Genomic DNA, 56,317 nt, shown 5'->3' with positions numbered 1-56,317 from the left:
CGCTCGGCGCCGCGCGCCCCCGGCTCCGTACCGAACACGCCGAGCGAGAGGCGTCCGATGGCGCCCGCCACGCAGCGGCAGTAGACCTTCAGGTCGTCCCAGGTCTCGTAGGTCTCGCCGCGCAGGTCCATCTGGACGCCGTCGATCAGCTCGTCGAGGCCGCCGAGCGGGATCGGGAAGGCACGGGAGGCGTGGGCGAGGGCGACGGCGACCGGGTCGGTGTCGTCCTCGTCGACCGCGCCCTCGTGGATGCGGGCGAGCACCGCCCGGGTCTCCTCGAGCCTGGTGACCTTGACGTCGTCGGGCAGCACCCCGTCGCCGATGTCGTCGACCCGGCGCGAGAACGCGTACAGCGCCGACATCGCCCGGCGCTTGGGCGTCGGCAGGAGCCGGATGCCGTAGGCGAAGTTGCGGGCCTGCTGTCCGGTGACGGCCTCGCAGTAGCTGTAGGCGGCGAGTACCGGTGCCGACGCGTGTTCTGACGACTCCACGGTCCCGATCACCCCTCTCCTCGCAGGGTCACGCCCACCTCGCGCAGCAACTGGGCCTTGCTGGGCTTGGGCGGGCCGGGAAGTACGTCGTGGTCGGCGGCGGCGATCGCCCGGACGGCCGCCCTGCCGCCCGCCACGAACCCCGCGAGCAGCAGACGCAGCCTGCCGTGAACGCTACCCACCAGGGGTGCGCCCTCACTCATCAGGTCGCGGGCGCGCCCGGCCTCGTAGGCGATCAGGGCGCGCACCGAGGCACTCGCGGTGGGCGCGGAGAGGTCCGTCTCCTGGACGTGGAAGCGTTTCATGTCCTCGGCGGGCAGGTAGATACGGTCCCGGCTCAGGTCCTCGGCGACGTCCTGGAGGTGCTCGACGATCTGCAGCGCGGTGCAGATGGCGTCGGAGCGGCGGATCCGCTCGGGCGTCGAGGTGCCGGTGACGGCGAGGACGAGCCGGCCGACCGGGTTGGCGGACAGCTCGCAGTAGGCGAGGAGGTCGTCGTAGGTCTCGTACCGCGCGACCAGCTGGTCCTGTCGGTTGGCGGCGATCAGGCCGAGGAAGGGGCCGGGGGTGAGCGAGCGGCGGCGCACGGTCGGCTGGAGGCGGCGCAGCAGCGGGTGGCCGGGGGTGCCGTCGAAGACCCTGCGCAGGTCTTCCTCGAAGGCGTCCAGCATCAGCAGCCGGTCGTCGGCCCGGTCGGCGGGGACGCCGAGGAGGCGGGCGTCGGCACCGCCGGGGGCCAGATCGCCGTCGCCGATGTCGTCGACGAGGCGGGCGAAGCCGTACACGGCCATGAGGTCGGTGCGCCAGGCGCGGGGGAGGAAGAAGGGGGCGACGGGGAAGTTCTCGTCCGCGGCCTTGGCGAGGGTGGCGCGCTCCGGGTCGACGGCGTGCGCCGCACCGCTCACCGTCATCGCGGGCTGCCCTGGGCGGGGACGGCGCACGCTTCGCGGAGGTGGGGAGTTTCCGTAGCCATTGCCGTCATATCTCCCGTTCTACACTGCGGACACAATACACACTATTTCGGACACGCCGCCTGACCGCCCGTGCGGCAGGCCCGCCCGTGGGTGTCGGGGATTATCGCCCCATGTGCCGCGTTTCGGGACCGGTACAGCTTACGTTGTACAACTCACGGAGGTTCGCCGGGGTCCTCCGCGCATCACGACAACACATCGATCGGCTTCAAGATTCCCAAAAACTCCGGGAGTTGACCGTTTCTTTCGCAGACGCGGGGCAGCGCCGGAACAGTTCCGGCGCGGCTCCGGCGTGTCGGGCTACTTGCCCGTGAACTTCTCGTACTCCTTGAGCACCTCGTCGGTCGGGCCGTCCATGCGCAGCTCGCCGCGCTCCAGCCACAGGACGCGGTTGCAGGTGTCGCGGATGGACTTGTTGTTGTGGCTGACCAGGAAGACGGTGCCGGCCTCCTTGCGCAGTTCCCGGATGCGCTGCTCGGAGCGCGTCTGGAACTTGCGGTCGCCGGTGGCCAGCGCCTCGTCGATCATCAGGACGTCGTGGTCCTTGGCGGCTGCGATGGAGAAGCGCAGGCGGGCGGCCATGCCTGAGGAGTAGGTGCGCATCGGCAGGGTGATGAAGTCGCCCTTCTCGTTGATGCCGGAGAAGTCGACGATGTCCTGGTAGCGCTCCTTGATCTGCTCGCGGGTCATGCCCATGGCCAGTCCGCCGAGGATGATGTTCCGCTCGCCGGTCAGGTCGTTCATCAGGGCCGCGTTCACCCCGAGCAGGGAGGGCTGGCCGTCGGTGTAGACCTTGCCCCGCTCGGCGGGCAGCAGGCCCGCGATGGCCCGCAGCAGGGTCGACTTGCCGGACCCGTTGGATCCGATCAGGCCGATGGCCTCGCCCCGGTAGGCGGTGAAGGAGACGCCCCGCACGGCGTGCACCTTGCGCACGCCCCGCTGCTCACCCTTTTTGATCATCCGGCTCAGGGCCGCGGTCGCGCTCCCCTTGCCGGTCTTGGCGCCGTTGACGCGGTAGACGATGTGCAGTTCGTCCGCGATGACCGTCGGCACCCGCTCGCCCTGCTGCTGCTCAGCCACGGCCGTACCTCTCCTCCGCCTTCCAGAAGTACACGAAGCCGCCCACCGCGAGGAGCACGGACCAGCCGAGCGCGACCGCCCACACGTGCGGCGGCAGGTTCTCGGAGCCGTACCCGTCGATCAGCGCGAAGCGGATCAGGTCCATGAAGACGGCGGCCGGGTTCCACTGGAGCACGTCGGCGAGCCAGGCCGGCTTGTCCTCCAGCATGATCGGGATGGAGAACATGACGCCCGACGCGTACATCCAGGTCCGCATGATGAACGGCATCAGCTGGGCCAGGTCCGGGGTCTTCGCCCCCATCCGGGCCACGATCAGCGCCAGTCCCATGTTGAAGAGGAACTGCAGGACGAGCGCCGGAACGACCAGCAGCCAGGACAGCGAGGGGTAGCTGCCGAAGCCGATCACCACCGCGAACAGCACGATCATCGAGGCCAGCAGCTGCTGGAGCTGCTGCAGGGCGAACGAGATCGGGAGCGAGGCGCGCGGGAAGTGCAGCGCCCGCACCAGGCCGAGGTTGCCGGCGATGGCGCGCACGCCCGCCATCGCCGAGGACTGGGTGAAGGTGAAGACGAACACGCCCGTCACCAGGAACGGGATGTAGACGTCCTTGTCCATGCCGCGGCCGGCGTTGAGGATCAGGCCGAAGATCAGGAAGTAGACGAGCGCGTTCAGCAGCGGCGTGGCCACCTGCCACAGCTGACCGAGCTTGGCCTGGCTGTACTGGGCGGTCAGCTTCGCCTGGGAGAAGGCGAGGATGAAGTGCCGCCGTCCCCAGAGCTGACGGACGTACTCCATGAGGGACGGCCGGGCACCGCTCACGGACAGCCCGTGCTTGGCGGCGAGCCGGGCCGGTGTGAGGCCCTCGTCGGGCGACACGGGCTTGGTCATGGCGACCGTGCCGTCGTGCGTTGTCTCACTCACTGGTGGAAACTTTCGTCTTCGGAATGCTCGGCCGCGCGGACCTGGCATGGACCTGTTGACCCGGGTCGGGCCGGGACGCTCTCGGATACGAGCTTGTCAGATCACGGGAGGCCGGCCCAGCCGGGTCAGCCGCCACACCGTACGCCACCTCATGGGCCGGCGAGGTCCGCAGGGGGTGGCCCAGCCCTCGCGGAAGCCGCCGAACCAGGCCTTCAGGGCCGACCGGGAGGGGCGGCGCAGCAGTGTGAGCAGCATCCACACCCCGAGGTAGACCGGGACGAGGAGTACGGGGAGGTTGCGGCGAGCCAGCCAGACCCGGTTGCGCGCGACCATGCGGTGGTAGACCGCGTGCCGCGAGGGCGCGGTCGTGGGGTGGTTCAGCACCATGTCCGACCGGTAGTCGATCATCCAGCCCGCGTCCAGGGCCCGCCAGGCCAGGTCGGTCTCCTCGTGGGCGTAGAAGAACGCGTCCGGCAGGCCGCCGACCTGCGTGAGGACGCGGGTGCGCACGGCGTTGGCGCCGCCGAGGAAGGTGGTCACGCGGGAGGAGCGCATCGGGTCCGAGGCGCGCAGGCGCGGGACGTGCCGGCGCTGGGTCTCGCCGGTGTCCGGGTCGGCGATGCGGAAGCTGATGATGCCCAGCTCGTCGTCGGCCGCGAAGGCCTCGCGGCACAGCTCGGCGGTGTCGGTGCGGGCGAGCAGGCCGTCGTCGTCGAGGAAGAGCAGGATGTCGACGTCCCGCCCGCCCGGGCCGAAGGCCTCGATGCCGACGTTGCGGCCGCCGGGGATGCCCAGGTTCTCGGGCAGCTCGACGGTGCGCACGCCGTCGGGCACCTCCGGGACGGGCGAGCCGTTGCCGACCACGACCACCTCGACCGGGTCGCCGTCCTGCTTGGCCACCGAGTCGAGCAGGGCGCGCAGTTCCTCGGGGCGGTTGCCCATCGTGATGACGACGGCGCCGACCTTCATGGCGCCACTCACTTGAGCCTGCTGGAGGCGAGGATGGACACCAGGTGGAGCAGGGTCTGCACAAGCGCGATGCCCGCGAGTACGGCGGTGCCGAGACGGGTGAAGAACAGGTCTCCCCGGCTCGCGTCGACGATCGCGAGGACGAGGATCAGCAGGGACGCCTCGATGCCGAGGATCAGCCGGTGGAACTTGAGCGCCCCGGCGGCCCGGCGGGCCAGCGCCATGCCGGAGGACCGCGGCTCGGACGCGGACTCCTTGACCGGCTCCTTCCCGGTCTGGTGCCGGGCGACGCCCACCAGGTCGGTCTCGGCCTTGATCAGGATGGCGCCGAGGGCGGCCAGGGTGCCGAGGAAGGCCCACAGCCAGTCGATCCGCCCGGTGCCCCAGACGTCGGCGGCGCGCAGCCCGAGGCCGACCAGGACCGCCGCGTCGGTCAGGTAGGCGCCGACCCGGTCGAGGTAGACGCCGCCGAGCGAGTACTGCTTCTTCCAGCGGGCGACCTCGCCGTCGACGCAGTCCAGCAGCAGGTACAGCTGGACCGCCACCACGCCGAGCACGGCGCCCGTGATCCCCGGCACCAGCAGGGCCGGGGCCGCGAGCACGCCGCAGACGGTCATCAGGTACGTGAGCTGGTTGGGCGTGATCCTGGTGTTCACCAGATAGCGGTCGATCCGCAGCGAGACCTCGCGCATGTAGAGGCGTCCCGCCCAGTGCTCACCGCTGCGCCGGTCCTTGACCCCCGCGGGATGGACGACCGGACGTAGTTCAGCTACCGATGGCCTTGACATAGTCGGCGTACATGTCCTTGATCTGGTCGGTTTCGAGGTCGAGGTGTTCGAGGATCGTGTAGCGGCCGGGCCGGGTCTGCGGCGCGAACTCCACGGCCCGGACGAACTCGTCCGGGGTGAAGCCGATCTCCTCCGGCAGCACCGGCAGACCGTGCCGGCGCAGTACCGCGGCCATGTGGGCGGATTCCTCGTGGGCGCCGCGCAGATACATCGCGAAGGCCGCGCCCAGGCCGCACTGCTCGCCGTGGGCGGCCGCGCGGGCGGGGAAGAGCAGGTCGAAGGCGTGGTTGATCTCGTGGCAGGCGCCGGAGGCGGGCCGCGAGTCTCCGGAGACCGACATGGCGATGCCGGTCAGGACCAGGCCCTCGGCAAGCACCTGGAGGAAGTCGTTGTCGCCGACGCCGCCCGGGTGCCGGAGCACGGCCTCGCCGGCCTGGCGGGCCATCGCGGCGGCCAGGCCGTCGATCCGCTCGCCCTTGACCCGGTTGGCCAGCTCCCAGTCCGCGATCGCGGAGACGTTGGAGACGGCGTCGCCGATGCCCGCGCGCACGAAGCGCACCGGTGCCTCGCGGATGACGTCCAGGTCGATGACGACGGCGATCGGGTTCGGGACGCCGTACGAGCCGCGGCCCGCGTCGTTGTCCAGGGTGGCGACCGGCGAGCACAGCCCGTCGTGCGCGAGGTTCGTGGGTACGGCGACCAACGGCAGGCCGATGCGCGCCGCGGCGAACTTGGCACAGTCGATGATCTTGCCGCCGCCGAGGCCGACGACCGCGTCGTAGTGGCCGCCCTTCATGGCACCGGCCAGCTTGATCGCGTCGTCCAGGGTGCCGCCGCCGACCTCGAACCAGTCGGCGCCGGGCAGCGACGGGGCGACGCGCTCACGCAGCCGGGCGCCCGAGCCGCCGCTGACGGCGACGGCGAGCTTGCCCGAGTGGGAGATGCGCTCGTCCGCGAGCACACATCCCAGGTCGTCGAGGGCACCCGCGCGGATGTCCACGACGACCGGCGACGGGATGAGCCTCGTCAGTACAGGCACGCGATCTCCCGGCCCTTGGCGAGGTCGTCGTGGTTGTCGATCTCGACCCACTTGACGTCGCCGATCGGCGCCACGTCGATCCTGAAGCCGCGGTTGACCAGCTCCTGGTAGCCGTCCTCGTAGTACAGCTGCGGGTCGCGCTCGAAGGTGGTCTTCAGGGCGTCGGCCAGCTCCACGGCGGCCTCGCCCTCGATGAGGGTGACACCGATGTACTCGCCGGTCGCCTCGGCCGGGTCCATCAGCTTGGTGATGCGCTGGACGCCCTTGTCGGGGTCGACGACGACCTTCATCTCCTCCTCGGCGAGGCTCTTCACCGTGTCGAGCGCGAGGATGATCTTCTTGCCGTCGCCGCGGGCGGCGAGCAGGGTCTTCTCGACGGAGACCGGGTGCACGGTGTCGCCGTTGGCGAGGATCACGCCGTCCTTGAGGGCGTCACGGCCGCACCACAGGGAGTAGGCGTTGTTCCACTCCTCGGCCTTGTCGTTGTCGATGAGGGTGAGCTTGACGCCGTACTTCCGCTCCAGCTCCTCCTTGCGGTCGTACACGGCTTCCTTGCGGTAGCCGACGATGATCCCGACCTCGGTCAGGCCGACCTCGGCGAAGTTGGCCAGCGTCAGGTCCAGCACCGTGATGCTGTCCTCCGCTCCCTCGGGGCCGACCGGGACCAGTGCCTTGGGCAGGGTGTCGGTGTAGGGGCGCAGACGGCGTCCGGCGCCGGCCGCCAGCACGAGGCCGATCATGCGGGTTCTCCTTCGTCGTGTACGGCGGGTGCGCCGCCCTTGTGGGCGGCGACCCAGAAGCGGATGCTCTCCACGAGCACCACGAGAGCCACGGCCACGGCGAGGACCGTGAGCGCGACCTTGAACTGTGTGGCGGTGAGCAGCACGGCCAGCACGGTGATCACCAGCGTGCGGCCCTCGTGCCCCCCGACCGTCCGCACCAGCCACTGCGGCGGCGCGCCCGCGCCGCCACGGATGCGGTAGACCGTGTCGTAGTGATGGTAGGCGACCGCGGCCACCAGCCCGAAAGCCGCCGGAAGCGCCCCGTTCACGTCGGCCTTCGCCGCCAGTACCAGGACGGTGCCGTACTCGGCGGCGCGCAGGAACGGCGGGACCAGCCAGTCGAGGGCGCCCTTGAGGGGACGGGCGACGGCGAGGGCGGACGTAGTGACGTAGGCGAGGGCGGCCACGGCCGGCCAAGGGCCGCCGAAGTCGGTGAACGCGGCGGTCAGGGCGACGGCGAGGCCACCGAGGAGGGCGACGGCGGGGGCGGTGAAGCCGGGCAGCCGGCGAGCGGGCTTGCGGAAGATCCTGGCGGCGGCCTCGGCGAGCGGGCCGGAGTCCGCCAGGTCGGCCAGCGCCCCGGCGGCCCGGTCGGTCCGCGTGGCCCTGCGCGTCAGCGAGCGCAGGACACGGCCCGCGGTGGTGTACGTCGCGGCGAACGCGCAGCCGATCAGCAGCGCGTACAGGGTGATCCGGGGCGTGGTGACGGCGGTCAGGACGGCGATCATGGCCCAGCGTTCGCCGATGGGCAGGACGATCATGCGGCGGACCCAGACCGTCCAGCCGACGCTGTCGAGCCGGTCGGAGAGGGCGGCGGTGGGGCTTGTGTTGGCGGCGGCGTCGTGGTTGGCCTCGTTGAACGAGAAGTCGACGACGTGCCGGCAGGTCTGCAGGACCATCGCGCCGAGCGCCAGGGCCCATACGTCGTCGCCGCCGCGGGCTGCTCCGAGGGCGAGGCCCGCGTAGTAGGCGTACTCCTTGGCGCGGTCGAAGGTGGCGTCCAGCCAGGCGCCGAGCGTGGAGTACTGCAGGGAGTAGCGGGCGAGCTGCCCGTCGGTGCAGTCGAGGACGAAGGAGGCGATGAGCAGGACACCGGCGGCGACGAAACCGCCGCGGGTGCCGGTGGCCGCGCAGCCCGCCGCTATGAGGGCGGTGATGAGCGAGGCGGTGGTGACCTGGTTGGGGGTCAGCCCGCGCCGCGCGCACCAGCGGGCGATGTAGCGGGAGTAGGGGCTGATGAAGTAGGTGGTGACGAAGCCGTCGCGGGCCTTGACCGCCGACTTCAGGCGTACGGCCTCGTCGTCGACGTCGGCGACGGCCTGCCGGGCCTCGTTGCGGGCCTGGGGGTCGGCGGGGACGGCGGCGACCAGGCTGCCGAGCTCCGGTCGGTGCACGTCGGCGCCGTCGGCGTCGAGGGCGGCGGTGATCCGGTCGGCGAGGCTGTCGAGGTCCCTCACGCTCGGCTTCACTGCCGCGGGGGCGCCCCCGTCCACCGTGCCGCCGCCCGCGGAGTTCTCGCGGGCCATCGCTCGGGTCAGAGCCTGGCGGGCTTCGGGCTGGGCGGTCACGGCGCCCGGGATCGCGGCGAGCGGGAAGCGGGGGTCGGTGAGGCCCAGGCGCAGGGCGTGCGGGTGGCCGACGAAGCGGGCGTCGACCACGGCGACCCGCTCACCGCCCGGCACCCGGGCCAGCAGCGTCTCGGTGTCGGCGGCGTCGGAGGCGAGACGCACGTCGAAGCCGAGGGACCGCAGCTCGCTCTCGATCGACGAACCGGGGACCGGCTGACCGGTGAGGATGGCGGTCGACAACCGAACTCACTCCCTGGGTACCGACGCCTGGGCGCCGGGCCTGCGCATGGTGGGACGCCCGTGCCTGCGGCACCCGGGCGGCATGTCGGCAGAGGTTATCGGATACCCGGAACGCCGTGTTCACCGCCCGTTTCTCGGTCGGTCGGCGCCGCTTGCACCCGTCTTTGCCGCGATCATCATCGTGGATGCGGGGCCCGCCCCACAAACCGCGCTCGCAGACCGGGCATCGCGGACATCGCACAGTGTCGGCAACCGTTCGCAGACGGTCAGGGCGGCCCGCTCCCGGCCCTTCGCCGACCTTGCCGGGGCTCTGCCTCCGCGCCCCTGCGGAGCTCTGACCTGCGTAACGTTTCCGCAGGTCAGGGCACATGACAACGGTGTTCAGTGCCGCGTTGCCGGATACCCCCTACCCGTAGTTGACTGTGATCCGAACTCCGCGCACCGGATGCCGGAGGCCGGTACCGTCGACCGCACAGAGAGGCTGCTTCCCATGGGGGCTGGGCACGATCACGGGCATGCGCACGGGGCGCACGCCGCAGGGACGGCGTCCGCCGCGTACCGCGGCAGGCTTCGGGTGGCGCTGGCGATCACGCTCTTCGTCATGGTCGTCCAGATCGTCGGTGGCGTGCTCGCCGACTCGCTCGCGCTGGTCGCCGACGCGGCGCACATGGCGACCGACGCGCTGGGGCTCGGCATGGCGCTGCTGGCCATCCACTTCGCGAACCTGCCGCCCAGCGACCGGCGCACCTTCGGCTACGCCCGGGCCGAGATCCTCGCGGCCCTGGCCAACTGCCTGCTGCTGCTCGGCGTCGGCGGCTACGTCCTGTACGAGGCGATCGAGCGATTCGTCACGCCCGCCGAGACCAACGGCGGGCTGGCCGTCGTCTTCGGCGTGATCGGCCTGGTGGCGAACATGGTGTCGCTGACGCTGCTGATGCGGGGCCAGAAGGAGAGCCTCAACGTGCGGGGCGCCTTCCTGGAGGTGGCGGCCGACGCGCTGGGCTCGCTGACCGTGATCGTGTCGGCGCTGGTGATCCTGGGCACCGGCTGGCAGGCGGCCGACCCGATCGCCTCACTGGTCATCGGCCTGATGATCGTGCCGCGTACGTGGCGGCTGCTGCGCGAGACCCTGGACGTACTGCTGGAGGCCGCCCCCAAGGGTGTGGACATCGCCGAGGTGCGCGCCCACATACTGGCGCTGGACGGGGTCGAGGACGTCCACGACCTGCACGCCTGGACGATCACCTCGGGCATGCCGGTGCTGTCGGCGCACGTGGTGGTGAGCGGCGAGGCGCTGAGCGCGATCGGCCACGAGAAGATGCTCCACGAGTTGCAGGGCTGCCTGGGCGACCACTTCGACGTGGAGCACTGCACCTTCCAGCTGGAGCCCAGCGGACACGCGGAGCACGAGGCGCGGCTGTGCCACTGAGGGACGGTGGCGCCGGCGAACCGCTTCCGCACGGCGCGCCTCCGTCCCGGTCCCGTCTCCTTCCCGACCACGTCTCCTTCCCGGCCACGCCGCGGACGGTTCCCGGTGTGCGGGGCCGGGCACGATGATCACTTGGGCCCCTTCCTCGGCGCCCGCCCGGTGACGACCGCCGCCCGCGCCCTCGCGCGGAACATGCGGGAGTGCCGGGAAGTGCCGAGAGCGCCGGATTCGTACGGCACACTTGGGGCGCGAGGACCGATGTGAAGGATGGGTATGCCGATCACTCCTGCCACCGCGACGCACAGTTCGTCGAACGGCACCGCAGACGCGATTTTGCTGGAACTGGTCGACGAGAACGGCGTGACGCTCGGCACCGCGGAGAAGCTCTCCGCGCACCAGCCTCCGGGGCAGCTGCACCGCGCCTTCTCCGTGTTCCTCTTCGACGAGCGGGGCCGGCTGCTGCTCCAGCAGCGGGCGCTGGGCAAGTACCACTCCCCCGGTGTGTGGTCCAACACCTGCTGCGGTCACCCCTACCCCGGGGAGGCCCCCTTCGCGGCGGCGGCCCGGCGGACGTACGAGGAGCTGGGCGTCTCGCCGTCGCTGCTCGCCGAGGCGGGCACGGTGCGTTACAACCACCCGGACCCGGCCTCGGGGCTCGTCGAGCAGGAGTACAACCACCTGTTCGTCGGCCTGGTGCAGGCGGCGCCGCGACCCGACCCGGAGGAAGTGGCCGAGACGGCGTTCGTGTCCCCGGCCGAGCTGACCGAGCGGCATGAGCGGGACACCTTCTCGGCGTGGTTCATGACGGTGCTGGACGCGGCCCGGCCCGCCGTCCGCGAGCTGACGGGCCCGTCCGCCGGCTGGTGAGCGTGTCCGCCGGCCGGTAAGCCCCGGCGCCGGTCGGCGATCGCGCCTACGGAAGGGCCTGTTTGAGCGGCATGGCGGCCCAGATCACCTTGCCGCCGCTCGCCGTGTGGGCCACGTCGCACGCCCCTCCCGCCTCCAGGGTGATCTCCCGCACCAGGAGCAGCCCACGCCCGCCCGTCCGGCCGTGGTCCGCCTCCAGGGCGGTCGGGCGGTAGGGGTGGCTGTCCTCCACGGACACCCGCACCCACTCGGGCCCGACGGCGACCTCCACGGCGAGCACCGGCGACAGCACCGCCGCGTGCCGGACGGCGTTCGTGACCAGCTCCGAGACGATCAGGAGCAGGCCCTCGGTCACGTCGTCGGAGACCGGCACGCCCTGGCGCACCAGCAGGTCCCGCACGGCGTGCCGCGCCTGCGGGACCGACGCGTCCACGGCGGGGGCGGTGAACCGCCAGACGCCTTCGTACGGCATCGGTTGTGCGGGCCCGGTCTCGTCCATCGTCCGGTCGCCACCCTCGGGCTCGATTGTCACCACACCCCTGAGTGTTGGTAACGCGTCGCTCCAGTTCGGAGAACTGAACACAAGTCGGCAGATATCGAACACTTCTGATCGTTGGCGTATGACACGGTCAGTTGTGGGACCGTTCCTGTCCCGCCCGCACCGGCCGCACGTACCCAACGGATCGACGGATAGCATCCGGGCCATGGAGCCGCAGCTGCTGCACCGGGTCGCCGACTCGGTCGCCACCGTCGTCGTCCACCACGCGGCCAAGCGGAACGCCATGACGGCCGCGATGTGGCGGGCGCTGCCCGAGCTGCTCGACGCCCTCGCGGCCGATCCGGCGGTACGGGCCCTGGTGCTCACCGGCGAGGGAACGACGTTCTGCGCCGGGGCCGACATCTCGACCCTGCGGGAGTCGGCCCAGGAGGCGCAAGGACTCGCCGTGCGCGCGGAGGAGGCCCTCGCGGCCTTCCCCAAGCCGACGCTGGCGGCGATCCGCGGTCACTGTGTGGGCGGCGGGGCGCAGCTGGCGGCCGCCTGCGACCTGCGGTTCGCCGAGGAGTCGGCGCTGTTCGGAGTGACCCCGGCCAAACTGGGGGTCGTGTATCCGGCGTCCTCGACCCGGCGGCTGGTGGCGCTGACGGGCCCGGCCACCGCGAAGTACCTGCTGTTCTCCGGGGAGTTGATCGACGCCGGGCGGGCGCTGCGCACCGGTCTGGTCGACGAGGTGCTGCCGGAGGGCGAACTCGGCAAGCGGGTCGCGGAGTTCACCCGGGTCCTGGCGTCGCGCTCGCGGCTGACGCAGGCCGCGGCGAAGGAGTTCGCGAACGGGCGCACGGACCGGGACGCGTACTGGAGCGCCGAGGCGCGCGGCAGCGGCGACACCGCGGAGGGGGTCGCCGCCTTCCTCGAGCGCAGACAGCCGCGTTTCGGCTGGAGTGTGCCGGGGAGCGCGCCGGGAAGCGCGTCTACTTCGGGATGAACCGGTTCCGGGTGCGGAACTCCTCGACGAGAGGGGCGGGCGCCTTCTGCGGGGAGCCGGCGTCGTAGGGCGGCTGCGGGTCGTACTCCAGCAGCAGCTGGACCGCCTGCGCGTGCTCGTCCCCGGCGATCCGGCCCACCAGGGTGAGGCCCATGTCGAGGCCGGCGGAGACGCCGGCCGCGGTGACGTACTTGCCGTCGGTGACCACCCGCTCCCCGGTCGGCTCGATACCGAACGGCTTCAGGAGCTCCAGGGCCAGCCAGTGCGAGGTGGCGCGGCGGCCGGCCAGCAGCCCCGCGGCGGCGAGCAGCAGGGAGCCCGAGCAGACCGAGGTGGTCCAGGTGCTGGAGGCGTCGGCGGAGCGCAGCCAGTCCAGCAGGGTCTCGTTGTCCATCTGCGCCTCCTGACCGGGGCCGCCCGGCACCACGACGACGTCCGGGCTCGGCACGTCCGCCAGGGTCCGGTCGGCGGTCAGCGCCAGGCTCCCCGAATCGTTGCGGACGGGGCCGGTCCGCTCGGCGACGAAGACGGTCTCCGCGTCCGGTATGCGGCTCAGGGTCTCGTACGGGCCCACGGCGTCGAGGGCGGTGAAACGGTCGAAGAGCACGATGGCGATCTGCACGTGTTTCCTTTCGGGGTCGCTCGGTGATCGGGGACGCGCCCTCAGTGGACGGGCGCGGGACGGAACCGGCGGCGGTACTCGGCCGGTGAGGTTCCGAGGGCCTTGACGAAGGCGCGGCGCATGGCCTCCGGCGTGCCGTAGCCGCTGACGCGGGACACCTCCTCCACACCGTCGCCGGTGTCCTCCAGCAGCCGGCGGGCGTGTTCCAGGCGGACCCGGTCGACGTACCGGCCGGGTGTCGTGCCGGTCTCCGCCTGGAAGGCGCGGGCGAAGTGGCGCGGCGAGAAACCGGCGCGGGCGGCGAGGGACTCGACACTCAGATCGGCGCCCGGGTGCTCGGTGATCCACTGCTGGAGCTCGCGCAGAGGCTCGCGCCGTGCGGTCTGGGCGGCGAGCTGGACGCTGAACTGGGCCTGGTTCCCGGGCCGGCGCAGGAACACCACCAGATGGCGGGCGACGGTCAGAGCGGCGTCCCGGTCCAGGTCCTCCTCCACCAGGGCGAGGGCGAGGTCGATGCCGGAGGTGACGCCGGCGGACGTGGCGACGTGGCCGTCGCGGATGTAGATCGGGTCGGGGTCGACGTCCACGGCCGGGTGGTCGCGGGCGAGCCGGTCGGAGTAGGCCCAGTGGGTGGTGACGCGGCGGCCGTCCAGCAGCCCCGCCCCGGCGAGCAGGATCGCCCCGGTGCAGACGGAGACCAGGCGCCGGACGCGCGGTCCGTTCACCCGCAGCCAGTCGATCAGGCGCGGGTCGGGATTCCGGCTGCCTTGGCCGCCGGGGACGATCAGGGTGTCCGGGCCGGACACGTCGGTCAGCGCCTGGTCCGGTACGACGGTCAGACCGCTGAACGTGCGCACGGGGGCGCCGTCCAGCGAGGCCGTGCGGACGCGGTACGTCCCCGGTGTGTGCGTCTCGGCGCCCGCGAAGACCTCCACCGGCCCGGTGACGTCGAGGCTCTGGACGTCGTCGAAGAGGACGACGAGGACGGTTCGCTGCGCCATGCCGTCGATTCTTCGCCCGGGCGCCGGTGACCGCAATGACGAGTTCCCCACCTTTCCTGCCATGCGTCATCGACCCCCCGGAGAAGGGCATGAGGGACGCATGGAGGACGTACTGAGCGGTTGGTAACGTGCGCGGCATGACCACTGCCGCCCTCGACGCCCGTGCCGGCCGTCGCTGCCACAACGCCCTCAACTCACTGCACTCGACGCACTACTTCTCACCCGACCTGGGCCGGGAACTGGGCGCTCTCGGGGTCACCGACCCCCGGGCCGTCAACTTCGCCGTGCGCGCCGCCGCGCTGGGGCCGGTCGGCGCCGGCGCCGTGACGGCGACGTTCTACAACTACAAGCACGACCTCGTCGCCCGCCATGTGCCCGCGGTGTGGGAGACCGTCACGCCCGGACAGGTACTGGCGGCACGCGAACGAGCCGTCGACGCGACGCTGCGCCGCCTGCTCGGCGAGGAGGCCCTGGCGTCCGCGGAGATGTCTCAGGCGGCCGGTCTGGCGCTGCGCGCCGCCGAAGGCTGCTCCCGCGGCGCCCGCCCGCTGTACTCCGCCCACGCGGACCTGCCCGTGCCCGACGCGCCGCACCTGGCGCTCTGGCACGCGGCGACCCTGCTGCGCGAGCACCGGGGCGACGGCCACCTCGCCGCGCTGATGGCCGCGGGGCTCGACGGTCTGGAGGCGCTGGTGACGCACACCGCCACCGGCAAGGGCATGGCCCCGAAGTGGATCTTCACCACCCGTGGCTGGAGCCAGGCGGAGTGGGACGCGGCGACGGGCCGGCTGCGCCAGCGCGAGCTGCTCGACGACGCCGGGGAGCTGACCGAGCGGGGTGTCGCGCTGCGCGACGGGATCGAACGGGAGACGGACCGGCTGGACACCGCCCCCTACGCACACCTCGGTGCGGAGGGCGTGGCTCGTCTGACCGAACTCGCAACGGCCTTCGCGCGCACGGCACTCGGCGCGGGCGCCTTCCCGGCGGACCTGCTCGGCAAGCGCTGACCGGGTCCACGCCCGCCGACGGGCATGTCCGGCCGTTCCGGAGGTACCCGTAGGTCTCCCGGCCGCAGGGGCCGGGCGAGGAAAGGGGCTCTTCGTGTTCCGTGCCATCGCAGACGTACTGCGCCAGATCGGTGGCGCCGTCGCCACCGTCGTGACGCTTCCCTTCCGGGCGCTGGCCCGGCTTTTCGGCGGGGCCTCGTCGTCCACCCGTGGCCGCAGGGTCTGATCCCGGGCTCCGGCGCCGGCGCGGTCCCGACCGGCCCGGGTGGCGCCCTGATCCCCGATTGTCGGTGCCACCTGCCACAATTGCCGCGCAACCTCTGTGAGAAGGCGGTACGGGATCGTGACGACACCCGGGCCCAGCGCGTCCATCGACGTGAGGTCCATCGAAGGCAGGATCGCCGAGGAACTCGGCGTACGGGAGCGGCAGGTGAAGGCCGCCGTGGAGCTGCTCGACGGCGGCTCGACGGTGCCCTTCATCGCCCGCTACCGCAAGGAAGCGACCGAGATGCTCGACGACGCGCAGCTGCGCACGCTCGAGGAACGGCTGCGCTATCTGCGGGAGCTGGAGGAGCGGCGCACGGCGATCCTCGAGTCGGTACGCGAGCAGGGCAAGCTCACCGAGGAGCTCGAATCACGCATCCGGACGGCCGAGACCAAGGCGCGCCTGGAGGACATCTACCTGCCGTACAAGCCCAAGCGGCGTACGAAGGCGCAGATCGCGCGTGAGGCGGGTCTGGAGCCGCTGGCCGAGGGACTGCTCGCCGACGCGTCCGTGGAGCCGCTCGCCGCGGCCGCGGCGTTCGTCGACGCCGACAAGGGCGTGGCGGACCCCCAGGCGGCCCTGGATGGGGCACGGTCGATCCTCACGGAGAAGTTCTCGGAGGACGCCGACCTGATCGGCGAGCTCCGCGAGCGGATGTGGGTGCGCGGGCGGCTCGCCGCCAAGGTGAAGGAAGGCAAGGAGGAGGCCGGCGCGAAGTTCGCCGACTACTTCGACTTCGCCGAGCCGTTCACCGACCTCCCCTCCCACCGGGTCCTCGCGCTGCTTCGCGGCGAGAAGGAGGACGTGCTCGACCTCGTCCTGGAGCCCGAGGAGGCCACCGACGGCCCGTCGTCGTACGAGGGAATCGTCGCGAGCCGGTTCGGGATCGCCGACCGCGGCCGGGCCGCCGACAAGTGGCTGACGGACACGGTCCGCTGGGCCTGGCGCACCCGCCTCCTGGTGCATCTCGGCATCGACCTCAGGCTGCGCCTGCGCACCGCCGCCGAGGACGAGGCGGTGAACGTCTTCGCCGCCAACCTGCGCGACCTGCTGCTGGCCGCCCCGGCGGGCACCCGCGCGACGCTCGGTCTGGACCCGGGCTTCCGTACGGGTGTGAAGGTCGCCGTGGTCGACGCGACTGGCAAGGTCGTGGCCACGGACGTCATCCACCCGCACGTCCCGGCCAACCGCTGGGACGAGGCGATCGCCAAGCTGGCGCGGCTCGCCAAGGAGCACACGGTCGACCTGATCGCGATCGGCAACGGGACGGCGTCCCGCGAGACCGACAAGCTCGCCGGGGAACTGATCACCAAGCACCCGGAGCTGGAGCTCACCAAGGTGATGGTGTCCGAGGCGGGCGCCTCCGTGTACTCCGCCTCCGCCTTCGCCTCCCAGGAACTGCCGGACATGGACGTCTCGCTGCGCGGCGCGGTGTCGATCGCGCGCCGGCTCCAGGACCCGCTGGCCGAGCTGGTGAAGATCGACCCGAAGTCGATCGGCGTCGGCCAGTACCAGCACGACCTGTCCGAGGTGAAGCTGTCGCGCTCGCTGGACGCGGTGGTCGAGGACTGTGTGAACGGCGTGGGCGTGGACGTCAACACGGCCTCGGCGCCGCTGCTCGCCCGCGTGTCCGGCGTCACCTCCGGCCTCGCCGAGAACATCGTCGCGCACCGTGACGCGAACGGACCGTTCACGTCGCGTACGGAGCTGAAGAAGGTGTCGCGGCTCGGCCCCAAGGCGTACGAGCAGTGCGCGGGCTTCCTGCGGATCCGGGGCGGCAGCGACCCGCTGGACGCGTCGAGCGTGCACCCCGAGGCGTACCCGGTGGTGCGCCGGATGGTGAAGACCTCCGGGCAGGAGGTGGGCGGCCTGATCGGCAACACGTCGGTGCTGCGGTCGCTGCGGCCCGCGGAGTTCGTGAACGAGACGTTCGGTCTGCCGACGGTCACCGACATCCTGAAGGAGCTGGAGAAGCCCGGGCGCGACCCCCGGCCCGCCTTCAAGACGGCCACCTTCAAGGAGGGCGTGGAGAAGATCTCCGACCTGTCGTCCGGGATGGTCCTGGAGGGTGTCGTCACGAATGTCGCGGCCTTCGGGGCGTTCGTGGACGTCGGGGTGCACCAGGACGGGCTGGTGCATGTGTCCGCGATGTCGAAGACGTTCGTGAAGGACCCGCGGGATGTGGTGAAGCCCGGGGACATCGTGAAGGTGAAGGTGATGGACGTCGACATTCCGCGGAAGCGGATCTCGTTGACGCTGCGGTTGGACGACGAGGCCGCTCCGCAGGGGGCGCAGGGGGAGCGGAAGCGGGAGCGTGGGGGGAAGCCGCCGAGGCAGCGGCAGCAGCGGCAGGCCTCCGGCGGTGGCGGCAAGGGGCGGTCGTCGTCGGCGGCGGCGGCTCCGTCCAACGACGCGATGGCTGACGCGTTGCGGCGGGCCGGGCTGGCGTAGGCGCGCGGTGCTGTAGCTGGGGGTTGGGTGCGCGGTCCGGCGCTTGCCGGGTACCGCTGCGCCCCCCCGTGCCGCCCCTGGGGGTACCTCCCAGGCCGTCCGGGCACTGGGGGAGGCACGACTGCCCGCAGCTGCGAGGGGGCGGGCGGCTGCCCGCAGCAAGGGGGGCAGCCGCGCTCGCGGTCACGTGCGTTCCACGACCTTGCCGTCCGTGACCTCCAGGCGGCGGGTCACGTGTACCGCGTCCAGCATGCGGCGGTCGTGGGTGATCAGCAGGAGCGTGCCCTCGTAGGAGTCCAGGGCCGATTCCAGCTGTTCGATCGCCGGCAGGTCGAGGTGGTTGGTCGGCTCGTCCAGGATCAGGAGGTTGACGCCTCTGCCCTGGAGGAGTGCCAGGGCGGCCCTCGTGCGCTCGCCCGGGGAGAGGGTCGACGCCGGGCGCACGACGTGGTCCGCCTTGAGACCGAATTTGGCCAGGAGGGTGCGGATCTCGGCCGGTTCGATGTCGGGGGTCGCCGTGCGGAAGGCGTCCAGCAGCGACTCGGGGCCGTAGAACAGCTTGCGGGCCTGGTCCACCTCGCCGAGCAGGACGCCGGAGCCGAGCGACGCGTGGCCCGCGTCGAGCGGGACGCGGCCAAGGAGTGCGGCGAGCAGCGTGGACTTGCCCGCGCCGTTCGCTCCCGTCACCGCCACCCGGTCCGCCCAGTCGATCTGGAGGGAGACCGGGCCGAGGACGAAGTCGCCGCGCCGGACCTCGGCGTCGCGCAGGGTGGCGACCACCGCGCCCGAGCGCGGCGCCGACGCGATCTCCATGCGCAGGTCCCACTCCTTGCGCGGTTCCTCGACGACGTCCAGACGTTCGATCATGCGCTGCGTCTGGCGGGCCTTCGCGGCCTGCTTCTCACTGGCCTCGCTGCGGAACTTGCGGCCGATCTTGTCGTTGTCGCTGCCCGCCTTGCGCCGGGCGTTCTTGACGCCCTTGTCCATCCAGGAGCGCTGTGTCTGGGCCCGGTCCTGGAGGGATGCCCGTTTGTCGGCGTACTCCTCGTACTCGTCGCGGGCGTGCCGTCGGGCCACCTCTCGCTCGTCCAGGTAGGCCTCGTAGCCGCCGCCGTAGAGGTTGATCTGCCGCTGGGCGAGGTCGAGTTCGAGGACCTTGGTGACGGTGCGGGTGAGGAACTCGCGGTCGTGGCTGACGACGACGGTGCCGGCGCGCAGGCCGGTCACGAAGCGTTCGAGGCGTTCCAGGCCGTCCAGGTCCAGGTCGTTGGTCGGCTCGTCGAGGAGGAAGACGTCGTAGCGGGAGAGGAGGAGGGAGGCGAGGCCGGCCCGTGCCGCCTGGCCGCCGGACAGGGACGTCATCGGCTGGTCCAGGTCGACCGTCAGGCCCAGGGCCTCGGCGGTCTCCGCGGCGCGGTCGTCGAGGTCGGCGCCGCCCAGGGAGAGCCAGCGTTCCAGGCTGGTCGCGTAGGCGTCGTCGGCACCGGGGGCCCCCTCGACCAGGGCCTGGGTGGCCTCCTCCATGACGCGCTGGGCCTCGGTGACGCCGGTGCGGCGGGCCAGGAACGCCCGGACGGTCTCGCCGGGGCGGCGCTCCGGCTCCTGCGGCAGGTGGCCGACGGTGGCGCCGGGCGGGGACAGGCGCAGCTCGCCCTGTTCCGGGGTGGTCAGCCCGGCGAGCATCCGCAGGAGCGTGGACTTGCCCGCGCCGTTGGCTCCGACGAGTCCGATCACGTCGCCGGGCGCGACGACGAGGTCGAGCCCGGTGAACAGGGAGCGGTCGCCGTGGCCGGCGGCGAGGTTCTTGGCGACGAGGGTGGCAGTCATCAGACCGTCGATCCTAGCCAGCCGCGGCCCGGCGCACGCTCAGCCGGGTCCTTCCCGCGTCACCGCCGCCGCCAGCACACTTCCCGGCGTCCGCGCCACCACGTAGGACTCCCCCTTCACCGTCCTGGTGTCCAGGGCGATGCGGTGGCAGCCCGGCCCGAGCACGCCGTCGAAGACCTCGTGGGTGTGGGCGCGGTGCAGGCGGTCGAGGCGGTACGCGGTGAGCCGGACCCGGCAGGGCGAGGTGACCTCGACGTCCGCGCCGGCGCCGGTCGCCGTCAGACGGGTCAGCCTGCGCCGCTCGGCCGGACCGCGGTCCAGGGCGTGTTCGATCTGGGCGACGAGCAGCGGGACGATCGGGGCGAGGCCGTCGACGTGGGCCACGTCCACCCCGGCGTCCGCGAAGGCGCGGCGTGCGGCGGTCCGCGTCTCCTCGGCGACCGCGCGGCCGAAGGCGACGGCGCCGTAGGCCCGCAGTTCGTCGGCCGGCACGCCGGCCGCGTCGTGGGTGATGTCGGCGCCGATGCCGATGGTGCGCAGCGCGGCGGCGAGCTTGGCGAGCAGGGCGACGCGGGCGCCGATGAGCAGGACCCGGCGGCGGGTGTGCGCGGTGCCGTCGAGCAGGGCGGCGAGGGCCGTGCGGTACTCGGCGCCGGGGAAGCGGTACGGGCCGATGCCGTGGTAGCCGTTGAACTCCAGGTCGGCCTGCTCGCCGGTCTGCCAGGCGAAGTCCCGCCAGACGAAGTCCTCGCCGTCCCGCAGGATCACGGCGGTCACCGCGCCGCAGGCCATGGCCTCGCACTCGGGGCAGCCGTAGATGACGTAGCGGCCGCCGGGCAGGGGCGGGTCGGTCTCCAGGAGCAGACTGCGGACCTGCGCGGTGAAGATCGCGGGCGGCACGTCGGAGGCGAGCGGGGAGACGGCGTCGAGGTCACTGAGGCGGAACAGCAGGGGACGTCCGTCGACGATGAAGTCCACGAAGTCGCGGTGGACCTGGAAGTCGCCGTCGGCGAGGACACCCCCGGCGCGCATCGCCGGGGCCAGACCGAAGGTCGCGTACTCGGCAGCCATGCGGTGAGTATTCCCGGGCCGGCACCACTCTGAGCACGGCATGGGGCATTCCGCTACCGTCCTCGAATGGAAACCGAACTGGATGGCGAAGTCGTCGTGGTCGGTGGCGGGGTGGTCGGGCTGACGACGGCCGTCGTGCTCGCCGAGCGCGGCAGGCGGGTACGGCTGTGGACCCGGGAGCCCGCCGAGCGGACGACCTCGGTGGTCGCCGGTGGGCTGTGGTGGCCGTACCGCATCGAGCCGGTGGCGCTGGCACAGGCGTGGGCGCTGCGTTCCCTGGAGGTGTACGAGGAGCTGGCCGCGCGGCCCGAGGAGACCGGCGTACGCATGGTCGAAGGAGTGCTCGGCGAGACCGGCCTGGACGAGGTCGGCGCGTGGGCGGCCACGCGGCTGCCGAGTTTGCGTGCGGCGACCGCCGCCGAGTACTCCGGGTCGGGGCTGTGGGCACGGCTGCCGCTCATCGACATGTCGGCTCATCTGCCGTGGCTGCGAAGGCGGCTGGTGGCGGCCGGCGGCACGGTGGAGACGCGCGCGGTGGCCGATCTGGCCGAGGCCGACGCTCCGGTCGTGGTCAACTGCACGGGTCTGGGCGCCCGGGAACTGGTGCCGGACGCGGCCGTGCGTCCGGTGCGCGGGCAACTGGTCGTCGTGGAGAACCCCGGTGTCCGGACCTGGCTGGTCTCCACCGATCCCGTCTCCGGTGAGGTGACCTACTTCCTTCCGCAGCCCGGCCGGCTTCTCCTGGGCGGGACGGCCGAGGAGGACGCCTGGTCGGCGGAGCCGGACCCGGCGGTCGCGGAGGCGATCGTGCGGCGGTGCGCGGCGCTGCGGCCCGAGATCGCCGGGGCGCGGGTACTCGGGCACCTGGTGGGGCTGCGGCCGGCGCGGGACTCGGTACGGCTGGAGCGCGAGCCGCTGGCGGACGGGCGGCTGCTGGTGCACAACTACGGCCACGGCGGCGCGGGGGTCACCGTGGCCTGGGGCTGCGCGCGGGAGGCTGCCGGGCTCGCCTCCCGCTGACCACCGCCCCGGCGGGGCGGGCGGGAAGGGCTGTCGACGCGCCGTCCACGACGGGGAGGGCGGCACGCCGCCCCTCGGGCGCCGGCCGGCCTCCCCGGCCCCCCCCCGCCTCTCGCACCCGGCCCGCGGTGCGCCGGCCGGCCGCCGCGTCGGTCAGTGGTGCTTGCCGATCGGGTCGCCCTCCACGTCCGTGCCGGGGCCCGGGCCGATGCGGATCTCGAAGTCGCCCTCGTACTGCTTGTGGCCCTCGATGACGGCCAGCTCGACGGCTTCGGAGGCCATCTCACCGCGCACCATGAGCGGGTCGCGGCGCAGGTCGCGCATGAGGGCGACGCACATGCCGATCATCACGACGACGAAGGGTGCCGCCGCGAGGATCGTGAGGTTCTGCAGACCGGCCAGCGCGTCTCCCTCACCGCTGCCGACCAGGAGCATGATGGCGGCGACCGCGCCGGTCACCACGCCCCAGAACACCACCACCCAGCGGCTGGGTTCCAGCGCGCCCTTCTGCGAGAGCGTGCCCATCACGATGGAGGCCGCGTCGGCGCCCGAGACGAAGAAGATGCCGACGAGGACCATCACCAGCAGGCTGGTGACGGTGGCGATGGGGTACGCCTGGAGCACGGCGAAGAGCCGGCCCTCGGGGGTCGTCTCGTCGCCGAGCCGGTTCTGCTCCTGGAGCCGCATCGCCGAGCCGCCGAAGATCGCGAACCAGACCAGGCTGACCGTGCTGGGGACCAGGATGACGCCGCCGATGAACTGGCGGATGGTCCGGCCCCGGCTGATGCGGGCGATGAACATGCCGACGAAGGGCGTCCAGGAGATCCACCACGCCCAGTAGAAGACGGTCCAGCTGCCCAGCCAGTCCGCGACGCCCTCGCCGCCGCTGATCTCGGTGCGGCCGGCCATTTCGGGCAGGTCGCCCAGATAGGTGAAGACCGAGGTCGGCAGCAGGTCGAGGATGAGGATGGTCGGTCCCGCGACGAACACGAACACGACGAGGAGCAGGGCCAGCACCATGTTGGTGTTGGACAGCCACTGGATGCCCTTCTCGACACCGGAGATCGCGGAGGCCACGAACGCCACGGTCAGCACCGCGATGATGCCGACCAGCAGCCCGGTGCTGACCTTGTCCATCCAGTCGAGCTTCTCGACGCCGGAGCCGATCTGCAGGGCGCCGAGGCCGAGGGAGGCCGCGGAGCCGAAGACGGTCGCGATGATGGCCAGGATGTCGATGACCCGGCCGCTGACGCCGTTCGCGTGCTTCTCACCGATGAGCGGGGTGAACACGGCGCTGATGGTCTGCCGGCGGCGCCTGCGGAAGGTGCTGTAGGCGATGCCGAGGCCGACCACCGCGTAGATCGCCCACGGATGGAGGGTCCAGTGGAACAGGGTGGTGGCCATGGCCGTCGCCATGCTGTCGCCGGTGTCGGCGGGGCTGGTGCCGGGCGGGGCGGTCTCGAAGTGCGCCAGCGGCTCGCTCACGCCCCAGAACATCAGACCGATGCCCATGCCCGCGCTGAACATCATGGCGACCCAGGACACCGTGCGGAACTCGGGCTTCTCGCCCTCGGAGCCGAGGTGGATGCGGCCGTAGCGGCTGGCCGCGAGCCAGAGGGCGAAGACGACGAACCCGGAGGCGGCCAGCACGAACGCCCAGCCGCCGTTGTGCATCAGGCCGCTGAGCATGCTGCCGGAGGCGTCCTCCAGCGAGTCGGTGCCGGCCACGCCCCAGATGACGAACGCCAGGGTCAGACCCGCGGTGACGCCGAAGACGATGCGGTCCGTCCGGGGCTTGTGCTCCTGCCCCGGCAGGCCCGCTTCCGAACCCGGCAGTGCGCCTCTCTCGTGGTGTTCCTTGTCGCTTGGTCGGTCCTGCGTCACAGGCGGCACCTTTCAAGTCGGTGAGGCTGAAAATAGTCCTCCGCTACGCCCTTACCACGTGTGACGCGGAACTCACCTTCTCAGCAGCGGGTGTCGGGTTCACCCACCGTCAAGTGGTACGTCGCACGCTCGTCCAGGAGCAGCGGCACGAGGGCGCGCAGCGGCTGGCGCAGCGGTACGTAGGCGCCCTTCTCCCCGGCCGGACGCACATGTACACCGTGCAGAGAGAGTTCGTCCTTCAGATCCGCGTACTGTCCGGAGGTGAGCCGGTAGCCGCAGGGCGGGTCCTCGATCACCTCGGTGGGCTCGGCCGGGTCGTTGTCCGCGCCGCCGAGGTACACGGGCCCGCTGTCGGCCCGGCCGGCCTGCCGGGCGGCGCCGGTGGCCGCCTCGACGTGTCCGCGCCGCCGTTCCGTGTGGCGGAACAGGCCGTCCAGGGCGGCGAGCTGGGAGTTCACCCGGCGCCGGTTGTTCAGGGACTCGTCCTCGCGCTCGGCGTCGGTGAGCGGGTCGACACGGCTCTCGATGAGCAGGCCGACCGCGTGTTTCACGCCGGACATGTTCCGCAGGATGCGTTCCTGGCCGTCTCCGGCGGTCTGCTTGACCGGGTCGCCGGTGACGGGGTCGGTCCAGATCCCGTAGGTGCCGGTCGAGTAACCGGCCCGCTCGGCCGCGGGGCGGACGTGGGCTCCGGACAGGTTCCGGGCCTCGTCGTGCACCCTGCCGTGGGTGTTGAGGTTGCGGGGCCAGAGGTCGAAGAGGTCCTTGTCGTAGTACGGGGGTGTGGCGCCGTACTCGTGCAGGTCGTAGAGGACGTCGGGGCGCCGGTCGCGGACGACGGCGGCCAGGGCGCGGGCCTCGGCCGTCTTCAGGGCGAGGTGGTCGCGGTTGATGTCCACGCCGTCGCTGTTGCCGCGGGTGTCGGCGGCCCGGCCGTCGGGGTTGGCGGTGGGCAGGACCAGCACGGTGGTGCGGTCCAGGAAGTTCCGGGTCCGCCGGTCCGTGGCGTAGGCGAGGTCGCGGACGGTGGACAGGCAGGCCTCTCGGCCGGAGGGCTCGTCGCCGTGCTGGCTGCACACGAGGAGCACCTTGTTCGGGGCGGTGGGCCTGCCGATCGTCACCAGTTGGAGCGGGCGGTCCTGCTTCGTGGTGCCGACGCGGTCGACGGTGACGCGGCCGCTCGCCCGGTCGGCGGCGGCCAGCAGCGCCTGTTCCTCGGGCTGGGTGGTCCAGCGGGCGCCGTGCGTCTTCTCGAAGCCGGTGCGCGGCGGGTGGTGTGCGGTGCCGGCGGGGTCGGCGGCCTGGGCCGGCGCGGCGAGGAGCGACGCGGCGAGGGCCGCGGTGACTGCCGCGGTGGTCGTGGTGAGGGTGCGCAGGCGGTTCATCGGGCTCCCTTCGGGACGCGGTGGGTCGTGTGCGGCGGGGTCACGCCGTCGAGCGGCGTGGGCGCGGCAGTGGCGGTTGTCGTACCGGCGGTGGCCCGGGCGAACGCGGCGGTGCCGCCGACGAACGGTACGCGTGCCGAGGTGCGGGAGAGGTCCACGGTGAGTGTCGGCGTGTCGGCGGGAGGGTCGATGAGGTCCTTGTCGGTGCCCGCGACGATGAGCGCGAGGCGGTGGCCGGCCGGGACGACGTGGTCGGTGGCCGCCAGGTCGAGGGTGACGGTGTAGGCCTTGCCGGGAGTGAGCGGGCGGCCCCGCCACTTGGACGCGTGGTTGCCGAGGTCGGCCCAGCCGCGGCTGACGACCGTGTAGTCCACGTCGGTGGTCTTCGTCGCCGTCTCCAGGTAGCAGGAGCTGTCGCCCGGGGTGCTCGGGCCCCAGCAGGTGCGGTCGGTGCGGGTGGTGATGCCCTCGCCCCGATCGGCGTAGTCGCGGATGGTGTCGGGGCCGAGGTCGACGAGTACGGCGGAGAGGTGGGCCGTCGGGGTGCTGGACCGCGCGGTGACGGTGACCTCGGAGGCGCCGGACAGACGCAGGTCGCGGGTGAGCGGGCCGGTGACGAATCCGGCCTTGCCCGGGGTGGGCTCGTCGATCCGCGCGGCCCAGTCCGTCTCGTTCAGCGCGGGGTCGTCGGTGAAGGTCTCGGTGCCGTGGTCCCGGCGCAGGCCGAGGGTGCCGACACCCGGTCGCGTGCCGTCGGCGGGGCGCAGGGTCGTGGTGGCCGTGGAGCGCGGTGGCCAGGTCCTCGACGTCTCCCACTGGTCGGGCCGGCGTTCGATGTCGGCCATCGGCTCGCGGTCGACGCCGTTGTCGTAGCCGAGGAGTTCGTGGTCGAACCAGCGGTGCAGGGTGTCGACCCACTCGGCGCGGCGGAAGTCGAAGGGATCGACGTGGCCGGTCTGGGAGAGCCAGATCTTGCGGTCGACGCCGTTCTTCGCGAGGGCGTTCCACCACGGGCCGACGTGCTGCATGCGGACGTTGAGGTCCTGCATGCCGTGGACGAGGAAGACGCTCGCCTTCACCTTGCTCGCGGCCTCGGTGTAGTCGCGTTCGCTCCACAGCCGCGTCCAGTCGCCGGTGCGCGGGGCGCCGTCGACGAGCTTCTGCTGCACGGCGTCGCAGTGGGCGCGGGCGTCGGGGCTGTTGACGTAGTCGGACAGCCACTCGGGGCCGGAGCCGTAGAGCGGGGCGCCCTGGCTGAAGTAGTAGTCGTACCAGGAGGAGATGGCGGCGATCGGGACGATGGTCTCCAGGCCCTCGACGCCGGTGGCGGCGACGCCGTTGGCGATGGTGCCGTCCCAGCTCTTGCCGATCATTCCCGTTTTGCCGTTGGTCCAGCCCGCCTTGGCGCGCTCGCCGCCGGTGCGGCTGGTGTACGCCTTCCCGCGGCCGTTCAGCCAGTCGACGACGGCCTTCGCGGACTGGATGTCGGAGCGTCCGCCGACGTCGACGCAGCCGTCCGAGCGGTTGGTGCCGGCCAGGTCGACGCCGACGAAGGCGTAACCGCGCGGCACGAAGTAGTTGTCGTAGTACAGCGGCATGCCGTCGACGTCGCCGTCGGCGTCGTAGGTCTTCTTCTGGCTCTCGTTGCCGCGCCCGCAGCAGGAGTAGTACGGGCTGGCGTCCATGATGACGGGGATCTTGTGGCCCTGCCGCGCGGGTTCGCGGGGGCGGACGATGTCGACGGCGACGCGGTCGTCCTCGCCGTCACCGTCCCCGTCGTATCCGGTGTCCACCCAGACGGCCTCGCGGATGGCGTCTTCGTAGGAGTGGACGGGTTCGCTCTGTGGCGGGGTCGCGGGGTGGGCCGTCGCGGCGGGCGTGAGAAGGGTTGCCATGAGAGCGGCCGTGGCCACCGTCGCGAGCGGTCTCCAGATCGTGAAGCGCGTGCGTATCGGCATGCGCGGACGGTACATCGGTCAACTGCCGGACAGAAGAGGGCGTTCCGGGGCTCCTGACGGCAGGGGGTGTCATGTCGGCCAGATGGCGATCGTGTGACAGAGGCGGTCGTGGACACGTGACCGTACTCATCAACGACTGAGGCCACGCCCGTCCGCCACCGGGGGGGGCGGACAGGCGTGGCCGCACGAGGCCCGTCAGACAACGGGCCAGGTGACCCGCTGCCCCTCGGGCGTGACCATGACCTCGAAGCGGTCCGTGGTCGGAGATCCGTCCACCTGCCAGCGCAGCAGATGATCCTCCACCGCGTCCCACAGCTGCACCGGCCCACCCTGCCGGACGGTCCACTGCTTGCCGTCCAGGGCGAGGGCCGCCCAGGCGCCGGCCTCCACATCGACCAGGACGTGCCGGGTCCTGTCCTCCAGCGTCAAGCTGAGGCGCTGTGCGCGCGGTGCCGCGAGCTGGGCGACGAACCGGGCGTCCCAGTCGTCCAGGACATCGGAACCGACCCGGGTCTGCCGTTCCTCGCCCGAGTCGAAGTCGGGCAGCATGCCGAGGGGCGGCGGCATCTGCGGACGGGCCAGCATGAACTGAACATGCCCTCCCAGCAGCCGGCCGTGGGCCACGCCGTCGTGACCGACGGTCAGCCTGGCGAGTTCGGAGGAATGCATCCACCCGCACAGGGTGGCGAGGATGATGCCGCCCGGCTTGGTCTGCTCGATCCACGTGTGCGGCAGCTCCCGCACCCCGCACGTGGCGATGACCCGGTCGTAGGGGGCGCCGTCCTTGTGCCCGGCCAGGCCGTCGCCGACGACCAGGTCGGGGAAGTAGCCGCAGGCGCCCAGGCCGACGCCGGCCCGGCTGGACACGCCGTCGTCCACCTCCACCGACGTCACGAGCTCGTCTCCGAGTCGGTGGCAGAGCAGGCCGGTGGAGTATCCGGTGCCGGTGCCGATTTCCAGGACCCGGTGGCCGTCTTGGACCTGGAGGTCTTCGAGCATCCGCACGACCAGGCTGGGCAGAGTGCTGGAGGAGGTGGGTTCGCGCAGGATCTCGCCGCGGATATCACCAGGCACGATGGTGCCCGCGATCTGGGTGACCAGCGACTCGTCTGTGTAGCAGAGCTCCAGCCAGCCTTCCCGGTCGGCGGGCACCGGCCGCCAGGCGCTGCCGAAGCGTCGGAAGAAGCCGCCTCTCAGGAACTCGTGCCGGGGCACGGTTTCTACGGCCGCACGCCACTGGTCGGTGCGCAGGGCTCCGCTTTCGGTGAGACGGTCGGCGAGATACCGGCGCAGGGCTGCGGAGTCCAGGACGGTCATCAGCGGCTTTTCCTTTCCAGGAGGTCGGCCATCGCCGCGAGCATCGGGAGGCCGGTCTCGTGCTCCAGCCAGTACCACTGGCCGGACGGGTTGCACTCCAGGAACCACCATCGGCCCTCGCGGTCGATGGCGAAGTCGAAAGCGCCGAAGACGAGACCGAAGTGGGACAGGTAGGCATGCAGGGATTCGGCGATGCCGTGCGGCAGCGGCACGACGCTGTAGGTGAGGCGGCTGTAGTCGGTGCGCCAGTCCAGCAGGTCGGAGCCGATACGGACGGCGAACACGTGCTCGCCGATGACGGTCACGCGTACGTCCGCCGTCTTGTCCACGCGCTGCTGGAACAGGTGCGCGGTGCCGGCCACCGTCTCGTCGATGTCGTCGGCCGTGACCTCGGCGACCTTCACGACGGAGGACACGCCGTCGATGCGGTACAGCGGCGCCGCGAGCGGCTTGTAGATGGCGGGGCCGTGCTGCTTGATGAAGGCCCTCGCCGTATCCGGGTCGCTGGTGATGGTGGTGGGCGGGAGGCGGAAACCGGCGCGCGCGGCGGCGATGAGGCCGGAAGGCTTGAATTCCGCGTCGCCGATGTGGTGGGGGTGGTTGACGTACCGGCAGCTTGGGAGGGAGGCCAGGATGCCACCGAGGCCGTAGCGGGCCTGCGCGACGGCGAACCGGGCGTCCTGGTCCTCCAGGTGTGGGAAGGCGAACCCGGAGGGTCGCCGGTAGTACAGGGACCGGACCTCGGTGAGGTCGGCGGTCCGGGACGGCGTGGACAGTGTGCCCTCCACACCGTTTGACGTGATGGTGGCCGCGACCGACAAGGCGTGGGGGAAGTCCCCCGAGTCGAGCCGCACGACCGGAACATCCCGGTCGTGCAGCTCGCTGATCACCACGTCGGCCGTGGGGTCGTCAAGGTTGGTGACGACCAGCACCGGGCCGACACGGGTCACTGGTCGGTGTCGTTCCCGGTGTCGGTGTCCGTACCGGACCCGGTGCCGTCGGGGCTGGTGCCCGTGGACGGGTTGGTGCCGGTACTGGTGCCGTGCCCGCCCATCTCGATCACCTTGCCGCGGTCGTCGAAGTACCGGGTGGTCTGGGTGGTCGGGTCCAGGACGGCTTTGGCGTAGCCCAGGGCGGGCGACGGGTAGGGGGCCATGCGGCGTACGCCCCACGGGGTCGGGGTGAGCGTGCCGGTCGGCAGCGGCGTCCCGGTCGGGAGCCGGTCAGAGTGAGCAAACAACGGATCGTCCTTTCGTGTTGTGGTGCGGGTGGACCCGCCCCGGGGCTCGACCTGTCCAGGGTTGGAGCCCGGAGCGGGAGTTGCGGGACCCGTCCCGCCGACGGCTTGTGGTCCTTCGACTGGACGGGCGTTCATGGAGTGCGACGGAGTGCGACCCTGACCCTGCGGTCGCCATGGGACGCCTTGCGCGCCGGGGCAGGCAGGGCGGTCAGCCGCCCTGCGGGAACGTACGCGCAAGCAGGATGCGGGCCAGGGCGCGAACGGCCCCCGGGTGCGGCTCGATCCGGTCGGCGTGCGCCTGGTGGGCCCACACGTTCCAGCCCGGCCCGTAGTTGCCGGGCTCGTGTGCGACCAGGACCGCGTCCTCCGGGTCGGTGATCGGTTCATCGCAGTGCCAGCAGACGCGCACCGCGCCGGTCATGCGGGTTCGCCGTCCATGAGTTCGTGGTGGTCGCACAGGGCTGCCAGGACGCGGGCCAGGCGGCGCGCGTAGGCGACGGCGCCGCCGGGCTGCGCGGCGGGGGCGACACGGAGCTTGCCGCGGGCTTCGCCGACGCAGGCGAGGGCGCAGTACCGCGGGATGGTGTCCGGCAGCTTCCCGGCCGCCGTCTCCACCTCGCGGACCATCACCTCCAGGTGGCCGCGCAGCAGCTCGGTCAGGACCGTCACGTGGGTGTCGGGCGGTTCCGGGAGGACGGGGCCTCCGTCGGCGTCGAGGAGAGCACGCACGGTCTCGCGCATCTTCTCCAGATCGACGGGCACGGTCGCCGTGGGCTGCCAGGCAACACTCACCGGACCGCCGCCTGTGCGGCGCGGTGGCGCGGGCACCGGCAGGGCGGGTACGCGTCGCGGACCGGGAGCGGCGCCTCCTTGCCCTTCACGTGGACCGTGCCGAAGTCCTTGGTGACCGCACCGTCCTGGTTCACCCGATACACGTGCAAGGTCATCCTGGCGCCAGACTTTCTGCGGGCTGTAGCGTTCATCTGTCGACGCTCCCTCTCCGGAATGAGCGTTGGCCACGCCCCGGGGCCGTCGCGAGCGGTCGCCGGGGTCTATGGATCGTCCGTGCACCGGTCACGTGGTGACCCCTTCGCTGCGGCACCCGCACGTGACGGTCTCCCACACGCGATTGCTGCCTCGGATCACGACATGCCCAGCTGCGCGCAAGGTCTTGTGGATGGCTCCACAGTCGAAACAGGCCTCGCCATGCAGGGGGACAAGGCTCACGCGCCCGTGAATGACCACGGGCGCGCGCGGGAGTACGTCAGGCATCCCCGTTCCCATCTGCTGGTTCCTGCGCGTGCAACAGATGATGGGCGCCAGCGAAGTGCACAAGTACCCCAGCAAGGGGTACCGGGTAGTCCGCTCAGGTTGCCGCGCACCACTCAGCGAAGTGCGTCAGCGTTTCCGAATCCGCTCGCTTCAGACGGCGCAGCTTTGCCGCGTCTTCGCGGACCCACGGGTGCTCCCGCGTGTGCTGCGGCGCGATGTGTCGGGCAACCCTCAGAGACTCGAACGCGTCATCGGCAAGCCCAGTCCACAGCTGGGCGCGGGCGAGTTCGATGTAGAAGCCGCTGCGGCGCTCCGCCTGCAGGTCCTTGGGAGGTTTCCACTTGCTGGCGATGTCCAGGGCACGGCCGACGTGTTCGTCTCCCAGGCTGACGGCGACCGACACCTCGTGCGTCCGTACTGAGTCGGGGCCGAATGCAGTGCCGCAGTACACGTCTTCGGATACCTGGTCGGCGAGCTCGCGGGCGTCATCCAGGTGGCCGGTTGCGGCAGCGGAGTCCTCTGCCCTGCCAGCGATGACTGCTGCTCTCATGTGGAGTGCGCCGCGGGCCGCGATGGCCAATGCGCCCACGGGCGCAGGAGCCGTGTCCAGCGCCTGCTCCAACGCCCGCAGGCCGGCAGCGTGGGCGCGCGCCGCGAAGAACGTCTCGGTGCGTACATAGGCGACGGACGCGGTCAGCATCGGATCGCTGGCTTCGGGAACCGCCCACCGCATCAGGTCGATGAGGCGGGCAGACAGGTCTCGCGCGCCGAACTTGTACGCGACGGCGTCTGCAGAGCGGTAGGCCCCGACCAAGAGCCCAGCCAACTCTGCTCGATTTGCGGCGGGCGCGTGGTGGAACGCACAGGCCAGTTCGATCAGCAGGTCGGGGAGCGCCCGGACGATCCTCGTGTACTGCGCCGCCACGCGCCATCGTGCTGCTTCCGCGACCGCGATTCGGAGGTCGCGCAGCGGGCGGACCGGCCCCTCGTCGGGCAGGTCGTAGGTGGCGATCGCAGCAGAGAGCGCAGGCAGGGCGGCGTGAACACGAGTCTGTGCAGCATGGCGATCTGAACGCAGGCGAGCAGGATCGACACCCAGGGCATCCGCAACGGCTTCCAGAGTGGCCTCGGTGACGCCGCGTTCGCCGCGCTCAATCTTCCGGACGGTGCCGAGCGCGACGCAGGCCGCGTCGGCGAGCTGCTGCTGTGTCAGCTTGGGACGGACCACGCTGCGGTAGTAGGCGATGCGCCGGCCCACTCCGTTGTCCGTAAGTGCAGGCATACTGACTCCAGTTCGGTGCGGCCACTCCGAACGGTACTCGCGCCCGCACGCTGCGTGTGCACGAACGGCCCACCGACTTGCGTTGGTGGGGCCGTTTTGTATCGGTCAACTACGGACGAGCGCGGCGAGCTCGGTGAGGCTCTGGATTCGCCAATCCGCTGCCGCGACCACATCCGGATCGTCCGCCCACAAATGGCCCCAGGGGCCGCGGCGAAGGTGCGCGCACCGCATTCCCGCAGCCTTCGCCGGAAACACATCGTTGGCTGGGTGGTCGCCGACGTACAGGGTCTCCCCCGGCGCCGCCTGCGCGACTTCGATCACTCGGTGAAAGAACTCGGGCTGCGGCTTGGCCACGCCCCACTCTCCAGAGGTGACGATCAAGTCCGCTGGAAGGTCAAGGTCGCGCAGCAGTCGGCCGGCGCGTTCAGTCTGGTTCCCGGCGATGATCACGCGTTTCCCCATGCTCCGCAGCACGGACAGCGCAGGGCGGACATCCTCGTACAGATCACTGTCGTCGAGGTTCTCTCCATGGCCGGCGGCGTCTCGGGCCTGGTACTCGGCGGTGACGTCAATCTCCGGACGCACCAGACGCAGCGCGTCAGCGTTGTCACGGCCCTGGGCCACGACGGCCCCGACCAGGGCGGACAGTGTATGGCGAGGAACGTCGAGCCAATCAGCCCATGACGCCCAGTATCGGTCGTCACGAGTGATCGTTTCACCGACGTCGAACACGATGGTCTCAAGCACGTCAGAAAGCCTAGGGCCCACCGTCCGTGATCAAGCCAGTCGGATGCGCGCCTGTACCCGCCGCGCGCCGCCACCCTGGCTGTTCCAGCCGTCGAAGCCGGGCGCTCCGGCGGCGCGCGCGGCGTCCCTCACTCAGGCGGCGAGCACGCCCCCGCAGCCCCGGTCGTGTCGGAAGATCGTCGCGACGAACGACGTGCACCGGCACGGACGAGTGGGTTCGCGGGGTGGCTCAGGCGGTGTCCCCGTGGTCGTAGACGGTCACGGGGACACCGCGCCGGGCGAGGCGGTCGGTGATCAGTGGTTCGATCCGGGACCACTTGCCGCCGGCCAGGCCGCAGCCTATGCGGGGCATGTGCACCGACGCGTCCAGCTCGGCCGCCCTGTCGGCGAGGCGGCCGAGGGCCGTGTCGATCGCCTCGTAACGGACGGGGGCGCCCTTGCTGCCGGTCCTCATGCCGCGCTGGCCGATCATGTTGGCCACCCACACGTACGGCTCGACCTGGACGAACTGGGCAGCGCCGAGCCCGAAGTCGTTGGACGCGCGGTCGCGGTGCCAGGCGCGGTAGGCCGCCTCGGGCTCCGGCCAGCGGCGCGAGACGGCCAGGACGAAGCCCTTCCCCCAGCCGCCGAGGTCGTTGCAGACATGGGCGATCACCTTGACGCCCTTGACCGACGGGACGGTGGCGTCACCTCGGACATACCTGATCTCCGGCATGACGCCACCGTAGGGGCCACCACTGACAACGGCCCCGGGGCCTACTTCTTCAGCGCCGACACCTCCTGCTCGGCGTTCCGCGCCACCCTGCGGCGGACGCCGAACCAGCCGGCCACCAGCATCACCGCGATCACGGGCACCAGTAGCACGGTCTTGCGGCCGACCTCCTCGTCGTTCCACATCAGGACGATCACGGCCAGCAGGAAGGCGATCGTGGCGATCTCCGTGACGGGGCTGCCGGGGAGCCGGAAGCGCGGCCGTTCGACCAGGCCCGCACGCGCCCGGCGCACGAACACCAGGTGGCAGATCATGATGATCACCCAGGTGCTGATGATGCCCAGGGAGGCGACGTTCAGGACGATCTCGAAGGCCTTGTTCGGCACCAGGAAGTTCAGGCCGACGCCGAGGACGCAGACGGCGCAGGTCAGCAGGATGCCGCCGTAGGGGACCTGGCTGCGGCTCATCACGCCGGTGAACCTGGGCGCGGAGCCCGACATCGCCATGGAGCGCAGGATGCGGCCGGTGGAGTACAGGCCGGAGTTCAGGGACGACATCGCGGCGGTGAGGACGACGAGGTTCATCACGTCGTCGGCCGCCGGTACGCCGATGCCCGACAGCACCGTGACGAACGGGCTCTCGTCGCCCGAGTAGAGCGAGCTCGGCAGCAGCAGCGCCAGGAGGACGACCGAGCCGACGTAGAACAGGGCGACCCGCCACATGATCGAGTTCACCGCGCGGGGAACGATCTTGTGCGGCTCGGCGGTCTCGCCGGCGGCGACGCCGACCAGTTCCAGGGCCGCGTAGGAGAAGATCACGCCCTGCATGACGAGGACCACGGGCATCACGCCGTGCGGGAGTATGCCGCCGTGGTCGGTGATCATGCCCAGACCTGGGGTCTGCCCGGCCACCTCGTGCTGCGTGGCCAGCAGGAAGATGCCGATCAGCATGAAGCCGACGAGGGTGGCGACCTTGACGATCGCGAACCAGAACTCCATCTCGCCGAAGATCTTCACCGAGATCAGGTTCACGGCCAAGACCACCGCGAGGGCGATCAGGGCGAGCACCCATTGCGGGATGCTCGTGAACATACTCCAGTAGTGCGTGTACAGCGCGATCGCGGTGATGTCGGCGATACCGGTCGTCGACCAGTTCAGGAAGTACATCCAGCCGGCGACGTAGGCGCCCTTCTCGCCGAGGAACTCGCGCGCGTACGACACGAAGGACCCGGAGGAGGGCCGGTAGAGCACCAGCTCGCCGAGCGCCTTGACGACGAAGAAGGCGAAGACGCCGGCGACGAGGTAGGCGATCGCGAGCGCCGGGCCCGCGTCGCGCAGGCGCCCGCCGGCGCCGAGGAAGAGGCCGGTGCCGATGGCGCCGCCGATGGCGATCATGTTGACGTGGCGGGCCTTGAGGTCCTTGCTGTAGCCGGCGTCACCCGCGTCCGCGGGTCGTTCGGCCGCCTGGGGATGTGCGGCGGCCTGTGCCGTGGCGACGGCGTCCTTGCTCACGGGTGGTACCAATCTCTGGTGCGCCCGGGCGGGATACGCCCAGGTCGTCCGTACAGCGACAAGGCCCGCACCACCCTTCGCGGCACAGACCAAGGCAGCACCTTCCCACGACCCTGCGTGAGCATGCGGTGTCTCACGTCACACAGCGTGACTTGTCACAAGACCCGTCAGTCGTCTCCACAGGGTGCGCATGATGCGCGAGAGGTGTCACAGCATTGGTGAGACAGCGATACTGCTGCACATGACGACGAGCGACACCAAGGCGGCCGACACAGGGGGGCAGTCCCTCACGATCGACGAGCTGGCCGCGCGGGCCGGCGTCACGGTGCGCACGGTCCGCTTCTACGGCACCAGGGGGCTGTTGCCGCCACCGGCGATCGGACCGCGCCGGGTGGGGCACTACGGCCGGGAGCACCTGGCCCGGCTGGCGCTGATCGAGGAGCTGCGGCACCAGGGCATGACGCTGGCCGCGATCGAGCGGTATCTGAAGCAGCTGCCGCCGGACCTGAGCGCACACGACCTCGCGCTGCACCGCGCGGTGGTGGCCTCCTGGGCGCCGGAGACCGTGGAGAGCGTCACGCGCGAGGAGCTGGACCGGCGGGCGGGCCGGCCGCTGACCGACGACGAGGTGGGCCGGCTCGGCGCGATGGACGTCGTGGCGCCCGACGGCGACGCCTACCGTGTCGACGCCGGGCTGCTCCGGCTCGGCGTCGAGCTGCTGGACGTGCCCTTCTCCCCCGAGACGGTCCTCGCCGCCCGTACGGCCCTCCTCGAGCACTCCCGCGCCGCCGCGCGCGACCTGTCGCGGCTGCTGCGCGACGCGGTCGCCGAACGCGACGCGGGGGACGTGCGGTCCCTGTCCGCCCACATGCACCCGCTCGTGGTGCAGGCGCTGCTGACCACGTTCCAGCGGTCGCTGCGGGAGGAATTGCGGGAGTGGCTTGACCGCGGCGGCGAGGACTGAGCCGCTCGCTCAGCGGCCGTCGGTGAAGACCTCCCCCTTGTCCGCCTTCTCCACCAGCAGCGCGGGCGGCGTGAAGCGCTCGCCGTAACGGTCGGCCAGCTCACGGGCGCGGGCCACGAAACCGGGCAGGCCTCCCTCGTAGCCGTTGATGTACTGGAGGACGCCGCCGGTCCAGCCCGGGAAGCCGATGCCGAAGATGGAGCCGATGTTGGCGTCGGCGACGGACGTCAGTACGCCCTCCTCCAGGAGCTTGACCGTGTCGAGCGCCTCCGAGAAGAGCATGCGCTCCCGCATGTCCTCGAAGGGGATCTCGTACCCGGGCTTGGTGAAGTGCTCGCGCAGTCCCGGCCACAGCCCCGCCCGCTTGCCGTCCTCCCCGTACTCGTAGAACCCGGCGCCGCCCGAGCGCCCCGCACGCCCGAACTCGTCGACCATGCGGTCCACGACGACGTCCGCCGGATGCGCGATCCAGGTACCGCCCGCCTCCTGAACCGCCCGCCTGGTCTCCTCACGGATCCTCCGGGGCAACGTGAGCGTCAGCTCGTCCATCAGGGACAGCACCTTGGCCGGGTAGCCCGCCTGGGCCGCCGCCTGCTCCACGGAGGCCGGCTCGATGCCCTCACCCACCATCGCCACACCCTCGTTGATGAAGTGGCCGATGACCCGGGAGGTGAAGAAACCGCGCGAGTCGTTGACCACGATGGGCGTCTTCCTGATCTGCCGGACCAGGTCGAAGGCGCGGGCCAGCGCCTCCTCACCCGTCCGCTCGCCCTTGATGATCTCGACCAGCGGCATCCTGTCCACCGGCGAGAAGAAGTGCAGCCCGATGAAGTCGCCCTGGCGCTCGACGCCCTCGGCCAGCGCCGTGATGGGCAGCGTCGAGGTGTTGGAGCACAGCAGCGCGTCGGGGGCGACGACGTCCTGGACCTCCTGGAACACCTTGTGCTTGAGCGCAGTGTCCTCGAAGACCGCCTCGATGACCGCGTCACAGTCCGCGAGGTCGCCCACCTCGGCGGTCGGCGTGATGCGGGCCAGCAACGCGTCCGCCTTCTCCCGCGTCGTACGGCCCTTGGCCACCGCCTTGGCACACAACCTCTCGGAGTAGGCCTTGCCCTTGACAGCCGACTCCAGGGCCACGTCCTTCAGCACCACCTCGATACCCGCGCGGGCACACGAGTAGGCGATACCCGCGCCCATCATCCCGGCACCGAGGACGGCGACCTTGCGGACCTGGCGGGCCTCGATGCCCTCGGGGCGGTTCGCACCGGAGTTGACCGCCTGGAGGTCGAAGAAGAACGCCTGGATCATGTTCTTCGAGATCTGGCCCGCGGCCAGCTCGACGAAGTACCGGGCCTCGATGACCTGGGCGGTCTCGAAGTCGACCTGGGAGCCCTCGACGGCGGCGGCCATGATGCCCCGCGGGGCCGGGTAGGGGGCGCCGTTCGTCTGCTTGCGCAGGTTGGCGGGGAAGGCGGGCAGGTTGGCCGCGAATTTGGGGTGGGCGGGGGTGCCGCCGGGGATGCGGTAGCCGGGCCTGTCCCAGGGCTGGGCGGACTCCGGGTTGGCGTCGATGAAGGCGCGGGCCTTGGCCAGCATGTCCTCGCGGCTGTCGGCGACCTCGTCGACCAGGCCGTTCTCCCGGGCGCGGCTCGGGTTGTACTGGGTGCCCTGGAGGAGCACCTTCAGCAGCGCGTCGGTGATGCCGAGCATCCGGACGGTGCGGACGACTCCGCCTCCTCCGGGGAGCAGGCCGAGGGTGACCTCGGGGCAACCGATCTTGGAGCCGGGGGCGTCGAGGGCGACGCGGTGGTGGCAGGCCAGGGCGATCTCGTAGCCGCCGCCGAGCGCGGCGCCGTTCATGGCGGCGACGACGGGCTTGCCGAGGGTCTCGATGCGGCGCAGGTTCCGCTTGATGGCCATGCCGCCGTCGAAGAGGTCCTGGGCGGTCTCCGGGGTGACGCGGATCAGGTCGCGCAGGTCGCCGCCGGCGAAGAAGGTCTTCTTGGCGGAGGTGACGATGACGCCGCGGATCGAGTCCTTCTCGGCCTCCAGGCGGTCGGTGATCACGGCGAGGGATTCGCGGAACGCCTGGTTCATGGTGTTCGCGGACTGGTCGGGGTCGTCGAGTACGAGGGTGACGACGCCGGTGTCGTCCTGTTCCCAGCGGATGGTGGTGCTCTCGGTCGTCATGACAGGGGTCTCCAGTGAGGTCTCTTGTGGCCGCGGTGCCGCTTCCGCGGGGATCAGACGCGTTCGACGATCGTGGCGATGCCCATGCCGCCGCCCACACACAGGGTGGCGAGGCCGTAGCGCTTGTCCTGGCGCTCCAGTTCGTCGACGAGCGTGCCGAGGATCATCGCGCCGGTGGCGCCGAGGGGGTGGCCGAGCGCGATGGCGCCGCCGTTGACGTTGACCTTGTCCAGGGACAGGCCCATGTCCTTGACGAAGCGCAGGACGACCGCGGCGAACGCCTCGTTGATCTCGACCAGGTCGATGTCGTCGATGGTCAGCCCGGCCTTGGCGAGCGCCTTGCGGGTGGCGGGGGCGGGGCCGGTGAGCATGATGGTGGGCTCGGAGCCGGACACGGCCGCGGAGACGATCCGCGCGCGCGGGGTGAGCCCGTAGCGCTCGCCGACCTCCTTGGAGCCGATGGCGACCAGGGAGGCACCGTCCACGATGCCGGAGGAGTTGCCCGCGTGGTGGACGTGGTCGATCTTCTCCACCCAGTGGTACTTCTGCAGGGCCACGGCGTCGAAGCCGCCGAGTTCGCCGATGTCGGCGAAGGACGCCTTGAGGCCCGCGAGGGAGTCGGCGGTGGTGCCCGGGCGCAGGTGCTCGTCGTGGTCGAGGACGGTCAGGCCGGCGCGGTCCCTGACCGGCACGACGGACCGCTCGAAGCGGTTCTCCTTCCAGGCGGTGGCCGCGCGCTCCTGGGAGAGGGCCGCGTACTCGTCGACGTCACGGCGGGTGAAGCCCTCGATGGTGGCGATCAGGTCGGCGCCGATGCCCTGGGGGACGAAGTTGGTGGCGAGGTTGGTCATCGGGTCGTTGAACCAGGCGCCGCCGTCCGAGGCCATCGGCACCCGGGACATCGACTCGACGCCGCCCGCGAGGACCAGGTCCTCCCAGCCGGAGCGCACCTTGGCGGCGGCCAGGTTGACGGCCTCCAGGCCCGAGGCACAGAAGCGGTTCTCCTGGACGCCCGCCACGGTGTCCGGCAGCCCGGCCGCGATGGCGGCGATGCGGGCGATGTCGGAGCCCTGGTCGCCGACCGGGCCGACGACGCCGAGCACGACGTCGTCGACGGCGGCCGGGTCCAGGTCCGGGAAGCGGGCGCGGATCTCGTGGATGAGGCCGACGACCAGGTCGACGGGCTTCGTGCCGTGCAGGGCGCCGTTCGCCTTGCCGCGTCCGCGCGGGGTGCGGATCGCGTCGTACACGTACGCTTCGGTGGTCACTGGCAGGCCTTTCACTGAGGGGTGTTCGGTGCGGTGTTCGAGGCGGGGTACCGGGCGGAATCCGGGACGGGGTACCGGGCGGGGCCCGGGACGGTGTCCGGGTGCCGGGGCAGGTCCCAGTCGCGGGCCACGGCCTCGGTGTCGGCGCCCGGCAGGGCTGGCCCGGTGCGTACGGCGGTGGGGGTCGCGGAGAAGCGGGGCGCCGGGGCGGGCTGGGTGATGCCGCCGTGGTCGGTGAAGGTGGAGCGGGCGGCGAGGTGCGGGTGGTGCGGGGCCTCGCGAAGCGACAGGACGGGAGCGACGCAGGCGTCGGAGTCCGCGAAGACGGCCGTCCACTCGTCCCGGGTACGGGAGCCGAACCGGGCGGCGATGGCCTCGCGCAGCTCGCCCCAGCGGGCCATGTCGTCGCGGGCCGGGGCCTGGTCGGGGATACCGAGCAGGTCCATGAACTCGGCGTAGAACCGCTGCTCCAGGGCGCCGACCGCCATGTACCGGCCGTCGGCGGTCTCGTAGGTGCCGTAGAAGGGACAGCCGCCGTCGAGGAGGTTGGCGCCGCGCCGGTCCTGCCAGCCGCCGGCGGCGAGCATCCCGTGGATCATCGAGGTGAGGTGGGCGGTGCCGTCGACGATGGCGGCGTCGACGACCTGGCCGGTGCCCCTCGCGCGGGCGTGGTGCAGGGCGGCGAGGATGCCGACGACCAGGTAGAGGGAGCCGCCCGCGTAGTCGCCGAGGAGGTTGGCGGGGACGGGCGGCGGCGCGTCGGGGGCGCCGGTCATGCCGAGGGTGCCGGTGAGCGCGATGTACCCGATGTCGTGACCGGCGCGCTGGGCGAGGGGGCCGTCCTGGCCCCAGCCGGTCATGCGGCCGTAGACGAGGCGCGGGTTGCGGGCGTGGCAGGGTTCGGGGCCGACGCCGAGCCGTTCGGCGACGCCGGGGCGGTAGCCCTCGATCAGGACGTCGGCGCGTTCGGCGAGGTCGAGGACCCGGGCGGGGCCGTCCGCCGACTTCAGGTCGACGATCACCGAACGCTTGTTGCGGTTGGTGACGTCGTGGGCGGGGTCGATCGCGAGGCCGGGCCCACCGGGGCGGTCGACGCGGACGACGTCGGCGCCCAGGTCGGCCAGGAGCATGGCGGCGAAGGGCCCGGGGCCGATACCGGCCAGCTCGACCACGCGCACCCCGGTGAGCGGGCCCTCGGGCGGCGTACGCCCCGCCGTCTTCGCTTCCGACATCGAGCCCCCAGCTCTGTGACACAACTGATGTAACACCAGTGATGCTAGAAACGTGCTCCGCCGGGCACAAGACCCGGGCGAGCAAGCGCTTAGCCAATTATGGGCCAGGCTCTCTCCGGGCCGGCAGTCCTCACGCTAGCCTCAGCCACCGGCAACGGCGCGTGCTGCGGACCCAGGGGTTGCCGACGGGTGACGAAGGGATGTCATGACCAGGCTGAACAGAACCGACCGGCCGTACGACATCGTGCTCTTCGGAGCGACGGGGTTCGTCGGCGAGCTCACCGCGGAGTATCTCGCCGCGCACGCGCCGAAGGGGCTGCGCTGGGCGATCGCCGGCCGCGACGCGGAGAAGCTGCGGCGGCTGCGGGAGCGGTTGCCCGGCGCGGCGGACGTCGGCGTGCTGCGCGCGGACGTGACCGATCCGGCCTCGCTGCGCGAACTCGCCGAGCACGCGCACGTGGTGGCCACGACGGTGGGCCCGTACGTCCGGTACGGCGACGCGCTGGTCGCCGCCTGCGCCGAGACCGGCGCGGACTACCTCGACCTCACGGGTGAACCCGAGTTCGTGGACCTGACGTACGTCCGCCACGACGCCCGCGCACGGGAGACCGGCGCGCGGCTGGTGCACGCCTGCGGCTTCGACTCCGTGCCGCACGACCTCGGTGTGCACTTCACCGTGCGGCAGCTGCCTCAGGGCGTGCCGCTGACCGTGGACGGCTTCGTGACGGCCGACGGAACCATCTCGGGCGGTACGTTCGCCTCGGCGCTGGGTCAGTTCGCGCGCGGGCGGCAGATGCGGGTGGCCGCGCGGGAACGCCGGCGGCACGAGCCCCGGCTGGTGGGACGCCGGGCGGTGACACCGACCGGCACGCCGCGGTTCGCCGGTGAGGTGGGTGCCTGGGCGCTGCCGCTGCCGACGATCGACGCGCAGATCGTGCGGCGCTCCGCGAAGGCCCTGGACCGCTACGGCCCGGACTTCCGCTACCGGCACTACGCGGCCGTCCGGCACCTGCCCGTCGCGGTGGGCGGAGTGGCTGCCGTGGGCGCGCTGGCGGCGGCTGCGCAGGTACCGCCGGCGCGGCGCTGGCTGTCCGGCCGGCTCAAGCCCGGCGACGGGCCGAGCCCCGAGAAGCGGGCGAAGAGCTGGTTCTCGGTCCGCTTCGTGGGCGAGGGCGGCGGTCGGAAGGTGTTCACCGAGGTCACCGGCGGCGACCCGGGGTACGGCGAGACCGCGAAGATGTTCGCCGAGGCGGCGCTCGCCCTCGCCCTCGACGACCTGCCGCCGGTGGCCGGGCAGGTCACGACGGCCGTGGCGATGGGGGACGCGCTGACCGAGCGGCTCGGCGCGGCGGGCATCCGCTTCCGGGTGGCCGCGACCCGGTGACGGTCCTCCCCCCTCCCCACACACAGAGGCTTGCCTGCCCGCGAGCTTGTCCGACGGCCTGCCCTGTGGGCGGGCCAGTGGGCGGGCCTGCGCCCGGGCTGTGAGCGGGCCCTACCCCGACCACCCGGCGATCGTGTAGATCATCCCGCCGATCCAGGCCAGTCCCGCCCCCACGGCGAGCGTCAGCCCCGCGACCACGGCCCGCTCGGCGGGCCGGCCTGGGTGGTGGGCGGACTGGTCGGCTGCGCGATGCGTCGTCATGCGGACCAGCCTGCCGCCGCCGACGGCGGGCGCACATCCGTACGGATACTCAGGTGACCGCTGAGCAGTCGCACGCTCCCGGCCACCCGGTGCCCACCCCGGTGCCCGCCCGGATTTGAGACTTTCCCCGCCATCGACGACCACGGTCTGCAGCCATGCGCGGCAAAGTCCCAACAAGGACTTCAATGAAACCCTTGAAGGTATGAAGTTCCTTCTCGAAGTCACCATGGACGAGGGCGCGCTCGCCGAGGACCCCACGGGCGAGTTGCAGCGGATCCTGCGCTATTGGGGCGGCAACCTGAAGCACTACGCGATGCGGCCCGGCGACGGCTCGGTGGTCTACGACTCGGCGTACCAGGAGGTGGGCCGCTGGAGCGTCGAGGCTCAGGCCGAGTAGTCGGTGGCCGCCCGCAGGGCCGCGCGGCACAGGGCGTCCGCCCTGCGGGTGGTCTCCGGCAGACGGTAGGCGCAGGCGAGTGCCAGCGTGTGCGCGCACGCGTTGTCCAGGCTCGTCCGATGGCCGACGGAGACGAAGACCGGCTTGACGCCGTCGCGGGTACGGACGGCACGTCCGACCTCCTCGGCGCCGGCGAGCAGCGGGGCCGTACTGCCGCGGGTCGCGTCCGGGTCGTCGTACGTGAAGGTGAACGGGTTCTTGGCCACGCCGATGGTGGGCAGGTCCGTGAGCACACCGAGGTGGCTGGCGAGGCCGAAGCGGCGCGGGTGGGCCAGGCCGTAGCCGTCGCAGACGACCAGGCCCGGCGGGACGGGCAGGGCCTCCAGCGCGGCGAGGACGGTCGGGATCTCCCGGAAGGCGAGCAGGCCGGGCACGTAGGGGAAGGAGATCCGCCCGACGGCCGTGGCCTCGGCGACGACCGCGAGGGTCGCGGCGTCCAGCACGACGGCCGCGGCCACGACGACGTCGCGGCCGTCGTCGTAGGCGACGTCGACGCCGGTCACCCGGCCGGTGCCGGGCGGTGGGCCGGGCTCGTCGCGCACCACGCGGGCCCGCAGTTCGTCCTGGACGGCGCGGGCCCGTTCCTCGGTCGCGGGCCAGTCGGCGGGGATCTGCACGGTCACGGTCGTCATGGTGGCGGCAAGCCTACGGGACCCCGGAGTACGCTCGCGATCATGTACGTACTGGAGCTGTCCTACACCGCCCCGCTCCACGCCGTCGACGCCGTGCTGGAGGAGCACGTGGCGTGGCTCGACGAGCTGTACGAGCGGGGGGTGTTCCTGGCGTCCGGGCGCAAGGAGCCCCGCGACGGCGGGGTGATCATCGCCGTCGCGGAGGACCGTGCGCGGATCGAGGAGGTCACCGCGGGCGACCCGTTCGTCAGGGCCGGCGTGTGCGCGTACCGCGTCACCGAGTTCGTCGCCACGAAGACGGCACCGGCGCTGGAGCGGTACCGGGAGACCCTCCGCCGGTAGCCGTACGGCTCACTTGCCCAGGGCGCGCCGCAACTCGCCCTTGTTCATGTTCGAACGGCCGTGGACGTCACGGCGCTTGGCCTCCTCGTACAGCTGGTCGTAGGTGGGCCCCTGGGGGCCCTGCCGGTTACCGGACCGCTGCCCGCCCCGCTTGCTCGGGGACTTGTCCTGCGTCGACGTACGGCTGGCGGTCTTCGACTCGCCTGACTGGGCGCGCTCCTTGTTCACCGTCCGGGCGGCGATCTCCTTGGCCCGGCCGGTGCTCTCGCCACGGTCCTCCGCGCTGTCCTTGATGTGCTCGTACTGCCGCTCCCGTTTGGAGCTCGAACCGCGTGGCATGTCCGCTCACTTCCTCTCACGTTCAGCGAACGGATACCCACGTTACGGACGAACACCCTGCCCCGCGCGTCGTCAGCGCTCCAGCCGGGCGACCCGTCCCTGCTCGCCGGCGGCCCAGCAGCCCAGGTCCGGAGTGCAGTCCACGGTGTCGTACGACCCCGGGTCGACGGTCCGCCAGGTGCGGCCGCCGTCCGTGGTGAGGTCGGTGCCGGTGGGGCCGACCGCGAGGGCGGCGGTGCGGCTGTGCGGGAGCCAGGCGACGCCGGATCGGTAGGCGGGCGCCGGCCTGTCGGCGGGGCGCCAGGTCCGGCCGCCGTCGGTGGTCCGCGCCGCCGCCCGGGGCGAGGTCTGGTCGGGGCGGAAGTCGCCGCCGACCGCGAGGCCGTGGGCACGGTCGCGGAAGGCGAGGGCGAAGACGCCCCGGGCCGGGTCGCCGCCCGGTATCGGGGCGTCGGAGGCCGTCCAGGTGAGCCCCCGGTCGGCGGAGTGCAGCACACGCGCGCGTGCCGCGCCGCCGGTGGCCAGCCACACGTCCTTCGGTCCGGAAGCGACCAGGCACTGGCCACTGGCCGCGAACCCGGCCTCACCGTCCTGCGCGGCCGGCATGCCCTCGCTCGGCAGCACCTTCCAGGAGCGCCCGCCGTCGCTGGTCGACAGGATGCGGAACTTCCCGTCCACGGGATCGCTCATGGCAAGGCCGTGGCGGCGGTCGAAGAAGGTGAGGCAGTCGTAGAAGGCCCGCGCGTCGGTGTTGCGGAAGGACTCGGTCCAGGTCGCCCCGCCGTCGTCGGTGCGGTAGACGCGGGACGCCTCGCCCTCGCCGATGGCCAGGACCACGGCCCGGCGGGCGTCGAACGCCTCGATGTCCCGGAACTGCAGCTCGCCGGCGCCCGGTGGCGAGACGTTCCGCCAGGTGTCGCCACCGTCGGTGGTACGCAGGACGGTGCCCTGGGTGCCGGCCACCCAGGCGGTGTGCCGGCTGACGGCCGCCAGCCCCCGGTACCGGACGTCGGACGCCCCGGCGCCTGTGGTGTCCTTCAGTTCCCAGTGCGGTCGCTGGTGGGCCCGCGCGGGTGCGGCCGCCGTCAGCGCGGCCAGCGCCGCCGCGCACACCGTCGCCGCGATCACCGCCCGTCCTCCGCGCCTGCCGCGGGTTCGGACGGACCGTGCCGTGCGTCGCGTGCTTCCCAAGCGCCTCATGGCGGGCGAAGTTAGCCCACCGCCCGGGTGCCGTCCAGAGGACCGTGTGCGGCACGCGTGGGCGGGCACGAGTGCCGCAAGTGCCTTACGGGGCACGCGAGGAGAGTCGGGTCACTCCCGTTCGCTCTCACGCATGAAGGCGGTGACAGAGGTCACTCGTTCATCGTGTGCACGGATTGGCTGATTCCGTCGTCTCTTCCAGTGCCCGGCCCGCACCACTCCAGAAAGCCCGTCCAGCCGTCACGAGGGAGCAAGGCGTTGTCCACCGTCATCGAGCAGCCCGTCGAGGCGCGCCTCGTCGCCGCCGCGCCGCGTATGCCGAGCATTCCCGCCACGCTGCACTACGACCGCGGCGACCCGTTCGCCGTCCGTATGACCTTCCCTGCTCCGGCCACCCTCGAAGGTGTGGAGGTCTGCTGGACCTTCTCCCGCGAGCTGCTCATCTCGGGCATGCGGGAGCCGGACGGTCACGGCGACGTGCGGGTGCGCCCGTACGGATACGACCGCACCGTCCTGGAGTTCCACGCACCCGAGGGCACCGCCGTGATCCACGTGCGCTCGGGCGAGCTGCGCCGGTTCCTCCAGGCCACCGGCGAGCTGGTGCCGGTCGGCCTGGAGCATCTGCAACTGGACCTGGACCACGGCCTGGCGGAGCTCATGCGCGGGACCCGCTGACCACGTTCTCAACGTTCCCGCGTGAGCAGCCGGTTGAGCTCCCCGTAGTCGACGCCGCCCGTCAGGGCGCCGTAGGTCCCCGCGTCCAGCAGCTCCCGCGCGGCGCGGCGGACCAGTGCGTGCGCGGCCTGCGCGATGCCCGAGCCGACACTGATCCGCGCCACGCCCAGCGCGGCCAGTTCGGCGACCGGCGGGGCGCCGGGGCCGGCCATCACGTTCAGCGGTCCGTCGACGCCGGCGGCGAGCTCCTTGACGGTCCCCGGGTCGACGGCCCCGGGGACGAAGATGCCGTCGGCACCCGCGGCACGGTAGGCGGCGGCCCGTTCCAGGGTGGCGTCCACTCCCCCGGCGCCCCGCAGGAGGGTGTCGACGCGCGCGTTGACGAACAACGACACCCCCTGTGCGTCGGCGGCCTCCCGGGCGGCGGCGAGGCGTTCCGCCTGCTCGGCGACGGAGCGCAGCGGAGCACCGGCGTCGTCGTACCGGGCGTCCTCGATGTTCACCCCGACCGCGCCCGCGGCGGACACCTCGCGGACGGTGTCGGCGACACCCGCCGGGTGCTCGGCGTAGCCGCCCTCGATGTCGACGCTGACGGGCACGCGGACCGCGGAGCGGACGCGCGCGACGGCGGCCAGTGCCGAGCCGCGGTCCAGACGGTCGCCGTCGGTCACGCCCAGCGCCCAGGCCAGCCCCGCGCTGGTCGTCGCGACCGCGGTGGCACCCGCCTCTTCCACGAGTCGGGCGCTGACGGCGTCCCACGCGTTCGGCAGTACGAGTGGCGCCCCCGGAACGTGCAGGGAACGGAAGACCTGGGCCTGTTCGCGGAGGGTGTTCAGGTTCGTCATGCGGCTCACTCAACCAGCGGGAGCCGGTCCGGGGCTGGCAGGAATCCGACATGGACGTCGTCCCGACCGGCCCGCTCGTCCGCCCCGTCCGCCCGCCTCATCCGCCCGCCGACGGAACGGCCCGTGCCGTCTCCGCGCCCACCGCTCCCCGCACCTCGTCCATGATCCTGCGCAGCCCGGGCGCGGCCGCCCCGCCGCGCCCGGTCAGCTCCGCCATCCGGCTCCCCCGGCGCGCGCCTGCCTCGGCGGACTCGGGAGCGCGGGGCTCGAGGGCGCGCAGTTCGGCCGCGGCCGCCAGCGCGGCCACGGCCGCGTCCCGCTCGGAGACCTCACCGGCCGGTACCGGCCCCTGAAGGACGTACCGCGTCTCCTCGTGGAGCGCCCGCGCCGCCGCGACCCGCGCCAGGACGTACTCGACGGACGGGAAGACGCCGAGGACGCGCCGCTTCTCGGCGCGCAGGTAGCCCTCGGCCACCAGCTGCTCCCGGACGGCGTCGAAGGTGACCCGCGCATGCAGCCGCACCCAGGTCCGCCACCGGTGCGGCATCGACTCGCGGACCAGTTCCAGCAGCCCGTCGAGGACGGCGTCCCCGGTGCGCGAGTCCAGGTCGACGGGGGTGGCGATGCCCTCGTCGTCGATGAGCAGACCGCGCTGGGCCAGTTCGGTGAGCGCGCCGGCGCGCACCAGGTGGTGGTACCGGGCGGTGTCGGTGGTCCCGGGCCGCGCGGGGTCCCAGGCCAGCAGACAGAGCCGGGCCGGCAGTGAGAGCGAGCCGTCGGGCACGGGGCCTCCTTGGGGCCGCGGGACCGGATCCGCGACAAGACGTTGACAGCCGACCCGGCCCCTCGTACGGTATATAGCGCTTCTGTTGCCGCCGATTGGAGAAGGACGTTGCTCGTCTGAGGTCCTGAGACACCGCGTCACACATGTCATGTGTGGACGTCGCGTGCGACCTCGGCGTTCGAGCCGTCCTCGCGGAGCAGGGCATTTTTTGTGCCCAGGCACTCCCGGGGCTCCTCCTTCCCTCGCCCGACGGCGGTCGCCGCCTCTCGGTGTCTCGATACGCGTTTGCCCCTGACCGCTTCGAGCAACCGCGGAGACCCCGTATGTCTACTTCCATCACCTGTACGTCCCTCTCCTTCGCCTGGCCCGACGGCACGTCCGTCTTCGAGGGACTCGACACCGCCGTCGGCCCCGGCAGGACCGGGCTCGTCGGCGTCAACGGGTCGGGCAAGTCCACCCTGTTGAAGCTGATCGCCGGGCAGCTCACCCCGGCCGACGGCACGGTCCGCGTATCCGGTGAGGTCGGATACCTTCCGCAGAACGTCACGCTCGACACCGCGCTGCGGGTCGACGAGGCGCTCGGCATCGCCGCGCGACGGGCCGCGCTGCACGCCATCGAGGCGGGCGACGTGGCCGAGGCGCACTTCGAGACCGTCGGCGACGACTGGGACGTCGAGGAGCGCGCCCTCGCCACGCTCGGCGAACTCGGTCTCGGCCACGTCGGGCTCGACCGCACCGTCGGCGAGGTCTCGGGCGGCGAGTCGGTGCTGCTGCGGCTGGCCGCGCTGCTGCTGGGTCGGCCCGACGTCCTGCTCCTGGACGAGCCCACGAACAACCTCGACGTATACGCACGGGGACGGCTGTACGCGGCCGTCGCCTCCTGGCCCGGAGTGATGGTGGTGGTCAGCCACGACCGCGAGCTGCTGGACCTCGTGGACCAGATCGCCGATCTGCGCTCCGGGGAGATCACCTGGTACGGCGGGAACTTCTCGGCGTACGAGGAGGCGCTGGCCGTCGAGCAGGAGGCGGCCGAGCGGATGGTGCGCGTCGCCGAGTCGGACCTGCGCAAGCAGAAGCGCGAACTGGCCGACGCCCAGGTCAAGCTGGCCCGCCGCAAGCGGTACGGGCAGAAGATGTGGGACCAGAAACGCGAGCCGAAGATCGTCATGGGGGCGCGCAAGCGCGCGGCGCAGGAGTCCGCGGGCAAGCACCGCATCATGCACGAGGAGAAACTCGCCGAGGCCAGGGAGCGGCTCGACGACGCGGTGGAGGCCGTACGGGACGACGACGAGATCCGTGTCGACCTGCCGTACACCGCCGTGCCGCCGGGACGGTCGGTGCTCACGCTCCGGGACCTGGATCTGGTGTACGGCGCGCGCGTGGAGGGCGGTCTCGATCTGCACGGACCGGAGCGGATCGCGCTGATCGGGCGCAACGGCGCGGGCAAGACCACGCTGCTGCGCACGATCGCCGGGGAGCTGGAGCCGGTGGCGGGCGAGGCGACGGCGCACGTACCGCTGCGGTTCCTGCCGCAGCGCCTCGACGTCCTCGACGGCGAGCTGAGTGTCGCGGAGAACGTGGCCCGGTTCGCGCCGGGCGCCACCAACAACCGGATCCGGGCGCGGCTGGCACGCTTCCTGTTCCGGGGCGCGCGTGCCGACCAGAAGGCGGCGACGCTGTCCGGCGGCGAGCGTTTCCGGGCGGCCCTGGCCGCGCTGATGCTGGCCGAGCCCGCACCGCAACTGCTGATGCTGGACGAGCCGACGAACAACCTGGACATGGCGAGCGTGCGGCAGCTCACGACCGCGCTGGAGTCGTACGAGGGGGCGCTGCTCGTGGCCAGCCACGACCTGCCGTTCCTGGAGTCGGTCGGCATCACCCGCTGGCTGCTGATGGAGGAGGGAGAACTGAGGGAAATCACGCCGGAAGCTGTCGGGTATTCCGCCTAGCGTCGCCCGCATGAGCGAGTTCATCAGCATCACCGGAGCCAGGGAGAACAACCTCCAGGACGTCACCCTCCGCATCCCGAAGGGCCGGTTGACCGTGTTCACCGGCGTCTCGGGGTCGGGGAAGTCGTCGGTCGTGTTCGACACGATCGCGGTCGAGTCGCAGCGCCAGCTGAACGAGACGTTCACCTGGTTCGTACGCAACCGGCTGCCCAAGTACGAGCGGCCGCACGCGGACGCCCTGGAGGACCTCTCCCCCGCCATCGTCGTCGACCAGCGTCCGGTCGGCGGCCACTCGCGGTCCACCGTCGGCACGATGACCGACATCCACTCGGTGCTGCGGGTGCTGTTCTCCCGGCACGGCACGCCCAGCGCCGGGACGGCGACGGCGTACTCGTTCAACGACCCGTCGGGCATGTGCCCCGGGTGCGACGGGCTGGGCCGCACGGTGCGGCCCGACTGGGACCGCATCCTGGACCCGGCCAGGTCGCTGGCCGACGGAGCGGTCCGCTTCCCGCCGTTCGCGGCGGGGACCTGGCAGGGGCAGGCCTACACCAACACCGACGAGCTGGACCCGGACAAACCGGTCGGCGGCTTCACGGACGCCGAGCGGGCGTTCCTGATGCGCGGGCGGCCCGGCAGCAAGGTCACCGTCAACGGCACGGGCGGCACCTGGACCACCGAGTACGAGGGACTCGCCGACCGTTTCGAGCGGCTGTACCTCAAGCGGGATCTGTCGGCGATGAGCGAGAAGACCCGGGATCTGGTGCGGCGGTTCCTGGTCGAGGGCCGCTGCCCCCGGTGCGGCGGCGCCCGGCTGAACGCGGCGGCGCTCGCGACCCGGATCGACGGGCGTTCCATCGCCGACTGCTCCGGTATGCAGGTCACCGACCTGATCGCCGTACTGAGGGAGATCGACGATCCGGTGGCCCGGCCGGTCGCCGCCGCCGCCGTCACCGCGCTGGAGCGCGTCGAGGCGATCGGCCTCGGCTACCTCAGCCTCGACCGGGAGACCTCCACCCTGTCCGGTGGCGAGGGACAGCGGCTGAAGACCGTCCGGCACCTCGGCTCCAGCCTGACCGGGATGACGTACGTCTTCGACGAGCCCAGCGCCGGGCTGCACCCGCGCGACGTCGGACGCCTGGGCGATCTGCTGCTGCGGCTGCGCGACAAGGGCAACACCGTGCTGGTCGTCGAGCACGACCCGGACGTCATCGCGCTGGCGGACCACGTCGTCGACATGGGCCCGCGGGCCGGCGCGGACGGCGGCCGGGTGGTGTTCGAGGGAACGCCGGGCGAGCTGGCCCGGGCGGACACACTCACCGGACGGTTCCTCGGACGCCGTACGGCGGTGAAGCAGGACCCGCGGACGCCGACCGGTGAGCTGTGGGTGAAGGGCGCCGGCCGCCACAACCTGCGGGACGTGACGGTGGCCTTCCCGACCGGGGTGCTGACGGCGGTCACCGGGGTCGCCGGGTCGGGCAAGAGCACGCTGGTCGCGGAGCTGGCCGCCCGCCATCCGGACGCGGTGGTCGTCGACCAGTCGGCGATCGGCGTCTCGGCGCGCTCCACCCCGGCGACGTACCTCGGGATCATGGACACGGTGCGGAAGATCTTCGCGCGGGAGACGGGCGCCGAGGCCGGCTTCTTCAGCTTCAACTCGGCGGGGGCGTGCGGCACCTGCGAGGGGCGCGGGATCATCTACACCGACCTGGCCTTCATGGACCCGGTGACCACCACCTGCCACGACTGCGAGGGCCGGCGCTTCCGGGAGGAGGTGCTGCGGCTGACGGTCGGCGGGAACTCCATCGCCGACGTGCTGGCGATGACCGCCGGCCAGGCACTGGGCTTCTTCACCGACACGGGCGTACGGCGGCGGCTGCGCGCCCTGCGCGACGTGGGCCTCACCTACCTCACGCTGGGGCAGCCGCTGTCCACGCTTTCGGGCGGTGAGCGCCAGCGCGTCAAGCTGGCCACCCGGCTGCACCACACCGGCGCCGTGTACGTCCTGGACGAACCGACCACCGGCCTGCACCTGTCGGACGTCGAAGGGCTGCTCGCCCTGCTGGACCGGCTGGTCGACAGCGGCAACACGGTCGTGGTCGTCGAGCACCATCTGGACGTGGTGGCCCACGCCGACCGGGTGATCGACCTCGGCCCGGACGGGGGCCGGGACGGCGGCCGGGTGATCTTCGAGGGCACCCCGCGCGAGCTGCTCACGGCCCGCGGCTCCAGCACGGCGGAGCATCTCAGGAGGGCCACGGGGCACTGACGGGGGTTACGTCCGCGGGCAGGCGCGCTGCATGATGACCAAGCGGTGCCGTGCCACGGGCACCGGACAGCCAGCGCCGATACGGAGCCCCCGGAGACCCCCTCGTGCCCAGCAAGAAGGCCCTCGTCCGCCGCCCCGGCCCGCGACTCGCGGAAGGACTGGTGACCCACGTCGAGCGGCGGAAGGTCGACCACGGCCGCGCGGTCGAGCAGTGGGAGGCGTATACCGAGGCGCTGCGGGCGCACGGCTGGGAGACGCTGGAGGTGGACCCGGCCGACGACTGCCCCGACTCCGTCTTCGTCGAGGACACGGTCGTCATGTTCCGCAACGTCGCTCTCATCACCCGGCCGGGCGCCGAGTCGCGGCGCGCGGAGACCGCCGGTGTCGAGGAGGCCGTGGCCCGGCTGGGCTGCTCCGTCAACTGGATCTGGGAGCCGGGGACCCTGGACGGCGGCGACGTCCTGAGGATCGGCGACACGGTCTACGTCGGGCGGGGCGGGCGCACCAACGCGGCCGGCGTACAGCAGCTGCGGGCGGTCCTCGAACCGCTGGGGGCCCGGGTCGTCGCCGTGCCCGTGAGCAAGGTGCTGCACCTCAAGTCGGCGGTGACCGCGCTGCCGGACGGGACGGTGATCGGGCACATCCCGATGATGGACGTGCCGTCGCTGTTCCCCCGCTTCCTGCCGGTGCCGGAGGAATCGGGCGCGCACGTGGTGCTGCTCGGCGGCGACAAGCTGCTGATGGCGGCGAGCGCGCCGAAGACGGCGGACCTGCTCGCCGGCCTGGGTCATGAGCCGGTGGTCGTCGACATCGGCGAGTTCGAGAAACTCGAGGGCTGTGTGACGTGCCTCTCGGTCCGGCTGCGGGAGCTCTACGGCTGAGCCCTCGCGGGCGTCACCCGTTCGGCTCCGCGACCTGCGTGTCCCGGAGCCGCCCTGGCGCCGTCCCCGACACTTCCCCACCCCGGCGGACGGTGGCTGATCAGGGACCTTTACAGTGCGTTTAACCTACGGTCTCGTAACCTACGGTTTCGTAGCCTACGATCCCGTAGGTTCCCGGCACCGCTCGCCGGGCCGTTTTCCGCTCTGTCGCACGTCCCCTGGAGTTCTCCGTGACGATCGTCTCCCCGCACCTCGGCAATTCCGCCGAATGGACCGACGCCCGGCTGCTGTACGCGCTGGAGGAAGTGGTCGAGACCGAACTCAACCGGCATCTGAAGGTCGCCAAGGACTGGATGCCGCACGAGTACGTGCCGTGGAGCGACGGCCGGAACTTCCCGGGCGTCTTCGAGGACGGCGAGGCCTGGGCGAAGGACCAGTCCAAGGTCACCGAGATCGGCCGGATCGCCCTGGTGGTGAACCTGCTGACGGAGGACAACCTCCCCAGCTACCACCATGAGATCGCGAGCCTCTTCGGCCGGGACGGCGCCTGGGGCACCTGGGTGCACCGCTGGACCGCGGAGGAGGGCCGGCACGGCATCGTGATGCGCGACTACCTGCTCGCCTCGCGCGCGGTCGACCCGGACAAGCTGGAGGAGTTCCGCATGGCCCACATGAGTGAGGGCTTCGAGTCGGACAACCGGCACTCGATGCTCCACTCGGTGGCCTACGTCGCCTTCCAGGAGCTGGCCACCCGCGTCTCGCACCGCAACACGGGCCACCAGTCCGGCGACCCGGTCTGCGACCGCATGCTGGCCCGCATCGCGACCGACGAGAACCTGCACATGGTCTTCTACCGCAACCTGCTCAAGGCGGCCTTCGAGCTCGCGCCCGACCTGACGATGCAGGCGGTGCGGGACGTGGTCGTGCACTTCCGGATGCCCGGTCACGGCATGCCCGGCTTCGAGCGGGCCGCCGCGCAGATGGCGATCGGCGAGGTCTACAACCTGCGCATCCACCACGACGACGTGATCCAGCCCGTGCTGCGCTACCTGAAGATCATGGAGATCGACGGCCTCGGCCCCGAGGGGCAGGCGGCCCAGGAGGAGCTGGGGCTGTACATGGGCGGACTGGACGCCGAGGCGGCCAAGTTCGACGAGAAGCTGGCGGCGCGCAAGGCGCGGATGGCGGCCCGTGCGGCGGGCTGACCCAGGCTGTGTCCCCATGCCCCTCGGGGCCGGCCGCCGTCACCCGTAGGCGCCGTCGCTCCGGAGCCTCTGTCGCTCCGGTGCCGCCGTCGCTTCCGGCCCGCTGTCACTCGTAGGCCGTGGTCTCCTCCAGCGCCGCGTCGCGCACGTCGGGGACCGGGTGGCGGCGCAGCGTCCGCAGCAGCTCGCGCCAGGGTGCGGGCCACTCCTCGCGGCTGCCGAGCGCGCCGGTGACGGCGACGGCCAGCAGCCCCTCGGCGTGGCCGCCGTGCCGGGCCAGTGCCACGGCCTCGGCGCGCAGCACCGCGGCGTCGCCCGGCTGCTCCCGGCGCTCCAGGCGTCCGCGCAGTTCGTCGGCGACGCGGACGGCGAGTGCGGGGCGGCCTGCTCCGGTCATCGCGGTCAGCCGGTCCAGGCGCGGCGGTACGGCGGTCAGGTCCAGGTGGGTCGCCGCGAGCACGGCGGCCTGCGCCGCGTAGGCCTCGTACCCGCCCAGCAGGTCGGCCGCGGCGAGGCCCGCCGGGCGGACCGCCGTCTCGGAGCGGGCGAAGGTCGCCCCGAGACGGGCGACGAGGAACTCGACGCGCCGCCGTGCGGGCCGGTCGCGCCGCTCGTCGGCGTCGCTGTCGTCGTCGGACGCCGTGCCGGCGAGCGTGCGCAGCGCCTCCAGCAGTCCGGTCAGGCCGTGCGGGGCGCTCGACGCCGCGCTGATCAGGGCGTTGGCAGCGGAGTGCCAGCTCCCACGATGGGCGAGGTCCGTCACGGCCCCGGCCAGCACGCCGGGTGCCTCGGCCGACCAGGGGGTCCAGCGGGCCAGCGCCTCGAAGGCGAGAACCGCGGTGCCGGGATCGTCGGTGGCGGCGACGGCGCGCACCAGGCGGGCGTACCGCGCTCGATGCGTCTCGGGCAGGTCCAGCGGCGCGGCCCGCAGCACCGCGCCCCGCAGCACCGGGGTACCGCCGGCCGCGTCGCGCAGCAGTTCCCAGACCTCCTCGTGCGCGAGGAGCCCACCGGTGGAGGCGACGCAGGCGGCGCGTACGTCCGGATGGGTGCCAGGACGGGCCCAGACCTCCGTGATCAGAGCCGCGGCGTCCGGTACGGGAAGCCGGAGCGCGGCGAGCCGGACCGCCTCCTTGCGGCTGGTCACCTTGGCGTCCGGCGTCCGCAGTACGTCCCCGAGGTGCACGGCGAGGCGTGCCGGGGGCGCGTGCCGGGACGCCTGAGTGGCCGCGTACACGGCGACGCGGGCCCGGTCGCCGCCGGCGTGCGCCAGCAGCTCGGGCAGCGCCTCGACGGCCCGGTCGGTGCGGGCCAGGGCGGCGAGCGCGGCCTCCGCGAGCACGACGTCGGACGAGCCGGTCCAGCGGCGTACGAGGTCGGCGCCGCCGTCGGGCACGGCCGCGGCCCTGGTGAGCGAGCTCGCGCGCTGGTACAGCGTCAGTCCGGGGTCGGCGGCCTGCTCGGCCAGCAGACGGAGCAGGGCGCTTCGCTGGCGCGGTACCCACCGGCGCACGTCGTACGGGTCGACGGGCAGGAAACGGGGGGTGCCCTTGGTGAGGAAGCGGCCGTAGGGCGGCGAGTCGGCGAGGAGCACGTCCACGAGATCGGTGCGGCGCGCGAGGATCGCCGCACGGACCGGGGGCAGCGCTGCCGCCGACGGTTCGTGGGCGATCACGCGGGCCACCCGTTCGTCGCGTGTGGCGGGCGGCTCCAGCCACCGGGGGACCGCCGCGCGCACCGTCGCGTCGTCGCCGTACCGGACGGCCTGCCACAGCATGTCCTGCAACTCCGCCATGCCGGCGGCCCGGGGGCCCACCGCGCGGGCGAGCGCGATGACGAGGCCGTAGTCGGCCTTCTCGGCGCCCGCCTCGACCCACGGCCGCAGTGCCTCGTAGACCTGGTGCTCCTGGCCGCGCCGCAGGGTGCGGTCGAGACGGCCGAGGTCCGCGCCGCCGGTGGTGCCCGATATCCGTACGAGGGTGCGCAGCGCCCAGTTCACCAGCGCGCGCGTGCCGTCCGCGGCGTGCTCGCGCAGCACCTCCAGGGCGAGCTCGCTGAGCAGTTGCCGGGTCTGGGGCGAGGAGTCGCGGGCCTCGACGGCGTCGGTGGCGACGCGGTCCAGGTGTTCGACGGCGTCCTCGGTGAACAGGGCGGGCCGGATCGCCCGCGCCGCTCCCAGCGCGGCGGACCGCACGGGATCCTGTTCGTTGCGCAGCCGCCCCATCTCGCGCAGTGCCG

Annotated in this window: 53 protein-coding genes (2 of these 53 only partly in view); 16 read left to right on the top strand and 37 right to left on the bottom strand. The window is 72.0% G+C overall.

Going from position 1 to position 56,317, the window contains the following annotated elements; translation table 11 throughout:
- The 9 genes from hpnD to QC283_RS07030 form a co-directional block, all read right to left on the bottom strand.
- A protein-coding gene (gene hpnD, locus QC283_RS07070; protein ID WP_279560500.1) for a presqualene diphosphate synthase HpnD crosses the window boundary here: on the bottom strand, nucleotides 1-503 show its 5' portion. 448 nt of this gene lie to the left of the window's left edge; 503 of the gene's 951 nt are visible here — the first part of the coding sequence; its start codon is at nucleotides 501-503; the stop codon falls past the left edge of the window.
- Entirely contained in the window at nucleotides 500-1,402 is a 903-nt protein-coding gene (hpnC, locus tag QC283_RS07065) for a squalene synthase HpnC (RefSeq protein ID WP_279560499.1), read from the bottom strand. Before hpnC ends, hpnD begins: the two co-directional genes overlap by 4 nt.
- Nucleotides 1,403-1,762: 360 nt before the next feature.
- On the bottom strand, nucleotides 1,763-2,542 hold the full coding sequence (locus tag QC283_RS07060) for an ABC transporter ATP-binding protein (protein WP_279560498.1): 780 nt from the start codon (nucleotides 2,540-2,542) through the stop codon (nucleotides 1,763-1,765).
- Nucleotides 2,535-3,464 carry an ABC transporter permease gene (locus QC283_RS07055; protein WP_279560497.1) on the bottom strand — a complete coding sequence of 310 codons (930 nt, stop codon included), beginning with the start codon at nucleotides 3,462-3,464 and terminating at the stop codon, nucleotides 2,535-2,537. Before QC283_RS07055 ends, QC283_RS07060 begins: the two co-directional genes overlap by 8 nt.
- Nucleotides 3,465-3,560: 96 nt before the next feature.
- A complete protein-coding gene (locus QC283_RS07050; RefSeq protein ID WP_279560496.1) occupies nucleotides 3,561-4,433 on the bottom strand; it encodes a glycosyltransferase family 2 protein in 873 nt (290 codons plus the stop codon).
- Nucleotides 4,434-4,441: 8 nt separating this feature from the next.
- Entirely contained in the window at nucleotides 4,442-5,221 is a 780-nt protein-coding gene (locus tag QC283_RS07045; RefSeq protein ID WP_279560495.1) for a CDP-alcohol phosphatidyltransferase family protein, read from the bottom strand.
- Nucleotides 5,199-6,260: an iron-containing alcohol dehydrogenase family protein gene (locus QC283_RS07040; protein WP_279560494.1), complete on the bottom strand. Its 1,062-nt coding sequence runs from the start codon at nucleotides 6,258-6,260 to the stop codon at nucleotides 5,199-5,201. Before QC283_RS07040 ends, QC283_RS07045 begins: the two co-directional genes overlap by 23 nt.
- Nucleotides 6,248-7,000, bottom strand: coding sequence for a phosphocholine cytidylyltransferase family protein (locus QC283_RS07035; RefSeq protein WP_279560493.1), 753 nt, complete (start codon nucleotides 6,998-7,000; stop codon nucleotides 6,248-6,250). Before QC283_RS07035 ends, QC283_RS07040 begins: the two co-directional genes overlap by 13 nt.
- Nucleotides 6,997-8,850 carry a DUF5941 domain-containing protein gene (locus QC283_RS07030; protein WP_279560492.1) on the bottom strand — a complete coding sequence of 618 codons (1,854 nt, stop codon included), beginning with the start codon at nucleotides 8,848-8,850 and terminating at the stop codon, nucleotides 6,997-6,999. The genes QC283_RS07035 and QC283_RS07030 overlap by 4 nt, the downstream gene beginning before the upstream one ends.
- 490 nt (nucleotides 8,851-9,340) lie before the next feature.
- Between QC283_RS07030 and QC283_RS07025 the strand changes: the two genes are divergently transcribed.
- Nucleotides 9,341-10,279, top strand: coding sequence for a cation diffusion facilitator family transporter (locus QC283_RS07025; protein WP_279560491.1), 939 nt, complete (start codon nucleotides 9,341-9,343; stop codon nucleotides 10,277-10,279).
- A 273-nt stretch (nucleotides 10,280-10,552) separates the two neighbouring features.
- Nucleotides 10,553-11,146 (top strand): isopentenyl-diphosphate Delta-isomerase, encoded by a 594-nt coding sequence (gene idi / locus QC283_RS07020; RefSeq protein ID WP_279560490.1) that lies wholly within the window; start codon nucleotides 10,553-10,555, stop codon nucleotides 11,144-11,146.
- A 46-nt stretch (nucleotides 11,147-11,192) separates the two neighbouring features.
- Here idi and QC283_RS07015 read toward each other — a convergent pair whose 3' ends face one another.
- Entirely contained in the window at nucleotides 11,193-11,645 is a 453-nt protein-coding gene (locus tag QC283_RS07015; protein WP_279560790.1) for an ATP-binding protein, read from the bottom strand.
- Nucleotides 11,646-11,850: 205 nt separating this feature from the next.
- Here QC283_RS07015 and QC283_RS07010 point away from each other — a divergent pair, with 205 nt between their 5' ends.
- Nucleotides 11,851-12,630 (top strand): enoyl-CoA hydratase/isomerase family protein, encoded by a 780-nt coding sequence (locus QC283_RS07010; protein WP_279560489.1) that lies wholly within the window; start codon nucleotides 11,851-11,853, stop codon nucleotides 12,628-12,630.
- Here the strand turns inward: QC283_RS07010 and QC283_RS07005 are convergent.
- Nucleotides 12,617-13,252 carry a DJ-1/PfpI family protein gene (locus QC283_RS07005; RefSeq protein WP_279560488.1) on the bottom strand — a complete coding sequence of 212 codons (636 nt, stop codon included), beginning with the start codon at nucleotides 13,250-13,252 and terminating at the stop codon, nucleotides 12,617-12,619. The genes QC283_RS07010 and QC283_RS07005 overlap by 14 nt on opposite strands.
- A gap of 41 nt (nucleotides 13,253-13,293) precedes the next feature.
- Nucleotides 13,294-14,253 (bottom strand): GlxA family transcriptional regulator, encoded by a 960-nt coding sequence (locus QC283_RS07000; RefSeq protein WP_279560487.1) that lies wholly within the window; start codon nucleotides 14,251-14,253, stop codon nucleotides 13,294-13,296.
- A 137-nt stretch (nucleotides 14,254-14,390) separates the two neighbouring features.
- On the opposite strand from QC283_RS07000, the gene QC283_RS06995 reads away from it, so the two are divergent.
- The 3 genes from QC283_RS06995 (at nucleotide 14,391) to QC283_RS06985 (ending at nucleotide 17,976) form a co-directional block, all read left to right on the top strand.
- A complete protein-coding gene (locus QC283_RS06995) occupies nucleotides 14,391-15,260 on the top strand; it encodes an SCO6745 family protein (RefSeq protein ID WP_279560486.1) in 870 nt (289 codons plus the stop codon).
- Between the two features lie 94 nt (nucleotides 15,261-15,354).
- Nucleotides 15,355-15,486 carry an LPFR motif small protein gene (locus tag QC283_RS06990; protein WP_256976191.1) on the top strand — a complete coding sequence of 44 codons (132 nt, stop codon included), beginning with the start codon at nucleotides 15,355-15,357 and terminating at the stop codon, nucleotides 15,484-15,486.
- 117 nt (nucleotides 15,487-15,603) lie between these two features.
- Nucleotides 15,604-17,976 carry a Tex family protein gene (locus tag QC283_RS06985; RefSeq protein WP_279560485.1) on the top strand — a complete coding sequence of 791 codons (2,373 nt, stop codon included), beginning with the start codon at nucleotides 15,604-15,606 and terminating at the stop codon, nucleotides 17,974-17,976.
- Nucleotides 17,977-18,159: 183 nt separating this feature from the next.
- On the opposite strand, the gene QC283_RS06980 is transcribed toward QC283_RS06985, so the two are convergent.
- The gene (locus QC283_RS06980) at nucleotides 18,160-19,803 is read right to left on the bottom strand and encodes an ABC-F family ATP-binding cassette domain-containing protein (RefSeq protein ID WP_279560484.1); all 1,644 of its coding nucleotides are present in this window, start codon (nucleotides 19,801-19,803) and stop codon (nucleotides 18,160-18,162) included.
- Nucleotides 19,804-19,842: 39 nt separating this feature from the next.
- Complete coding sequence (locus QC283_RS06975; protein ID WP_279560483.1) at nucleotides 19,843-20,874, bottom strand: oxidoreductase; 1,032 nt, start codon at nucleotides 20,872-20,874, stop codon at nucleotides 19,843-19,845.
- A 66-nt stretch (nucleotides 20,875-20,940) separates the two neighbouring features.
- Here QC283_RS06975 and QC283_RS06970 point away from each other — a divergent pair, with 66 nt between their 5' ends.
- On the top strand, nucleotides 20,941-21,894 hold the full coding sequence (locus tag QC283_RS06970; protein ID WP_279560482.1) for an FAD-dependent oxidoreductase: 954 nt from the start codon (nucleotides 20,941-20,943) through the stop codon (nucleotides 21,892-21,894).
- 153 nt (nucleotides 21,895-22,047) lie between these two features.
- On the opposite strand, the gene QC283_RS06965 is transcribed toward QC283_RS06970, so the two are convergent.
- From QC283_RS06965 to QC283_RS06905, 13 genes are all read right to left on the bottom strand, one after another.
- A complete protein-coding gene (locus QC283_RS06965; protein ID WP_279560481.1) occupies nucleotides 22,048-23,778 on the bottom strand; it encodes a BCCT family transporter in 1,731 nt (576 codons plus the stop codon).
- Nucleotides 23,779-23,858: 80 nt separating this feature from the next.
- Nucleotides 23,859-25,163 (bottom strand): M14 family metallopeptidase, encoded by a 1,305-nt coding sequence (locus QC283_RS06960; protein WP_279560480.1) that lies wholly within the window; start codon nucleotides 25,161-25,163, stop codon nucleotides 23,859-23,861.
- Nucleotides 25,160-27,121 (bottom strand): Xaa-Pro dipeptidyl-peptidase, encoded by a 1,962-nt coding sequence (locus tag QC283_RS06955; protein ID WP_279560479.1) that lies wholly within the window; start codon nucleotides 27,119-27,121, stop codon nucleotides 25,160-25,162. Before QC283_RS06955 ends, QC283_RS06960 begins: the two co-directional genes overlap by 4 nt.
- A gap of 195 nt (nucleotides 27,122-27,316) precedes the next feature.
- Nucleotides 27,317-28,438, bottom strand: a complete 1,122-nt coding sequence (tgmC, locus tag QC283_RS06950; protein ID WP_279560478.1) for an ATP-grasp peptide maturase system methyltransferase — start codon at nucleotides 28,436-28,438, stop codon at nucleotides 27,317-27,319.
- Complete coding sequence (tgmB, locus tag QC283_RS06945) at nucleotides 28,438-29,388, bottom strand: ATP-grasp ribosomal peptide maturase (protein ID WP_279560477.1); 951 nt, start codon at nucleotides 29,386-29,388, stop codon at nucleotides 28,438-28,440. The genes tgmC and tgmB overlap by 1 nt, the downstream gene beginning before the upstream one ends.
- On the bottom strand, nucleotides 29,385-29,678 hold the full coding sequence (gene tgmA, locus QC283_RS06940) for a putative ATP-grasp-modified RiPP (RefSeq protein ID WP_279560476.1): 294 nt from the start codon (nucleotides 29,676-29,678) through the stop codon (nucleotides 29,385-29,387). The genes tgmB and tgmA overlap by 4 nt, the downstream gene beginning before the upstream one ends.
- A gap of 208 nt (nucleotides 29,679-29,886) precedes the next feature.
- Nucleotides 29,887-30,099 (bottom strand): hypothetical protein, encoded by a 213-nt coding sequence (locus QC283_RS06935; RefSeq protein ID WP_279560475.1) that lies wholly within the window; start codon nucleotides 30,097-30,099, stop codon nucleotides 29,887-29,889.
- On the bottom strand, nucleotides 30,096-30,470 hold the full coding sequence (locus QC283_RS06930) for a DUF6415 family natural product biosynthesis protein (protein ID WP_279560474.1): 375 nt from the start codon (nucleotides 30,468-30,470) through the stop codon (nucleotides 30,096-30,098). The genes QC283_RS06935 and QC283_RS06930 overlap by 4 nt, the downstream gene beginning before the upstream one ends.
- Nucleotides 30,467-30,625, bottom strand: coding sequence for a hypothetical protein (locus tag QC283_RS06925; protein WP_279560473.1), 159 nt, complete (start codon nucleotides 30,623-30,625; stop codon nucleotides 30,467-30,469). The genes QC283_RS06930 and QC283_RS06925 overlap by 4 nt, the downstream gene beginning before the upstream one ends.
- Before the next feature lie 419 nt (nucleotides 30,626-31,044).
- Complete coding sequence (locus QC283_RS06920) at nucleotides 31,045-32,232, bottom strand: helix-turn-helix domain-containing protein (RefSeq protein WP_279560472.1); 1,188 nt, start codon at nucleotides 32,230-32,232, stop codon at nucleotides 31,045-31,047.
- A 105-nt stretch (nucleotides 32,233-32,337) separates the two neighbouring features.
- The gene (locus tag QC283_RS06915; RefSeq protein WP_279560471.1) at nucleotides 32,338-32,979 is read right to left on the bottom strand and encodes an HAD family hydrolase; all 642 of its coding nucleotides are present in this window, start codon (nucleotides 32,977-32,979) and stop codon (nucleotides 32,338-32,340) included.
- Nucleotides 32,980-33,208: 229 nt separating this feature from the next.
- The gene (locus tag QC283_RS06910; RefSeq protein ID WP_279560470.1) at nucleotides 33,209-33,694 is read right to left on the bottom strand and encodes a macro domain-containing protein; all 486 of its coding nucleotides are present in this window, start codon (nucleotides 33,692-33,694) and stop codon (nucleotides 33,209-33,211) included.
- A 41-nt stretch (nucleotides 33,695-33,735) separates the two neighbouring features.
- A complete protein-coding gene (locus QC283_RS06905; RefSeq protein ID WP_279560469.1) occupies nucleotides 33,736-35,202 on the bottom strand; it encodes an amino acid permease in 1,467 nt (488 codons plus the stop codon).
- 241 nt (nucleotides 35,203-35,443) lie between these two features.
- Between QC283_RS06905 and QC283_RS06900 the strand changes: the two genes are divergently transcribed.
- Nucleotides 35,444-36,166 carry a MerR family transcriptional regulator gene (locus tag QC283_RS06900; protein WP_279560468.1) on the top strand — a complete coding sequence of 241 codons (723 nt, stop codon included), beginning with the start codon at nucleotides 35,444-35,446 and terminating at the stop codon, nucleotides 36,164-36,166.
- A gap of 9 nt (nucleotides 36,167-36,175) precedes the next feature.
- Here the strand turns inward: QC283_RS06900 and QC283_RS06895 are convergent, their stop codons facing one another.
- From QC283_RS06895 to QC283_RS06885, 3 genes are read right to left on the bottom strand one after another with little or no spacing between them, the layout of a single operon-like run.
- Nucleotides 36,176-38,356 (bottom strand): 3-hydroxyacyl-CoA dehydrogenase NAD-binding domain-containing protein, encoded by a 2,181-nt coding sequence (locus QC283_RS06895; RefSeq protein WP_279560467.1) that lies wholly within the window; start codon nucleotides 38,354-38,356, stop codon nucleotides 36,176-36,178.
- A gap of 53 nt (nucleotides 38,357-38,409) precedes the next feature.
- Nucleotides 38,410-39,624, bottom strand: coding sequence for an acetyl-CoA C-acetyltransferase (locus QC283_RS06890; RefSeq protein ID WP_279560466.1), 1,215 nt, complete (start codon nucleotides 39,622-39,624; stop codon nucleotides 38,410-38,412).
- Nucleotides 39,625-39,635: 11 nt separating this feature from the next.
- Nucleotides 39,636-40,856 (bottom strand): CaiB/BaiF CoA transferase family protein, encoded by a 1,221-nt coding sequence (locus QC283_RS06885; RefSeq protein ID WP_279560465.1) that lies wholly within the window; start codon nucleotides 40,854-40,856, stop codon nucleotides 39,636-39,638.
- Between the two features lie 205 nt (nucleotides 40,857-41,061).
- On the opposite strand from QC283_RS06885, the gene QC283_RS06880 reads away from it, so the two are divergent.
- The gene (locus QC283_RS06880) at nucleotides 41,062-42,240 is read left to right on the top strand and encodes a saccharopine dehydrogenase family protein (RefSeq protein WP_279560464.1); all 1,179 of its coding nucleotides are present in this window, start codon (nucleotides 41,062-41,064) and stop codon (nucleotides 42,238-42,240) included.
- A gap of 111 nt (nucleotides 42,241-42,351) precedes the next feature.
- Here QC283_RS06880 and mmpA read toward each other — a convergent pair whose 3' ends face one another.
- Nucleotides 42,352-42,501 (bottom strand): morphogenic membrane protein MmpA, encoded by a 150-nt coding sequence (gene mmpA, locus QC283_RS06875; RefSeq protein WP_279560463.1) that lies wholly within the window; start codon nucleotides 42,499-42,501, stop codon nucleotides 42,352-42,354.
- A 202-nt stretch (nucleotides 42,502-42,703) separates the two neighbouring features.
- Here mmpA and QC283_RS06870 point away from each other — a divergent pair, with 202 nt between their 5' ends.
- On the top strand, nucleotides 42,704-42,898 hold the full coding sequence (locus tag QC283_RS06870) for a hypothetical protein (protein ID WP_279560462.1): 195 nt from the start codon (nucleotides 42,704-42,706) through the stop codon (nucleotides 42,896-42,898).
- Here the strand turns inward: QC283_RS06870 and QC283_RS06865 are convergent.
- Nucleotides 42,886-43,590: an endonuclease V gene (locus QC283_RS06865; protein ID WP_279560461.1), complete on the bottom strand. Its 705-nt coding sequence runs from the start codon at nucleotides 43,588-43,590 to the stop codon at nucleotides 42,886-42,888. The genes QC283_RS06870 and QC283_RS06865 overlap by 13 nt on opposite strands.
- Nucleotides 43,591-43,632: 42 nt before the next feature.
- On the opposite strand from QC283_RS06865, the gene QC283_RS06860 reads away from it, so the two are divergent.
- On the top strand, nucleotides 43,633-43,932 hold the full coding sequence (locus QC283_RS06860) for a YciI family protein (RefSeq protein ID WP_279560460.1): 300 nt from the start codon (nucleotides 43,633-43,635) through the stop codon (nucleotides 43,930-43,932).
- Between the two features lie 9 nt (nucleotides 43,933-43,941).
- On the opposite strand, the gene QC283_RS06855 is transcribed toward QC283_RS06860, so the two are convergent.
- Both QC283_RS06855 and QC283_RS06850 read right to left on the bottom strand, forming a co-directional pair.
- Nucleotides 43,942-44,271, bottom strand: a complete 330-nt coding sequence (locus QC283_RS06855; protein ID WP_279560459.1) for a plasmid stabilization protein — start codon at nucleotides 44,269-44,271, stop codon at nucleotides 43,942-43,944.
- Nucleotides 44,272-44,343: 72 nt separating this feature from the next.
- Nucleotides 44,344-45,471, bottom strand: coding sequence for a WD40/YVTN/BNR-like repeat-containing protein (locus QC283_RS06850; protein WP_383524381.1), 1,128 nt, complete (start codon nucleotides 45,469-45,471; stop codon nucleotides 44,344-44,346).
- Nucleotides 45,472-45,729: 258 nt separating this feature from the next.
- Here QC283_RS06850 and QC283_RS06845 point away from each other — a divergent pair, with 258 nt between their 5' ends.
- Nucleotides 45,730-46,146: an SsgA family sporulation/cell division regulator gene (locus QC283_RS06845; RefSeq protein ID WP_279560458.1), complete on the top strand. Its 417-nt coding sequence runs from the start codon at nucleotides 45,730-45,732 to the stop codon at nucleotides 46,144-46,146.
- 8 nt (nucleotides 46,147-46,154) lie between these two features.
- Here QC283_RS06845 and QC283_RS06840 read toward each other — a convergent pair whose 3' ends face one another.
- Together QC283_RS06840 and QC283_RS06835 are read right to left on the bottom strand one after the other, a co-directional pair.
- Entirely contained in the window at nucleotides 46,155-46,991 is an 837-nt protein-coding gene (locus tag QC283_RS06840) for an isocitrate lyase/PEP mutase family protein (RefSeq protein WP_279560457.1), read from the bottom strand.
- Nucleotides 46,992-47,088: 97 nt separating this feature from the next.
- On the bottom strand, nucleotides 47,089-47,775 hold the full coding sequence (locus QC283_RS06835; protein WP_279560456.1) for a GOLPH3/VPS74 family protein: 687 nt from the start codon (nucleotides 47,773-47,775) through the stop codon (nucleotides 47,089-47,091).
- A gap of 323 nt (nucleotides 47,776-48,098) precedes the next feature.
- Between QC283_RS06835 and QC283_RS06830 the strand changes: the two genes are divergently transcribed.
- From QC283_RS06830 to QC283_RS06815, 4 genes are all read left to right on the top strand, one after another.
- Nucleotides 48,099-49,724 carry an ABC-F family ATP-binding cassette domain-containing protein gene (locus tag QC283_RS06830; protein WP_279560455.1) on the top strand — a complete coding sequence of 542 codons (1,626 nt, stop codon included), beginning with the start codon at nucleotides 48,099-48,101 and terminating at the stop codon, nucleotides 49,722-49,724.
- A gap of 10 nt (nucleotides 49,725-49,734) precedes the next feature.
- Nucleotides 49,735-51,993 carry an excinuclease ABC subunit UvrA gene (locus QC283_RS06825; protein WP_279560454.1) on the top strand — a complete coding sequence of 753 codons (2,259 nt, stop codon included), beginning with the start codon at nucleotides 49,735-49,737 and terminating at the stop codon, nucleotides 51,991-51,993.
- Between the two features lie 104 nt (nucleotides 51,994-52,097).
- Nucleotides 52,098-52,874, top strand: coding sequence for a dimethylargininase (gene ddaH / locus QC283_RS06820; protein WP_279560453.1), 777 nt, complete (start codon nucleotides 52,098-52,100; stop codon nucleotides 52,872-52,874).
- 230 nt (nucleotides 52,875-53,104) lie between these two features.
- Nucleotides 53,105-54,079, top strand: a complete 975-nt coding sequence (locus QC283_RS06815) for an acyl-ACP desaturase (protein ID WP_279560452.1) — start codon at nucleotides 53,105-53,107, stop codon at nucleotides 54,077-54,079.
- A 106-nt stretch (nucleotides 54,080-54,185) separates the two neighbouring features.
- Here the strand turns inward: QC283_RS06815 and QC283_RS06810 are convergent, their stop codons facing one another.
- A protein-coding gene (locus QC283_RS06810; protein ID WP_279560451.1) for a hypothetical protein crosses the window boundary here: on the bottom strand, nucleotides 54,186-56,317 show its 3' portion. It continues 1,228 nt past the right edge of the window; only the last 2,132 of its 3,360 coding nucleotides appear in the window; the start codon falls outside the window, past its right edge — the gene reads right to left on this strand; its stop codon occupies nucleotides 54,186-54,188.

Origin of the sequence: Streptomyces sp. DH41, assembly GCF_029813785.1 — a bacterium.
Taxonomy (GTDB): Bacteria; Actinomycetota; Actinomycetes; order Streptomycetales; family Streptomycetaceae; genus Streptomyces.
Note: the sequence above shows the minus strand (reverse complement) of the source record. Positions and strands in the feature narration are given on the sequence as shown.

Coding starts and splice junctions, on each gene's coding strand:
- hpnC (WP_279560499.1), bottom strand. CDS start 1,402: ATGACGGTGAGCGGTGCGGCGCACGCCGTCGACCCGGAGCGCGCCACC.
- QC283_RS07050 (WP_279560496.1), bottom strand. CDS start 4,433: ATGAAGGTCGGCGCCGTCGTCATCACGATGGGCAACCGCCCCGAGGAA.
- QC283_RS07045 (WP_279560495.1), bottom strand. CDS start 5,221: ATGTCAAGGCCATCGGTAGCTGAACTACGTCCGGTCGTCCATCCCGCG.
- QC283_RS07035 (WP_279560493.1), bottom strand. CDS start 7,000: ATGATCGGCCTCGTGCTGGCGGCCGGCGCCGGACGCCGTCTGCGCCCC.
- QC283_RS07025 (WP_279560491.1), top strand. CDS start 9,341: ATGGGGGCTGGGCACGATCACGGGCATGCGCACGGGGCGCACGCCGCA.
- idi (WP_279560490.1), top strand. CDS start 10,553: ATGCCGATCACTCCTGCCACCGCGACGCACAGTTCGTCGAACGGCACC.
- QC283_RS07015 (WP_279560790.1), bottom strand. CDS start 11,645: ATGGACGAGACCGGGCCCGCACAACCGATGCCGTACGAAGGCGTCTGG.
- QC283_RS07010 (WP_279560489.1), top strand. CDS start 11,851: ATGGAGCCGCAGCTGCTGCACCGGGTCGCCGACTCGGTCGCCACCGTC.
- QC283_RS07000 (WP_279560487.1), bottom strand. CDS start 14,253: ATGGCGCAGCGAACCGTCCTCGTCGTCCTCTTCGACGACGTCCAGAGC.
- QC283_RS06995 (WP_279560486.1), top strand. CDS start 14,391: ATGACCACTGCCGCCCTCGACGCCCGTGCCGGCCGTCGCTGCCACAAC.
- QC283_RS06980 (WP_279560484.1), bottom strand. CDS start 19,803: ATGACTGCCACCCTCGTCGCCAAGAACCTCGCCGCCGGCCACGGCGAC.
- QC283_RS06975 (WP_279560483.1), bottom strand. CDS start 20,874: ATGGCTGCCGAGTACGCGACCTTCGGTCTGGCCCCGGCGATGCGCGCC.
- QC283_RS06970 (WP_279560482.1), top strand. CDS start 20,941: ATGGAAACCGAACTGGATGGCGAAGTCGTCGTGGTCGGTGGCGGGGTG.
- QC283_RS06960 (WP_279560480.1), bottom strand. CDS start 25,163: ATGAACCGCCTGCGCACCCTCACCACGACCACCGCGGCAGTCACCGCG.
- QC283_RS06955 (WP_279560479.1), bottom strand. CDS start 27,121: ATGCCGATACGCACGCGCTTCACGATCTGGAGACCGCTCGCGACGGTG.
- tgmC (WP_279560478.1), bottom strand. CDS start 28,438: ATGACCGTCCTGGACTCCGCAGCCCTGCGCCGGTATCTCGCCGACCGT.
- QC283_RS06935 (WP_279560475.1), bottom strand. CDS start 30,099: ATGACCGGCGCGGTGCGCGTCTGCTGGCACTGCGATGAACCGATCACC.
- QC283_RS06925 (WP_279560473.1), bottom strand. CDS start 30,625: ATGACCTTGCACGTGTATCGGGTGAACCAGGACGGTGCGGTCACCAAG.
- QC283_RS06920 (WP_279560472.1), bottom strand. CDS start 32,232: ATGCCTGCACTTACGGACAACGGAGTGGGCCGGCGCATCGCCTACTAC.
- QC283_RS06910 (WP_279560470.1), bottom strand. CDS start 33,694: ATGCCGGAGATCAGGTATGTCCGAGGTGACGCCACCGTCCCGTCGGTC.
- QC283_RS06900 (WP_279560468.1), top strand. CDS start 35,444: ATGACGACGAGCGACACCAAGGCGGCCGACACAGGGGGGCAGTCCCTC.
- QC283_RS06895 (WP_279560467.1), bottom strand. CDS start 38,356: ATGACGACCGAGAGCACCACCATCCGCTGGGAACAGGACGACACCGGC.
- QC283_RS06885 (WP_279560465.1), bottom strand. CDS start 40,856: ATGTCGGAAGCGAAGACGGCGGGGCGTACGCCGCCCGAGGGCCCGCTC.
- QC283_RS06880 (WP_279560464.1), top strand. CDS start 41,062: ATGACCAGGCTGAACAGAACCGACCGGCCGTACGACATCGTGCTCTTC.
- mmpA (WP_279560463.1), bottom strand. CDS start 42,501: ATGACGACGCATCGCGCAGCCGACCAGTCCGCCCACCACCCAGGCCGG.
- QC283_RS06870 (WP_279560462.1), top strand. CDS start 42,704: ATGAAGTTCCTTCTCGAAGTCACCATGGACGAGGGCGCGCTCGCCGAG.
- QC283_RS06865 (WP_279560461.1), bottom strand. CDS start 43,590: ATGACGACCGTGACCGTGCAGATCCCCGCCGACTGGCCCGCGACCGAG.
- QC283_RS06860 (WP_279560460.1), top strand. CDS start 43,633: ATGTACGTACTGGAGCTGTCCTACACCGCCCCGCTCCACGCCGTCGAC.
- QC283_RS06855 (WP_279560459.1), bottom strand. CDS start 44,271: ATGCCACGCGGTTCGAGCTCCAAACGGGAGCGGCAGTACGAGCACATC.
- QC283_RS06850 (WP_383524381.1), bottom strand. CDS start 45,471: ATGAGGCGCTTGGGAAGCACGCGACGCACGGCACGGTCCGTCCGAACC.
- QC283_RS06840 (WP_279560457.1), bottom strand. CDS start 46,991: ATGACGAACCTGAACACCCTCCGCGAACAGGCCCAGGTCTTCCGTTCC.
- QC283_RS06830 (WP_279560455.1), top strand. CDS start 48,099: ATGTCTACTTCCATCACCTGTACGTCCCTCTCCTTCGCCTGGCCCGAC.
- QC283_RS06825 (WP_279560454.1), top strand. CDS start 49,735: ATGAGCGAGTTCATCAGCATCACCGGAGCCAGGGAGAACAACCTCCAG.